We start from the raw sequence: 50,183 nt of genomic DNA, 5'->3' as shown, positions 1-50,183 counted from the left end.
CAATCTGGAGCTTGGCCGGATGGTTGATGAGGTCGCCGACAAAGCGCGGGCGCAGGCCCATAGATTAGGAGCTTGATCATGATCAGCAATCACCTCAGCCTGGTCGAGCACCATCGACCACAGGCGGACTCACTTTCCGAGAAGGTTGCGCAATTCCTCGCGGCCGGCGGGCAGATAGCCGAGCTGAAAAGCCCGCCGCGCAATCCCATTCCTCCGCCGCGCTCCACTCGGATAGACCCTGAAACAGTCCTCAAGCGACGGCCAAAGAAGCTGGCCTTGGCCGAGCGCAGGGCGCTTCGCAAAATGGCGGACGCACTATGAGCAAGCGCAAACCATGTAATCGGCGGGTCCAAATCGAGCGCAGCATGCGCGCCCTGGTCAACACCAACCATGCAGCAGTGATCAATATCGACCCGAGCGGTTTGCAGGTGATGATCAACTGGAAGAACGGCAAGCAGATCCTTTCAAAGCCGGTGTCTGACGCGCTCTGCGATGTCGCGCATCGCTGGACGATCTACATCGCCGGCATCTGCGTTCGCCAGGATGGCGCCCAGTACATCAAGTCAATCGACATCAGGCCGGACGGCGTCCACATGGTGGAGAGGCTTTCAGATGTCCTTGAGCATTTCTACGAAGAGGTGAAGGCCGACTGCAACCCGAATCACCGGATCGGCATGGGCTGGCTGGCCGTGCCCGGCGACACGCCAGTACCAGAGGCGCGATTGTCTGCGCTACTGGATGCCGTCGGCGCCTGGGGCCAAATCAAGGAAGCAGCGTGAGACGTTTCCGCACCCAACAACGCAAACGACAGACCTGGCTGGCACTGCCGGCCAGTGGAATAGAGGAATCAGGCCATGGCCGAAACACAGCAGCCAACGGCGGAAGCGCTCAAGCAGCGCCGAAAGCGCGAGAAGGCAGCGGCGAAGGCTGCCGCCCTGGGCATCGAGAAGTTCACAGTTGAAGTAGCCGGCGTGTTTAAGCCTGACCTGAAGAAGGTGATGAAGGATCACGGCTTCATCAACCAGCAGGAGATCCACCAGAACCTGCTGCGAAACCTGATCGCCGCCGACGTCGAAACGCAGGCTTGGATGCTTCGGTGTGTCACGACACCTTTTGTTGTTACGGAAAAGGTGTCACTACTCATTCAGGCTGCCGGGCTCAAGTCGCTCGTCGATGATCCGCCAGAGCCTGACGACGAAATTGATCAGCCGACCTTATGATTCAACCAGTTCAAAATGGGAAGCTATATCTCTGATAGCTGCTACTCCTACAGGCTGAAGCCGGTATTGATCATCAACGATACCTCTCGTAACGAGAGCCGACCTTCTCTCAATCACGCCAGCCTCTACTAACTTGTTAAATACTTCGCAAAGCTCGACATCGTTTGAAGACTCGACTACGCCGCAGGTAATGTCAGATGTGATGGCAACCAACCTCAAAATCCGTTCTTCCGATAGACCATGTCGCTCCGCGATAGAAACAACAATTTTATGCTCATCTTCCCCCCATTTTGGAACAAACTCGCGATAAACCCTGCCGAATTCATGGGTGTTACATTTCGCGCCTTCAACTACCTCAATCAAAACACCCAACAATCCAGCGCTGAGGACGATAGTTTCGCCGCCGCTTATCGACAAATAGTTTCCGAGCCCTGAAGTGGTATCGAAAACAACGTTCCCTGGTAAAGCGCCTTCATGTACAAGTTTGCACCGAAAGAACTTATAGAGAATTCCTTCCAGTGAGTACGCCCTACCGTTATGTTCTACCGTGAGCGAATTAAAGCCTAGTAATTTACCGATGCGTTTTTTCAAAAACAATGAAAACCTTTCATTGTCGCCCATCGCTTTTGAAGGCCCTCTCCCACAAGTACCGCATCGATTATCTTGACCTTGATCCGCTCTTTGTGAAGGCTCGCCTTGCGGAAATGTTTTTTCTGCCGACGCAGCAACTGCAACAAGAATGATGGTAAGCGCCGACAGGTATCTTGAGTATGAAATCAAGAACTTTGCATCATCTATGTGCGCTTTTATGCTCATAATTTGCTCCGGTTCGCTCCGCGTCATTCTTCCTTAATACCCCAACCCAAACCAAATTGCCACCACCGGTCACTCCGGGGGACCTCACGCTCCTATCGTTCAAGGTAAGGGGTGATAGCTCGAAATCTTGGCGTTCATGAGTTTCGCAATTACTTCTGCCTCCTCCATGGTCGAACCGTCGACAAACTCGAAAACAGGCGGTTCTGCCGGTAGCCCCGGCACATCATCGTGAAACTCCATCGTCATATATGGCTGGCCTGCGTCAGTCTCGTGGACGGTGAATACAACTCTCGTCTTATGACTCATAGCAACCTCCTCGGCCCGGCCTNGTTCTGCCGGTAGCCCCGGCACATCATCGTGAAACTCCATCGTCATATATGGCTGGCCTGCGTCAGTCTCGTGGACGGTGAATACAACTCTCGTCTTATGACTCATAGCAACCTCCTCGGCCCGGCCTCATGCCGGGCCATCAACCAATAGCCCACAAACTCGAATCACGCCAACCGGCGAGGATCTTCTATGTCCGCACAACAGAAGAAACACCCCTTCGATTTCAAAACCCAATACGGACTCGGCTTCAACCCTCAGGATGACGAGATCGTGGTCGACTTCTTCTGTGGTGGTGGCGGCGCCGGCACTGGGCTGGAAATGGGCCTGGGCCGCACGGTGAACGTGGCGAAGAACCACAGCCCTCAGGCCATCAGCATGCACACCGTGAATCACCCTGGCGCGGTGCACTACACCACGGATGTGTTCGACGGTGACCCAGACACCGAGTGCGGCGGCAAGGCAGTTGGATGGTTCCACATGTCCCCCGATTGCACGCACCACAGCCAGGCCGCCGGCGGCCAGCCGCGCAAGCGCGAGATCCGCAATCTGTCGTGGATTGGCCTGAAGTGGGCAGGTATGAAGCGGCCCCGGGTGATCAGCCTAGAGAACGTGAAGCAGATCCTTCAGTGGGGCCCGCTGATCGCCAAGCGAGACAAGGCCACCGGCCGCGTGGTGAAACTCGGCGGCGACGTTGCGGCATCTGGTGAGGTCGTGCCGGTGGGTCAGCAGTTCCTGGTGCCTGACCCGAAACGCCGCGGGCAAACATGGGCTGTGTTCGTCGCCGAGCTGAAGCGCCTGGGCTATGCCGTCGAGTGGCGCGTAATCAAGGCGTGCGACTTCGGCGCCCCAACCAGCCGGGAACGCCTGTTCATGATCGCCCGTTGCGATGGACAGCCGATCATATGGCCGGAGCCGACCCACGCGAAGAACCCGGTCAAAGGCCAGCAGAAGTGGAAGACCGCCGCCGACTGCATCGACTTCAGCGATCTGGGGAAGAGCATCTTCGGCCGCAAGAAGGACTTGGCCCCGGCCACCCTGCGCCGCGTTGCCAAGGGCATGAAGAAATTTGTCATCGACAACCCGGCGCCGTTCATTGTGCCCATCGCGAACTGGTCTGGTGAACTGGCGCAATCGTCCGCAGTACCCCTGCGCACCATCACCAGTTGGCCCCGCGGAGGTTCCTTCGCGATGGCGAGCCCAGTCATTGCACCGGCCACGCATCAAGGCAGCGTTAGGGTTAACGACCCGATGGCCCCATTGCCTACCGTGACGTGTGCCAACCGCGACGAGCTGACGCTGATCAGTCCGGTGATGGTCACAGCAGCCCATGGCGAGGGAACACCTGGTGGCGTGCAACGATGGGGAGACGGCAGCAAATCGTCAACCGATCCGCTTGGCACCGTAACGGCCAGCGGCGGACACTCGGTAGCCATGGCCACGCTGATCCAAAGCGGCTACGGCGAACGCCCCGGGCAAGAGCCGCGCGTCCCAGGCCTTGGTCAGCCGCTGGGAACCGTCGTAGCCGGTGGCATCAAGCACGCGCTGACGACTTCGGTTCTGGTCGGAGCCGGAGGGCCTGAATACAGCGGAAAGCCAGCGGCGGCGGATCAGCCTGTCGGCACACTGATGACGCAGAACCACCGCGCCGTTGCCACCGCCTTCATGGCTCAGATGAACGGCGGCTTCAACACCACGTTTGCAAAGAGCATGGACGAGCCTCTGACCACGGTGACCAACACCGGCAGCCAGCAGCAGTTGGTGAGCGCCAGCCTAGCCACCCTGCGCCGGAACTGCATTGGTCGCGGAGTAGATGAGCCAGTACCGACCATGACCGCCGGCGCTGAGCATCATGCATTGCTGCATTACAAGTTGTCGCCAGAGCATGAAGACGGTGCCCTTCGCGTCGCGGCCTTTCTGATCAGCTACTACGGCACCGAGAACATCAGCGCCTGCGATGCACCGACACCAACCATCACCACCAAGGACCGCTTGGCAATGGTCACTGTGATGGTCAAGGGCACGCCTTATGTCATCGTCGACATCTGCCTGCGCATGCTGAAGCCGGCCGAGCTGTACAAGGCCCAGGGCTTTCCCACCGACTACATCATCAGTCACGGCGCCGATGGCAAGCCATTCACCAAAACTCAGCAGGTACACATGTGCGGCAACAGCGTCAGCCCCCCGCCGATGGCTGCACTCGCCAGAGCCAATGACCCTTGGCGTAACTCTCTGGCTCAATACGCAGCAGCTTAATCCCGATCCAACTAAGTGCCGCGGGGGCTTGAAGGGCACGATCCCACTAAAGCAGCCAAGGCGTTAACTCAAAAAGGATAATTTGGTGATGCTGTAGCTATCGCCATAACCTTCGTCGTATCGATGAGTGACCAAGAATGACTGGCTACTGGAGGTGCCGTTTCTCATCTTATATTCAATGACAACATTTAGATCCGCCCACTCTGGAAGTCCCATAAAAGCCACAACGCAATTTGAGCCTGTCATTAGCGGGTCTATGTCACGACGCCCTGGCCTCATGTCCTCACCGTTAAGTTTTACGACTACAGACTCACAGTAGTCTCCAGAGTTGCTAATTTTGAATTCGACACCAAATTCATCCTCCTGCCATCCGGCTGCCGTGACTTCTAGCCTGAGCAAAGGATGGAGCGTTTTTTCGTAGTTGAGGAGACTGGCTTTTTGGGCGGCAACCATCTCGCACTGCTGTACTACCGAGTTTCGAAGCTCGGTAGCCTGGAGATTTAGAGCCGTTGTTCCTTGGCGAAGCTCAATTCCTTGTTGAAAAAAACCTAGTACTAGCCAGAGGATCGTGACCGGCCCAAACGCACCCGCTAAAAAATCTCCTACCTCGTTCAAATCCATGGACTGAAGCGCCTGGATTCGATCTCCTACAAGCCACCAAGCAAACCATGCGTACATCGCCGTAAGAGCAATCCCGATAACTGCTAGCACCCTGCCCATAACCACCCCTTTCACTGAATAACGCCTGAGCTTACCGCGAACAGGAAAAGGTGTCCCCATGCCAAGAAATAACAAACAAGACGAGCTGACGATCTACTTCAACACGCCCGACGCCGGCCGCCGATATATCGCGAAGCTGTTCGAGACAGTGCTAAGGCGCCACGATTACCGCCAGTACATCAACGAGCGCCTGGCCGGCGACTTCGCTTGCACACTGGCGCAGCACTTCGAAGAAATGAAAGCTCGTGAGGCCGCCCTGCAACTGCTGCTGAACGAGCGCGACGAGCAGCTTACCAGCCTGGAACAGCGGCGCTACGCAGAGCAGCAGGCGCGAGAGGCGGCAGAGTGTAATGCAGCCCGGTATCGCTGGTTGCGTGGCCGAAACCTGGAAACAATCCATCAGGGCGGCGTGTTTGCTGGGAAAACCCCGGAGAACATGGTGATCAATGGTGTGGATCTCGATAACGCTATAGACGCTGCAATCGAAGCCGCCCTCAACCTCGCCTCAGAGGCAGAAAGCCAGTCGCCTGCTCCTGGCTACGCTCCAAGTCCGCAGCAATAGTCTTTTCAGCGAGTTGACTGTCGACCCAACGCTCCCCGACTGCGATCGCTTCGGCAACAGCATCAAGGTAGTTGGCCCACGGCCCATGTAACTCCCCCACAGTGCTAGCTAAGCCGGGCACATCGCAATTCACCAGCACACGTGCTGCTATGGGAGCCAGGTCGTTGGGTTTCACCCAATCGAATTTCAGGAACAGTTCATGCCCGTGGTATTCGCGGACAATCGGCAGATCCAGATTGTGCGACATAGCCCTCTCCTTGAGCGACATCAAGCGGAGCGGTGATCTTCACCTATCTCGGCCAATACCTCTATCGAGGCTAATGGCCAGCCTCCCCCTTCAAAGTCAGCCGCTATAGCGGCAAGGACGACTCATGTCTCAAATAAAGGAACGGCCTATCCTGTTCTCGGCGCCGATGGTGCGCGCCATCCTGGAGGACCGGAAGACGGTCACGCGGCGGGCAGTGAAGGTTCAGCCGTGCTCGAAAGCCGATATCGGCAGCTACGGTATCGGCCAGCCATTCATTCGCAACCCAAATGTGTCAAAGGCAAACCCTGCATGCCCCTACGGCCAGCCCGGCGACCGGCTGTGGGTGCGCGAGGCTTTCGGCCTACAGATTCGTCACTATGGCGGCGGAACGGGCGAGCACATCGTTTACCGCGCCACCAACCCGGACGCCATCTACTGCAAGTCGGCAGAGGGTCACGAGTATCCAGTGAAGTGGAAGCCAAGCATCCACATGCCCAGGTATTCCAGCCGCATCCTGCTGGAGATCACCGCTGTGCACGTCGAGCGCTTGCAGGACATCAGCGAAGAACAGGCCAAGGCCGAAGGGATCGTCGGTGTCGCCTTTCGCCCTGATGACGGCTGGCCGATCTGCACCGGCTACATGGTCGGCCCAGACGATGGGAAGTCGCAGCTGCAAACGACCGCTGCCGGGGCATTCGCCGGACTTTGGTCGTCCATCAACGGCCAGGAAAACTGGGACGCCAACCCCTGGGTCTGGGTCGTCGAGTTCAAGCGGGTGACGCCATGATCCTCCCCCTGCTCTACATGGCCATGCTTGTGTATCGAGGGCCCAGGCCATGAATATTTACCGACACACCTTCGCCGCCGTCTGCCCATCCGACGGCGAAACGATCATCTACCGCCTGGAGTTGCGGTCTACCGCCATGATCCACGTCGAGCACATAAAGGCCGCTACCGCCCTGATCAAAAATGGCTGGCATGAGCAGATTGCCGACCATCTGGCCGAATACTTGGGCGGTGATCAAACCATCATAGCGACGCACCAGGGCGTTGAGATCGAGACAGTGAGGCTTAGCGGATGATTGCATACCACGGCACGCCAGTCGGGGGTACACGCCAGGATGGCGCCCGGTTCCTCGCGGGCCGGCATGCCCTGGTGCCCTTCCCGCGTCAGGACGACATGGGAATCGTTGCCGATGTCTGCCAGTCGTTCGTATTCGACAACGGCGCGTTTTCGGTCTGGAAGAAAGGCGGCAAACTGGATGTTGATGGATATACCGCCTGGGTCGAGCAGTGGCACCGGCATCCAGGTTTCGACTGGGCGCTGATCCCAGATGTCATCGACGGAGACGAAGCAGCGAACGACGCACTTCTGGAAGCATGGCCCAGGGAGTTGCGAGGCGTGCCGGTTTGGCACCTGCATGAATCGCTGGAGAGGCTGCAGCGCCTGGCTTCGGATTGGTCGACAGTCGCCATCGGCAGTTCCGGCCAATGGTCCAGCCCAGGCACTCCAGCTTGGTGGAAGAGAATCGGCTCAGCAATGGATGCCATCTGCGACGGCCATGGCCGACCAGCGTGCAGACTCCATGGATTACGGATGCTCGACCCCGCCATATTCCAGCACCTCCCCTTCGCTTCGGCTGACTCCACGAACGCAGCGGTAAACGGCGGAAGCATAAGTCGGTTCGGTATGTATGCCCCACCAACTGCCGGCCAGCGCGCCAACGTCATCGCCGACCGCATCGAGAGCCACAACAGCTCTCCGATCTGGCAGCGCGAAACACAAGTCGAACTCGCTTTGTAACCCCAATCCACCTACAGCCTGCCGGTGAACGGCGGGCGGAGATTTCCTATGTTCGCAAGAAAGCTCTTCGAGATACTGCTGGCCGGACTGTTGTACCTGCTGATCACCCTCCTCTGGTTCGCATATGCGGCGCCAGAAATGATTGAGCGCGGTACCGACGCTGCACTGATTACCGCCGCCTTCGGCACGATGGTCTGGCTCGCTGCGACCGGCTGCATCCTCATTTACATCATCCAGAAGGCGCGGCCATAACCGCGCGCCGCCAATGCCGCCACGCGCGGCTCGGAGCAGCTCATGAGCATCCAGTTTCTATCCCACGAGGAGGTTTGCGAGCTGACCGGCGCGCGAACCAAGGCAGGGCAGATCCAAAATCTGAAAAAGAACGGCGTTCGGCACACGATCAAAGTGAACGGGTGGCCGAGTGTTACGGCCATGGCCGTGACCGCAGTCGGCATTTTTGAAGTAGAAAAACCCGTGTGGACACCACGTAAGGCTGGCTGAAATGGGACGACGACCGAGCAAACCCGGCTCTATAGCCCGGCTGCGTGAGCGCAAGAAGCGCAGCGGCCGGGTGTATTACTACTACGACACTGGCGGAAAAGACCGTAAAGAAATTCCATTGGGAAGTGATTACGGGCTGGCAATCATGGAGTACGCCAAGCTTGAGCGCGATCGCGCCGCGACTGACCTGGTGTCCAAGGTGATCACCTTCCGCTACGTCGCTGAGAAATACATGGTCGACGTCGTTCCGACGAAAGGCAAGCTGACACAACTCGACAATAAACGGGAACTGAAAAACCTGATTGCGTTTTTCGATGATCCGCCAGCGCCTCTGGAAACTATCGAACCCCTTCACGTCAGACAGTACCTAACCTGGCGCAAGGCCGCACCGGTAAGGGCAAACCGTGAGAAGGCTTTGCTCAGCGCGATATGGAACTTCGCCAGGGATAAAGGCTACACAGCCCTGGCCAACCCGTGCGCAGGCATCAAGGGGAACAAGGAAACCGGCCGGAACACTTACGTCGAGGATGAGCTGTTCAAGCGCGTCTACGATAAAGCCGACGTCGGCTTGCAGGATGCGATGGACCTTGCCTACCTAACGAGCCAACGGGTTACCGACACCAGGTTGATGGACGAGCGAGACCTTCGCGGCGGACAGCTGTGGGTGCTGCAGGGCAAGACGAAAGCGAAGCTCCGGATTGAGGTAACGGGCGAACTAAAGGTTTTGATTGATCGCATCATGTCCCGAAAGTCAGAACACAAGGTCCGCTCGACGCGGCTGATCGTTTCAGAGGATGGCACACCGATGACGGTGGCAATGTTGCGCAGGAGGTTTGACTTGGCCAGGGAAGCGGCCGGAGTGCCGAAGGCTGAGTTTCAGATGCGCGACTTGCGCGCCAAGGCAGGTACAGATAAAGCAGAGTCCAGCGGTGATATCTTGCAAGCCAGAGATCAACTTGGGCATACGACCGTGGTGATGACCGAGCAATACATCAGGAATCGCAAGGGCAAAAAAGTAATGCCTACCAAGTGAATTGCGGACCAGCATCAAAATTGCGGACCGGAAACAAACAAGGGTTTGCTTCAGCTTTCGCTCGCAAACCCTTGATTTTAGATGGTGCCCGAAGCCGGAATCGAACCGGCACGCCCTTACGAGCGGGGGATTTTAAGTCCCATGCGTCTACCAGTTTCGCCATTCGGGCGGTAGCGCGGTCAACCTTATGGACATCAGCGTGGAGCAGATATGCCAGTCGAGGCTGGTGCAGCAAGAGGGGGGAATATATACATCCCTTCCCGGCGAAGCAAGGTAGCTTCTGTCCTTTTCAAGACAAAACCTGTCGCTGCTCCGAAAATAAAAAAGCTCCGTAAATCATGGATCTACGGAGCTGTTTTAAAGTGGAGGCCGAAGTCGGAATCGAACCGGCGTAGGTGGATTTGCAATCCACTGCATAACCATTTTGCTATTCGGCCTCAAGACGTTTGATGCAAGAAAGCTACATCAACCGCGTACAAACCTGATCAGGAAACAAGACGCTTACGAAGCTCTATCTCCTTGAAAACATTGAGATTTTTTACGTCCCAGTGCGTTCGATGGGCGCAATTATGTACTCATTTGCCTAGGCTGACAACCCCTTGATTTCAAAAAAAATTCGTCCAAAGGCCAGCTTCCGCCCGACAACCACATAGGTGTGCGAAGGCTTCTGGGCCTGCGTCGCAACCCAGCGGAGCCAGCTCCCTCGCCACGGAGACTTCAGGGACCCATGGAGGCAGTCGCAGCCCTGCCCCATTTATGGGTAACATACCGGCCTTCCCCGCAGTCACCTGCGCCCTGCCAAATAAGCCCATTTCATGCCTTTCGAACTCAGCGTTGACCTTACCACCCTCGCTATCCTGATCGTCGTCGCATTCATTGCCGGTTTCATCGATGCCATTGCCGGCGGAGGTGGCCTGTTGACCACCCCGGCCCTGCTGACCGCCGGCTTGCCTCCCCATCTGGTCCTGGGCACCAACAAACTCAGCTCGACCTTTGGTTCGGCCACGGCCAGTTTCACGTTCTACAAGCGCAAGCTGTTCCATCCAAGGCAGTGGACCCATGCCCTCGTCGGCACGCTGGTCGGTGCCTTGGCCGGCGCCATCGTCGCCCATTACCTGCCCGCCGAGTGGCTGAACAAGATGCTGCCGGTGATCGTCTTCGCCTGTGGCCTGTACCTGTTGTTCGGTGGCACGCCCAAGGCGCCGCTGGACAGCGATGCGCCGATCAAGAAGACCTGGCAAGCGCCCCAGGGGTTCAGCCTGGGCTTCTACGACGGCGTGGCCGGTCCTGGGACGGGTGCATTCTGGACTGTCAGCAGCCTGCTGCTCTATCCCATCGATCTGGTCAAGGCCAGTGGTGTGGCCCGCAGCATGAATTTCGTCAGCAACATCGCGGCGCTGTCGGTGTTCATTTTTTCGGGGCAAGTGGAGTGGATCATCGGCCTGAGCATGGGGCTGTCGGTGATGGTAGGGGCATTCTTCGGCGCGCGCACCGCCATCACCGGCGGCGCGAAATTCATCCGACCTGTATTTATCACCGTGGTACTGGGCTTGACCGTGCGTCTAGCCTGGCAGCACTGGTTCAGCGTGGCCTAAGCGCCGCGCCACATAGAGGTCGATCAGGTAGCGGGCGATGGAACGCGAGGCCGGCAGCGGCGGCAGGTTGTGCACGTTGAACCACTGGGCATCTTCGATTTCATCTTCCTGCCTGACGATGTCGCCACCGGCATATTCGGCGTGGAAGCCGAGCATCATCGAATGGGGAAACGGCCAGCATTGACTGCCGACATACTGAATGTTCTTCACCTCGATGCTGACTTCTTCGCGCACCTCACGAACCAGGCAATCCTCGGCGGACTCACCTGGCTCGGCGAACCCGGCCAGCGTGCTGTAGACACCCGTGACGAAGCGAGGCGAACGGGCCAGCAGGACTTCATCGCCACGGGTGATCAGCACGATCATGCTTGGTGAGATTCGCGGGTAATGCCGCAAGTCGCAGGCATCGCAATACATCGCCCGTTCCCGGGCAATCTGGCCCATGCGCTTGCCGCAGCTGCCACAGAAACGGCACTCCCGAGCCCAGGTGCCGATCTGCGCGGCATAGCCCAGGACCTTGTACAGGGTGTGGTCATCCTCGAGCATGAACGCCCGCAGCCCCTTCCAGTTACAGCCGGGGATGTCCTGTGAGCTGTGCAGTTCCAGCAGATAGACCGGCTCGCCATCCAGGTGGCCAATGCCATGCTCGGCGAGGATCGACAGGTCCTGGCGCTTGAGCCAGTCGCGGGGAAACAGCGCGCCGTTGTCATCGAACAGAAAGCCTTCCGGGCTGCGGGCCACGGCCCCGCCCCCCGGGAGATCGGTATCGAGTACTGCGGTGGTCCAGCGTGAAATCATGATCAATCAATCCTGAAATTCAGGTTTCTGTTTGCTCATATGGGCGGCCATGGCCACGCGCAGGTCGGTCGATTGCAGCATGGCGGCGTTCCAGGTGGCGACGTATTCCAGCCCGTCGTCGATGCGGTGGTCGCGCATGTAGCTGATCATTTCCTTGGTACCGGTCACGGCGATCGGCGACTTGGCGGCGATTTCTCGAGCGATGCCCATGACACCGTCAAGCAGGCTGGCGGTATCACTGTAGACACGATTGACCAGGCCGATGCTGCGCGCTTCGTCGGCACCAAAGGTACGCCCCGTATAAGCGAGTTCACGCAGCATGCCGTCCCCGATGATCCGGGGCAAGCGTTGCAATGTGCCAACATCGGCCGCCATGCCGATATCGATTTCCTTGATGGAGAACTGCGCATCCTCGGCGGCATATCGCATGTCGCAGGCTGAAATCAGGTCGATGGCGCCGCCCAGGCAATAACCCTGGATCGCTGCAAGCACCGGTTTGCGACAGTTGTCCACGGCGTTGAACGAGGCTTGCAGTTGCAGGATCTTGCGGCGCAACAGGCGTGCGTTGCGGCCCACGTCCTTGCCCAGCTCATTGGCCACGGCGGCCAGCATCATCAGGTCGATGCCCGAGGAGAAGTGTTTGCCGGCCCCGCTCAATACCACCACGCGCGCTTCGTCGGTGTCGTCGATCCATTGGAAGATTTCGACGATCTCGCTCCAGAACGCGGCGTTCATTGCATTGATCTTGTCCGGTCGATTGATCTGCACATGGGCGATATTGTCTGCAAGTTCGACGGTGAACGCTTGGTATTGCGACATGGCAGTGATCCTTTACCGGCTGAAAAAGAGGCCTGAACTATAACAAGTCAACGCACCGGGTCGTAGACAGTGCATCGGCCAAAAGCGGGACCTGGCTGCCTGCAATGAAAATCCACCCTGTGGCGAGGGAGCTTGCTCCCGCTGGGCTGCGTAGCGGCCCCATTTTTATGAGTGCTTCGCACTCAAGCGGGAGCAAGCTCCCTCGCCACACATTCATCTTTGTCCCTTAAAAAGACAGCGTTGCCGACTCAATCGGGGTTCTCACTCACCTGCATCTGCCCATCCCACCCACCACCCAATGCGGCGATCAGTTGCACACTCGCGATCAACCGGCTCTGCTGCAAGGTCAGCACACTGCGTTCATTACTCAGCGCGGTGGCCTGGACCGTGACGACATCCAGGTAGGCGATCAGCCCTGCCCTGTACTGGTTCTGGGTCAGGCGCAAGGATTCGCGGGCGGCATCCAGGGCCTCCTGGCGCACGCGGGCTTCGTCTTCCAGGACTTTGAGCTGGATCATGTAGTTTTCCACTTCGCGAAAACCGTCGAGCACCGTCTGGCGATAGGTGGCGACCGTCTGGTCGTAGGCCGCAACGGTGCGGTCGACTTCCGCCGAACGCTGGCCGCCATCGAACAGCGTCATCGCCAGCTGCGGTCCCACCGACCAGAAGCGATTCGGCACACTCACCCAGTTATCGTAGGTACTGCTGCTGTAACCGCCGCTCAAGCTCAGGGTCAGGTCCGGGTAATAGGCGGCCTTGGCCACGCCGATGTTGGCGTTGGCGGCCATCACCGAACGCTCCGCCGAGGCAATGTCCGGCCGGCGCTCAAGCAACTGCGAGGGTAGCGCCACGGGGATTTGCGGAAGGGTCGGGATGTCCTGGGTTTCTGCCAGGCTGAATTCGGCCGGCGGCAGGCCGATCAGCACAGCGATGGCGTTTTCGAATTGAGCACGTTGCCAGATCAGGTCGATCAACTCGGCCTGGGTAGTCTTGAGCTGAGTCTGCGCCTGGGCCACCGCATCCCTGCCGGATACGCCCGCGCGGTATTGGTTTTCGGTCATCTTCAGCGAACGCTGATAGTTGTCCACGGTGGTCTGCAACAAGCGCTTCTGCTCGTCGATCACCCGCAATTGCAGGTAGTTTTGCACCAGTTCCGATTGCTGGCTCAGGCGCATGGCGGCCAGATCGGCGAAGCTGGCTTCGGCGCTGGCTTCATTGGCTTGCAGAGTGCGACGCAACTTGCCCCAGACGTCCGCCTCCCAACTGACACCGGCCTGGGCGCTGTAGGTGTCGCGGATGCCACTGGCCGAACTGCTCAGGCTCGAATTACTGCTGCCGGTGCCCTGGCTGGAGCGGTTCTTGCCGACGGTCAGGTCAACGGAGGGGAAGAACGCGCCCCGGGCACTGCGAACCAAGGCCTGGGCCTGACGGTACTGGGCTTCGGCCTGGGCCACGGTCTGGTTGGAGGTGTTGAGTTTCTCCACCAGGCCATTGAGCCGGGCATCGCCGTACAACTCCCACCAGGCACCCCGAGCCAGGGCGTCGCTAGGATTGGCCTGGCGCCAACCCTCAGCCTCCTTGTACTGCACGGGCGCCGCGGCCACCGGGCGCTGGTAATCCGGGCCGATGGCGCAGGCGCTGAGCATCGCCACGCACAGCGTCAGGCTCAGCAGCCGCGAGCCACGGGCGGTCGCCAGCGGTGCGACAAGATTGAAAAGCGAACGGTCGGTCATAGCGGAGTTTCCAGGGCAGCATCAGTGCGCACGCCGCGCCAGCGGTTGAAGCGATGGCGCAGTTTGTCGAGATAAAGGTAAACCACAGGCGTGGTATAGAGGGTCAGGATCTGGCTGAACACCAGTCCGCCGATGATGGTCAGGCCCAGCGGCTGGCGCATCTCCGAGCCTTCGGCACCGCCAAGCAATAGCGGCAAGGCACCGAGGATCGCCGCCAGCGTAGTCATCAGAATCGGCCGCAAGCGCAGCAGGCAGGCGTTGCGGATCGAGTCCTGCGGCGACTGCCCGCCGCGCTCCAGTTGCAACGCCAGGTCGATCATCAGGATCGCGTTTTTCTTCACCACGCCAATCAGCAGGAACAGGCCCAACAACGAAATCAGGCTGAACTCGCCGCCCAACAAGTAGATCGACAGCAGTGCGCCGACACCGGCCGACGGCAAGGTGGACAGGATGGTCAGCGGATGAATGTAGCTCTCGTACAACACACCCAGCACCAGGTACACCGCCAGCAATGCACCCAGGATCATGAACGGCTGGCTCTTCTGGGTTGCCGCGAACGCATCGGCGGTGCCGGCCATTTTTGCGATGATGTCTTCGGGCATCCCGAGCCTGGCAATTGCCCGCTCGATGGCGGCCGTGCCCTGCTCCACCGTCACACCCTCGGCCAAATCGAACGATATGTCCTCGGAGGCGAACTGACCCTCATGGCTGACCCGATCATCCTCCAGGCTGCTCTCATAATGCGCGATGGTCGACAGGGGCACCCGCGCGCCGTCAGCGGTAATGACCTGGACCTGCTCGAGGGTGCTCGGGTCCTGGGCGTACTTGGGGTTGACCTCCATCACCACCTGATACTGGTTGAGGCTGTCATAGATGGTGGATATCTGCCGCTGGCTGTAGGCGTTGTTCAACACCGAGGTGACCATGTCCATGTCGATGCCCAGGCGCTTGGCCTGGTCACGGTCCACCACGAGCGTGATCTGCTGGGCGCCGCCGCCGTCGCGAGCGTCGATAGCGGTCAGCTCCGGCAAGGCCCTGAAGGCCGCCGCGACTTTGGGGTACCACTGGCGTAGCAACGCCAGGTCACCGCTCTGCAGGATGTAGGAATACTGCGAGGTGGTCTGCTCACGTCCACCACCAAACTGCAGATCCTGGTCGGCCATCAGCATCAAGCGGCCACCCGGCACCAGGGGCATCTCCTTGCGCAAGCGCTCGATGACTTTCTGCGCGGAGATCCCACGCTCGTTGATCGGTTTGAGGCGCACCAGCATGAAGGCATTGTTGGTGCCGTTGTTGCCGCCGATGAACCCCGCCACGCTTTCTACGGCTTCATCCTTCAGCACGGCGCGACGAAAGATTTCCATCTTCGGCTGCATGACGTTGAACGAGAGTCCGTCGTCGCCGCGCACGAAACCGATCAACTGGCCGGTGTCCTGCTGAGGCATGAAGGTTTTCGGCACCACCACGTAGAGCGCGATGTTCACCCCTATGGTCACCAGCAGGCTCAGCAAGGTCAGGCGCCGATGGCGCAGCACCCAGTCCAGGCTGCGCGCGTAACCACGGACCATCCGCTCGTTGAGGCGCCGGCTCCAGCGCTGCAAGCGATTCTCCTGCCCCGGCACGTGGGGCTTGAGCCAGCGAGCGCAGAGCATCGGCGTGAGGGTCAGCGACACCACCAGCGAGACCACGATGGCCGCCGCCAGGGTGATGGAGAACTCGCGAAACAGGCTCTCGATAATCCCGCCCATGAACAGGATCGAGAGAAACACCGCCACCAGTGAGACGTTCATCGACAGCAGCGTAAAGCCCACCTCTTCGGCGCCCAGGTAGGCCGCCTTCATGGGCGGTACGCCTTCGTCGATGTGCCGGGAAATGTTCTCCAGCACCACGATGGCGTCGTCCACCACCAGGCCGGTGGCGAGGATCAACGCCATCAACGACAGGTTGTTCAGGGAGAAGCCATAGAGGTACATCACCGCAAACGTGCCCACCAGGGACACCGGCACCGCCAGGGTCGGGATCAGTGAGGCGCGAAAGTTGCCCAGGAACAGGAACACCACCAGCACCACCAGGGCCACGGCAATCAGCAGGGTCATTTCCGCCTCGTGCAGCGTGGCCTTGATCACCGGTGAGCGGTCCATGGCCAGGTTCAGCTTGACGCTGGCCGGCAGCACGGCCTGCAACGCCGGCAGCTGGTTCTTGATCTCATTGACCGTCTCGATGATGTTGGCGCCAGCCTGACGGTTGATCACCAGCAGCACGGCTGCGTCATCGTTGAAGAAACCGCTGTTGTAGCGGTCTTCGACGCCGTCGGTGACTTTTGCTACGTCCTTGAGGCGCAGCACCGAGCCGTCCTGGTAACGGATGATCAGCGTTTCGTAGTCCTTGGCCTTCTCCAACTGATCGTTGGCCTGGATTTGCCACATGCGCTGTGCGTCCTCGACCGAACCCTTGGGCCGGCGCACGTTGCTGTCGGCAATGGCGCTGCGCACATCATCCAGGGCTACGCCGTACTGGTTGAGCAGTTGCGGCTCCAGTTCGATGCGCACCGCCGGCAAGGAACTGCCACCAATCTGTACCTCGCCCACGCCCGACACTTGGGACAGGCTCTGGGACAGGATGGTTGAAGCCAGGTCGTAGAGCTGGCCCTTCTCCAGCACATCCGAGGTCAGCGACAGCACCATGATCGGCGCCTGGGACGGGTTGACCTTCTTGTACGTGGGCATGCTGCGCATGCCGCTGGGCAACAGGTTGCGCGAGGCATTGATGGCCGCCTGCACTTCCCGCGCCGCGCCGTTGATGTCGCGGTCCAGGTCGAATTGCAGGATCACCCGGGTAGAGCCCTGGCTGGAGCGGCTGCTCATGGTGTTGACCCCGGCGATGGCGCCAAAGGAACGCTCAAGCGGCGTTGCCACCGTCGACGCCATCACCTCGGGGCTGGCCCCCGGCAAGTTGGCCTGGACCACGATCACCGGAAAATCCATCTGCGGCAACGGTGCAACCGGCAGCAAGCCAAAGCTCACGCCACCGAGCAGCATGATTGCAAAGCTCAGCAGCATGGTCGCTACGGGGCGACGGATGAAAGGGCCGGAGAGGTTCATGGGTGACAGCTCCAAGCTTCAAGCTGCAAGCTGCAAGAGAAAAGCAAGTCGTGCACAGGCTTTAGCTTGCCGCTAGATACCGTCATACCCGCACCTCTTCCCCATCAGGCTTGGCAAAGCGGCGCCCCAGGCGGTCGAAATACAGGTAAATCACCGGTGTGGTGAACAACGTCAGCACCTGGCTCACCAACAACCCACCCACCATCACCAGCCCCAAAGGCTGGCGCAGTTCGGCGCCGGAGCCCGTGGCGAGCATCAGTGGCACCGCACCGAACAGGGCCGCCAGTGTGGTCATCAGGATCGGCCTGAAACGCAGCAGCGCGGCCTGGTAGATGGCCGTCTGCGGGTCCATGCCCTGGTTGCGTTCAGCGTCGAGGGCGAAGTCGATCATCATGATCGCGTTTTTCTTGACGATGCCGATCAGCAGGATGATGCCGATGATCGCGATCATGCCCAGGTCATTGCCGCTGATGATCAGCGCCAGCAAGGCGCCGATGGCCGCCGAGGGCAATGTGGAGAGAATCGTGATCGGGTGGATGTAGCTCTCGTACAGAACGCCGAGCACGATGTACATGGTCACCACCGCCGCCAGGATCAGCAGCAAGGTACTCGACAGCGAGGCCTGGAACGCCTGGGCCGCGCCCTGGAATTGGGTCTGCACCCCGACCGGCATGCCAATGTCCTGCTGGACCTTCTCGATCACGTCCACCGCGTGCCCGAGGGCTACATCGGGCGCCAGGTTGAACGACATCATCACCGCCGGGAACTGGCCGATGTGAGCAATGGCCAACTGGGCCTGACGCTCCTCGACGCGGGCCAGACTCGACAGCCGCACCTGGCCACCATCGGTGGTCTTGACGTGAATCTGATCCAGCGCCTGCGGCCCGATGCGCTCCCCGGCCTGGGCCTGCAACACCACCCGATACTGGCTGGCCTGGGTGTAGATGGTGGAAATCTGCCGCTGGCCGAAAGCGTCATACAGTGCATCAGTGATGTCCGCCACCGACACGCCCAGGCGAGACGCGGCGTCGCGGTCGATCACCAGGTAGACCTGCAGACCTTTGTCCTGCAAGTCGCTGGCGACGTCGGTCAACTCCGGCTGCCGGGCCAAGGCTTCGACAAGGCGATCGCTCCAGAGGCTGAGCAACTCGGCATCCGGCGAAGACAGGCTGAACTGGTACTGGGTGCGGCTGACCCGGTCTTCGATGGTCAGGTCCTGCACCGGTTGCATGAACAGGCGGATGCCCACCAGCCGGTCCAGTTGCGGCTGCAAGCGGGCGATGATTTCGGTGGCGCTGTCATCCCGTTCGCTGTGGGGCTTGAGATTGATCAGCAAGCGACCACTGTTGAGCGTGGCGTTGTCACCGTCCACGCCGATGTAGGAAGACAGGCTCTGCACCGCAGGGTCGGCCAGGATCACCTTGGCCAGCTGCTGTTGGCGCTCGCTCATGGCGGCGAAGGAAATCGACTGTGGCGCCTGGGAAATACCCTGGATCACCCCGGTGTCCTGCACCGGGAAAAACCCCTTGGGCACGGCCAGGTACAACACCACCGTCAGTACCAGGCTGCCCACGGCAACCAGCAGGGTCAGCGGCTGATGCTTGAGCACCCACTGCAACTTGCGACCGTAGGCGGCGATCATCCAGTCGATCCAGGCGCCGCTGGCGCGGTAGAAACGCCCCTGCTCCTGCTCTTTGGGTTCGCGCTTGAGCAACCGGGCACACATCATCGGCGTCAGGGTCAGCGACACCACAAGAGAGATCAGGATCGCCACCGCCAGGGTGATGGCGAACTCGCGGAACAAGCGCCCAACCACGTCGGCCATGAACAGCAACGGGATCAGCACCGCGATCAGCGACAGCGTCAGCGAAATCAAAGTGAAGCCAATCTGCTTCGCGCCCTTGAGCGCGGCCTGCATGGGGCTTTCGCCCTCCTCGATGTAGCGGGCAATGTTTTCCAGCATGACGATGGCATCGTCCACCACAAAACCGGTGGCAATGGTCAGGGCCATCAGCGTCAGGTTGTTGATGGAAAAACCGGCCAGGTACATCACGCCGAACGTGCCGATCAGCGACAACGGTACAGCCACCGACGGAATGATCGTGGCACTGACCCGACGCAGGAACAGGAACGTCACCATGACCACCAGGGCGATGGCGATCAGCAGTTCATGCTGTACGTCGGTGACCGAAGCGCGAATGGTCTGGGTGCGGTCAGTCAGCACCGTAACGTCCAGGCCGGCCGGCAGGTTGTCGGTAATGCTCGGCAGCAAGGCCTTGATCCGGTCTACCACCTCGATGACGTTGGCCCCCGGCTGGCGCTGGATGTTCAATAACACGGCCTGATTTTCGTTGGCCCAGGCGGCAAGGCGTTCATTCTCGGCGCCATCGACGATCTGCGCGACATCCTTGAGGCGCAACGGAGCGCCGTTGGCATAGGCGAGGATCAGCTCGGCGTAGTCCTTGGGTGAGGTCAACTGATCGTTGGCATCGAGCATCGAGACCCGGGTCGGTCCGTCGAAGTTGCCCTTGGGCTGGTTGACGTTGGAGGCGCCGACCAGGGTGCGCACGTCCGCCAGGTTCAGACCTGCGGCTGCCAGGGCCTCGGGATTGACCTTGATCCGCACAGCCTGGCGCTGACCGCCGGCGATCGAAACCATGCCGACCCCGCTGATCTGGGCGATTTTCTGCGCCATGCGGGTGTCCACTAGGTCATTGAGCTTGGGCAGCAACATGGTCTTGGAGGTGATCGCCAAGGTCAGCACCGGGGTGTCGGCCGGGTTGACCTTGTTGTACACCGGAGGGGCCGGCAGATCGTTGGGCAGCAGGTTGGTGGCCGCATTGATCGCCGCCTGCACCTGTTGCTCGGCGACATCCATGTTGATGTCGAGGCTGAAACGCAGGGTAATCACCGACGCGCCGCCGGAGCTGGTGGACGCCATTTGCGTCAGGCCCGGCATCTGCCCGAACTGCCGTTCCAGAGGGGCGGTCACGGCGCTGGTCATCACGTCGGGACTGGCGCCCGGGTACAGGGTCATCACGCGGATGGTCGGATAATCGACCTGGGGCAATGCCGACACCGGCAGCAACCGATAGGCGATCAGACCGGCCAGCACGATGGCCAGCATGCTCAGGGTGGTGGCGACCGGGCGAAGGATGAACAGACGCGAGAGGTTCATGCGCCGCCCTTTTTCGCCTTGTCGGCCACGGCCGGTTCAGCCGGGGCCGCCGCCGTTTTGCCCTGCAGGTGTTCGGTCGGCGTGGTGGGCACGTCCTGGCTGTCGTTGACCACATCCACCTCACTGCCTTCCTTCAGGCGATCGGTGCCTTCTAGCACTACTCGATCACCTGCGGCCAGGCCTTCGGTGACTACGGTGTGTTCGCCGTCGCTGGCGCCGATCTTCAGCTTTCTGATGGTGACTTTTTTATCGCCATCCAGGGCGTAGACGAAGGTGCCGTTGGTGCCGAACTGAATCGCAGCGGTCGGCGCCAGGACTACATTTTTGAGGGTGTCGGCCAACAGATGCACATTGACGAACTGGTTGGGGAACAGCGACTGGTCGCGGTTATCGTAACGAGCCTTGAACTTCAGGGTGCCGGTGGTGATGTCGATCTGGTTGTCCAGGCTTTGCAGTACACCGCTGGCCTGCAGCTTCAGGTCACTACGGTCCCAGGCTTCCACTGGCAGCTTCGCCCCGCTGCGATAGCGGGCAAGCACGGTATCAAGGTTGGTTTCCGGCAGCGTAAACACGACGCTGATGGGTTGCGTCTGGGTGATGACCGCCAGCGCGGTAGTGTCGTTGGCGGCCACCAGATTGCCAACATCCAGTTGCCGCAAACCGACCCGACCGGAGATCGGCGCCCGGATCCTGGTGAACTCCAGATTGAGCTTGGCGTCGTTGACTGCCGCCTGGTTGGTCTTGACCGTGCCCTGGTACTGGCCCACCAAAGCGGCGGCGGTATCGAGGGTCTGTTTGGCGATGCTGTCCTCGGCATACAGGCCACGATAACGCTCGAGGTCTACCTGGGCATTTTTCAGTTGGGCCTGATTCTGCAGCAGCGTGCCTTCGGCCTGGAGCAAGGCGTTCTGGTATGGCCGCGGATCGATTTCAGCCAGCAGGTCTCCGGCCTTGACCATTTGCCCTTCTTCAAAGGCGATCTTGACCAGCTCGCCACCCACCCGGCTGCGCACGTTGATGGTATTGAGGGCCGTGACGGTGCCCAACGCCTTGTAGTAAAGCGGAAAATCACCGGTGACTGCCGGCGCTACCCGAACCGGTACCGGCCCTGTCGCCCCCCCAAACCCTGGCCGCATCCCGCCCGACCGCCCCGCCTGTTCAGCAGGCGCTTTTTGCCCTGCTCCGGGCTTTTGGTCCGTGCCGGCGGGCCAGAACTTCCAGGCCAGCGCCGCGACGATCAATACGACGACCAGGCCAAACAGCCAGCGACGGGATTTGTGGGAAACAGAGGATTGCATGGAATGATCAACCATTGGGCGCGTGGGCTTCTTTTACGGGAGGCTGAACGATAAGCACTGGCGGGTATTTAGCAAAGCGCCTTTACCGGCAATTTACCTTGGGCTTACCTATCGCGTAGTTGGCTAAGGTCTTGAAGCACAAATGAAAACGGCCTGGACAAGGCCAGGCCGTTAACCATTGTAATAAATACTTTATTTCAGTACAGCTAGAGCAGCGTCGTAGTTGGGCTCTTCAGCGATTTCCTTGACCAGCTCGCTGTGCAGCACGTTGTCGTTTTCGTCGAGCACCACCACCGCACGGGCGGTCAAGCCTTTGAGCGGGCCATCAGCAATCGCCACGCCATAATTCTCGATGAACTCACTGCCGCGCAGGGTGGACAGGTTCTGGACATTTTCCAGGCCTTCGGCACCGCAGAAACGCGCCTGGGCGAACGGCAGGTCAGCCGAGATGCACAGCACCACGGTGTTGCTCAGTTCGTTGGCCTGGGCGTTGAACTTGCGCACGGAGGTGGCGCAGGTCGGGGTATCGACGCTTGGGAAAATGTTCAGCACTTTGCGCTTGCCGGCGAAATCCTTCAGGGAAACGTCGGACAGATTGCCGGCTACCAGGGAAAAGGCTGGCGCCTTGGAACCGGCTTGTGGCAACTGGCCGTTGACTTGAACCGGGTTGCCTTTGAGGGTGACTTGAGCCATGAACGGATTCCTTCTGACAGGTTTGAAAATGGTGAGGCCGGAGTTAACCATGAAATGGTTCTGCGACCTATGGTTGGACATAAAAAGTCATGGCTTGGCGGTGTAGGAGCTATCGAGTGCAACGAGTCTGCGATCTTTGCCCTGCTAATTGAGTCTAGAGCGAAAGATCGCAGGCTTCGCCAGCGCCTACAGCGACGCCTGTGGGCTATTTAGCCTTGAGCTTCAGAAACGACTGATGCAAGTCCGCTGCCCAACCATCGATCACACCTTTGACATCATCGGGCTTCATCACCTGGGCTTCGTTGGACAACGGCTTACCCGTGCCCTTGCGCACCACCTGGGCGACCACTGCATTGTTGCCACCGTCGAGGAATACCGCTTCAGTACCCAAGGTGGTTTCCTGGTCGCGAATACCGCTGGCGGTACTGACCGCGGCCGCCACCAGCGCGATCGGAATCACTTCATAAGGCTTCAGGCCCTCGGTCTTGCTGCTTACGGCGGTGATGGCCGCGCGCATCACCAGTACTCCGGGCCCAGGGCCGGTCGCCAGGGGCAGGGATTTGCCCGCTTCCCGCTTGAGCGCCTGATCGTAGTAACCGGTAATGCCGGACAAGGTGGCCTGGGGGATCTTCACGGTCGGCTGCGGCTTGGGGTAAAGCTGTGTCGGCTCGACGTAAAGGCTGGTGTATTTGCTCAGGTCTGCCGTGGGATCAACCCAGCGCATCACTTCGGCCCCCGACGGCGATTTCTCCTCCTTGAGCCGGCTGTAATCACCCAGAAAGCCGGAGTACTCATCCGGTTGGGTGATATTGCTGGAGCAACCCGCCAGGGCAAGCGAGGCCATGCACACGGTGCCAATCATTGACGCAAACTTCATGCTGTCACTCCTGTAAGCCACACGAAACGGGGCCGGGAATTACAGGTATAGCCAATGGGCGCGGTTTTGCCTGCTCCGACAGGAAGAAGTCACTGGGCAAGCCCTTTGCTCGCCACCGCCTTCAGCCGCGCTCGCGGGGTATCAGGCTCTGCAATTGCTGCGCGAGAAAGTCCGCGTCGAAGGTAAAAGTATCCGGATCCTTCAACCCGTTGGTTCGACGCCATTGCCACTGCAACGAAGGCGGCAGGCAAACCAGCGAGATGCTGCCGTAACGCGTTGCTGTCAGCCCCATGATCGCCAGGGAAATCTGCCCGCCGGCCCCCATTACATCGGGTATGAATTCCACCGGCTTGCCAGTGATGGACAGTGTCAGCTTTTCTGTCTTGAAGCCGGAGGTTTCTGCCGGAACACTCGGCCCGTGGGCCACATACGCCTCACGGGTCAGCGTCAGAAGGCCGGGGGCCAGGACCGGCGCCAGCCATTGCTCGATCTGCCCGTACAACGCCTCGATCTGCGCGGCCCACACCGCCGATTGCGCCTCGTGCTGTTGCTTCTTGTGCGCTTCGCTGTCTGCGTAATGACGAAGCATCTCGCCTAGCTGCTGTACATCGTCCATGCGCTGTTCCTCTGTATAAGGGATGCTGCAAAGCACGATGATGACAGGTTAAAGACCCGGGCGTACGCAAATGCCAACATGCCTGAGCAGACGGATCCTTCAGCGCAGCCGCGCCATGGCCTGGGTATCCACCCATCGCCCGTCACGCACGGCGTAGTCGCGCAGCAGGCCTTCGGTTTCGAAACCGAACTTGCGGTACAGGCCGATGGCCGCTTCATTGTCGGCGTACACCGTCAGCTCGACCCGGCGCAGGTTCATCCAGTTGTCGGCCACCTCCAGCGCGGCAGACAGCAGCATTGAACCTACCCCCTTGCCCTGCCAGGCAACTGCCACGCCCATGCCGAGGCTGCCGCAATGGGCTCGACGGATGCGCGAGTACTGCTCCAGCCCCAGATGCCCGATGACTTGGTCTTGATGCAGCGCCACCAGTTTTACCTGACGCTCGTCATCCCCACCCAGACGCTTGCGCCAGACTTCAGGGGACTGGAAAGGCATCTGCAACATCTGACGGGCGACCGCCGGGTCGTTGTAGAGCGCGGTGACACCGGCGATGTGGGCTTCAGTGAAGCGTGCGAGGGTGATCGAAGACTCGGCCATGGGGGCTCCTTCCTGGAGGCACGACAAGGCCGACTACTATAAGCCGCGTCAGGTTATAGGGGAACCTGTGGGAGCGAGCTTGCTCGCGATGGCGGTGGGCCGGTTGGTGGTGACGTCGGCTGGGCAACCGTCTTCGCGAGCAAGCCCGCTCCCACAGGGGCTCTCGGGTGGATACAAGGTTTGTGTCCACCACCCATTCCAGTGTGGGATCGGGTGTTGGCGATGAGGCCTGTGCCTTTATTGGTGTTGTACCTGAACCATTGAGTTCACCTGCACCCGCGCATACATTTGCTCTGCCCCGCCACCGCGGCGCATGCCGCGTACCGGACAGGCGTCGAGGTAGTCCAGGCCGACCGCCAGTTTCAAATGCCGATCCGGACAGGTCAGGCGATTGGTCACGTCGAAGCTGTACCAGCCGTCCTCCAGCCAGGCTTCAGCCCAGGCGTGGCTCGCCAGATGACTTTCATCTTCGGTGCACAGGTAACCGGAGACATAGCGCGCCGGAACCCCCAGGCTACGCGCGCAGGCCAGAAATGCGTGGGTATGATCCTGACAAACCCCCACGCCCCCGGCGAAGGCTTCGGCGGCGGTACTGCTGACCTCGGTCGTGCCCGGGCTGTAGGGCATGCGGGCAGCCAGGCCGTTCATCAAATCGGTCAGCGCCGAGCGATCACGTCGGGCTGCGCATTGCTCCACAGCAAAGGCCGCGAGAGCATCATCGGCCTGGGTGAGGCGGCTGGGGCGCAGAAATGGCAGCGGTGACTGGCTGTCCGGCTCCATCTGCACCGCCTGATGGATTTCCACCTCGCCATAAGCCGTCAGCACCAGAGCGCCATGGGGCTCATCCATGGTCATCACATGCAGGATATTGCCGTAGGGATCGAGCTGGCTGCGCACCAGACGTGGCAATTCCAGATGCCATTGCAGGATGCGTTGACGCTGAGTGTCCTTGGGAGTCAAGCGCAGGAACTGGATGCTGGTGCACACTTCATCGGCATAGCTATAGGTCGTGTCGTGGCGTATGGAAAGTTTCATACCACCTCCAGATAAGACTCGTGAACGGTCTGGCCCAGGTGGCGAATCTGGCCAATGAGGTCGGTCAGCCATTGATGCAGGCCCGATGCCAGGATCTCGTCGATGCCGGAGTAACGCAGCCGCGCGTTCAGTTCAGCGGCCAGGCGTTGGGCCGGGCGGCCATTGTTGCCCGGCAGGCTGGAGAGGATCTGGTCCAGCTCCTCGATACAGGCATGCAACGAGCGCGGAACGTCGGCGCGCAGCAGCAACATTTCCGAGACCTGCTCGGCGTTGGGCGCATTGCGGTAGATCTCGTTGAACGCTTCAAACGAAGACAACGCCCGCAGCAAGGCGCTCCACTGGTAATAACCGCGTGCCGAGTTGTCGCTGACCTCTTCCGACTCCTCACCAAACATTTCGTAGCGGGCGTCCAGCAGACGCAGGGTGTTGTCCGCCCGCTCGATAAAGGTTCCCAGACGAATGAATCTATAGGCATCGTTGCGCATGATGGTGCCCGACGTCGCGCCACGGAATAGGTGCGAGCGCTCCTTGACCCATTCACAGAAGTGGCTGATGCCGTAGCGGCCCAGACCATTGCTGGCAATGTTGCGCATCTCCAGCCAGGTGGCGTTGATGTTCTCCCACATATCGGCGGTGATGCGTCCACGCACCGCATGGGCATTGGTCCGCGCCGCCCGCAGACAGCTGTAGATGCTTCCGGGGTTGGTTTCGTCCAGTGCGAAAAAATGCAACATGCGTTCGGTGTTCAGCGCGTCATAACGGGCGTTGTAATCGTCCAGCGTGCCGGCCGCCAGCAACGACATCGCCAGCTCGGCATGCCCGTCGCTGCGCCCGGCCTGGGGCATGAGCGACAGCGAGTAACTGACTTCGAGCATGCGCGCCAGGTTCTCGGCGCGCTCCAGGTAGCGGGACATCCAGTAGAGGTCCGAAGCGGTTCTTGAAAGCATGTCTTAGTCCTCCACTACCCAAGTGTCTTTGGTGCCGCCACCCTGGGACGAATTGACCACCAGCGAGCCGTCGCGAAGTGCCACGCGGGTCAGCCCGCCGGGCACCAGACGGGTTTCCTTGCCCGACAACACGAACGGACGCAGATCGATGTGGCGCGGGGCGATACCGCTCTCGACGAAGGTCGGGCAGGTGGAAAGGCTCAACGTCGGTTGGGCGATGTAGGCTTCGGGGCGGGCCTTGAGGCGTGCGCGGAAGTTTTCGATCTGCGCCGCTGTAGCTGCCGGCCCTACCAGCATGCCGTAACCGCCGGAGCCCTGGGTTTCCTTGACCACCAGGTCAGGCAGGTTGGCCAGCACGTGGGACAGATCCTGGGGCTTGCGGCACTGCCAGGTCGGCACGTTCTTCAGAATCGGCTCTTCGGTGAGGTAAAAGCGGATCATCTCGTCGACGTAAGGGTAGATCGATTTGTCATCGGCCACGCCCGTGCCCACCGCATTCGCCAGCACCACGTTGCCTGACCGGTAAACGGCGATCAGTCCGGGGACGCCCAACATGGAGTCGGGGTTGAACGACAGCGGATCGAGGTAATCATCGTCAAGGCGGCGATAGATCACATCCACCTGCTGGGGGCCTGCGGTGGTGCGCATGTAGACATGGTCGTCGCGCACGAACAGATCGGCGCCCTCCACCAGTTCCACCCCCATTTCACGAGCCAGGAACGCATGTTCGAAATAGGCACTGTTGAAACGACCGGGGGTCAGCACCACGGCGGTCGGGTTGTCCAGGGGGCTTGAACTCTTGAGGGTGTCGAGCAACAGATTCGGGTAGTGATCAATGGGCGCCACGCGCTGGGCGGCGAAGAGCTCGGGGAACAGGCGCATCATCATCTTGCGGTCTTCGAGCATGTAGCTCACGCCGCTGGGCGTACGCAGGTTGTCCTCCAGCACGTAATAACTGCCATCACCGTCGCGAACCAGGTCAACACCCGCGATGTGGGCATAAATGCCTCGGTGCAAGTCCAGGCCTTGCATCGCGATTTGATAACCCTCATTGGCGAGCACCTGCTCGGCCGGAATGATTTTTTCCTTGAGGATCCGCTGCCCATGGTAGATGTCGGCCAGAAACATGTTCAGGGCCTGGACCCGCTGAATGCAGCCACGCTCGACCATCTTCCATTCGCTGGCCTTGATGCTGCGAGGAATGATGTCGAACGGAATCAATCGTTCGGTACCCTGCTCGTCACCGTAAAGGGTGAAGGTGATACCGGCTCGATGAAACAGCAGATCGGCTTCGCGACGACGCTGTTCCAGCAGCTCCAGCGGCGTATCCGCCAGCCAGCGTGAGAAGGCTTGATAGTGCGGGCGGCAGTCACCCTTTGCATCATACATTTCATTAAAAAAAGCTTGGGGCATAGCCAACTCCCAGCCGCGTTCTACACGGCATTTTTTATCACTTCGTCATTCCAATGGTCCGGCCTTGCTTTGTTTTAATGAGCCCTGTTTTTCTGAGTACCTCGATTGCACCGGTCTCTGATCTGGCCTTTGCGTCTGGATGACGTGCGCCCCCTGATTAAATCTGCGCCGTGAATGCTCCTCTGATAACCCCGCGCTGTAGTGGCCTACTTTCTTGAGCTCTAGCAAAGGCTGTGCCTAAGCCCGGTGCACCAGGACATTGCTGGAGAAACCGTCGTAGATGTACGCCCCCGCGATATTTAGTTTCATTTTTGCGACATACGCTCCTTTATACGCTGAAACGTTTATTTCAGCTTTTTCCTACATGCGCCCGAACGAGTCGAATCGGTGCAATAAGTCAGGTAACAGGTCGGTAATGCCCCGAAAGAGGGAAATTTATACTCACCGCCCTTCAGAGCGCTCAAAAGCGACTCTCCTTTTTAAGCAAGAGACTTATCCCGCACTCAGGATTAAAGCACTCATCAGGCAGAGCGCTCAGCGATCACAGCCCCCCCACGCCCCTCACTATCCGGCTCGGCCATTTGTCGCCTCCCTGCGAACAAACTCAAAGCAGACACTTGCGCCAGTAGTATTATGGTATACCATCATACGCACAGACCAATTCCACCCTCCTACGGAGCAGCTCATGAGTTTCGAAATTCGCAAGATCGTCAGCTATGTCGAAGAAACCTTTATCGAAGGCGGCAAGGCCACCGACAAGCCGGTGACCATGGTCGGGTTGGCGGTGGTGATGAAAAACCCTTGGCTGGGCCGTGGCTTCGTTGAAGACCTGAAACCGGAAATCCGCGCCAACTGCTCCGACCTCGGTGCGCTGATGGTCGAGCGTCTGGTGGGCATCATCGGTGGCGCGGAAAAAATCGAAGCCTATGGCAAGGCCGCGGTGGTGGGTGCCGACGGTGAAATCGAGCACGCCTCCGCCGTGATCCACACCCTGCGCTTTGGCAACCATTACCGTGAAGCGGTGAAAGCCAAGAGCTACCTGAGCTTCACCAATAAACGTGGCGGCCCCGGCACCTCGATCCAGATCCCGATGATGCACAAGGACGACGAAGGTCTGCGCTCGCACTACATCACCCTGGAAATGCAGATCGAGGATGCACCACGCGCCGACGAAATTGTTGTGGTGCTGGGTTGCGCCGATGGCGGTCGCCTGCACCCGCGCATCGGCAATCGCTACATCGATCTGGAAGAACTGGCCGCCGAGAAGGCGCAGTGATCCAGCCTGGGCAACCACTATAAAAAAGGCATGCAGGAGCGCTCCATGATTCGGCTCACCGCTGAACTCACCCCGGCCGGCACCAGTTATCTGGCGACCGGCCAAGGCCAGCCCGTGGTCTTGATCCACGGCGTGGGCCTGAACAAAGAAATGTGGGGCGGCCAGATCGTTGGCCTGGCCACAAAATACCGCGTGATTGCCTATGACATGCTTGGTCACGGGGCCAGTCCGCGTCCCGAAAGCGGCACCGGCCTGCTGGGTTACGCCGACCAGTTAGTGGAGCTGCTCGACCACCTGCAAGTGCCCCAGTCGACAGTGATCGGTTTCTCCATGGGCGGCCTGGTGGCCCGTGCGTTTGCCTTGCATTATCCGCAACGCCTGCAAGGCCTGGTGGTCCTTAACAGCGTATTCAACCGCAGCGCCGAGCAGCGTGCCGGGGTCATCGCCCGCACCGCCCAGGCCGCCGAACATGGCCCGGACGCTAACGCCGAGGCCGCGCTGTCACGCTGGTTCAGCCGCGAGTATCAGGCCGCCAACCCGGCGCAGATTGCCGCCCTGCGCCAGACCCTGGCAGGAAATGATCCTCAGGGTTACCTGACCACCTATGAACTGTTTGCCACCCAGGATATGTACCGCGCCGACGACCTGGGCAGCATCACGGTGCCAACGTTGATTGCCACCGGCGAACTGGACCCGGGCTCGACGCCGGAAATGGCCCGTGAACTGGCCGAGCGAATTCCCGGTGCAACGGTTGCCGTGCTTGACGAGCAGCGGCATATGATGCCGGTAGAATCGCCGCGCCTGGTCAACCAGTTGCTGCTGGAATTTCTCGACAGCGCAAATACCCGACAAAATCCAATAAAGGGGATCGTTGCATGACACTCGCACGCTTTTCGATGTGCATCGGCGGTGAATGGGTCGATGCCCTGTCCGGCAAGACTTTCGAAAGCCTGAACCCGGCCCTGGCCAAGCCCTGGGCCGAGTTGCCCGATGCCGACGAAGCCGATGTCGAGCGCGCCGTGCAGGCTGCACAGACGGCGTTCGAAAGTCCTGCCTGGCGTGGCTTGACCGCCACCGCTCGCGGCAAACTGCTGCGGCGTCTGGGCGACCTGATCGCTGAAAACAAAGAACAACTGGCCCAACTGGAAAGCCGCGACAACGGCAAGCTGATCCGTGAAACCCGCGGGCAGGTCGGTTACCTGCCGGAGTTTTTCCATTACACCGCGGGTCTGGCCGACAAACTTGAGGGCGGCACCCTGCCCCTCGACAAACCGGACCTGTTTGCCTACACCGTGCACGAAGCGATGGGCGTCGTTGCAGCGATCATTCCCTGGAACAGTCCGCTGTACCTGACCGCGATCAAGCTAGCCCCGGCGCTGGCGGCCGGCAACACCATTGTGATCAAACCCTCCGAACACGCTTCGGCCACCGTTCTGGAACTGGCTCGCCTGGCCCTGGAAGCCGGGATTCCACCGGGGGTGGTCAATGTCGTCACCGGCTACGGCCCGAGCACCGGCGCCGCCCTCACCCGTCATCCGCTGGTGCGCAAGATCGCCTTCACCGGCGGCGCCGCCACGGCCCGGCATGTGGTGCGCAGCAGTGCTGAAAACTTCGCCAAGCTGTCGCTGGAGCTGGGCGGAAAATCACCCAATATCATCTTCGCCGACGCCGACCTGGACAGCGCCATCAATGGCGCGATAGCCGGGATCTACGCCGCATCGGGACAGAGTTGCGTCTCTGGTTCGCGACTGCTGGTGCAGGATGAAATCTACGATGAGTTCGTCTCGCGCCTGGTAGAGCGGGCCCAGCGCATCCGCATCGGCAACCCTCAGGAAGATGCCAGTGAGATGGGCCCGATGGCCACCGCGCAGCAACTGGCAGTGGTCGAAGGTCTGGTGGCCGACGCTATCGCTGAGGGCGCTCGTCTTCGCTTGGGCGGCAAGCGCCCAGCGAACCTGGGCGAAGGCTGGTTCTACGAGCCGACCCTGTTCGAATGCGACCGCAACTCCATGAAGATCATGCAGGAAGAAGTGTTCGGCCCGGTGGCGTCGGTCATTCGTTTCAAGGATGAAGCCGAGGCATTGGCGATTGCCAACGACTCGCAGTTCGGCCTCGCCGCCGGTATCTGGACCCGCGACCTGGGCCGCGCCCATCGCCTGGCCCGGGACGTGCGTTCGGGGATCATTTGGGTCAACACTTACCGCGCGGTCTCGGCCATGGCGCCCATTGGCGGCTTCAAGAACAGCGGCTACGGACGCGAGAGCGGCATCGATTCGGTGCTCGCTTATACCGAACTCAAAACGGTGTGGATCAATCTCTCTCAGGCGCCCATGCCTGACCCGTTCGTGATGCGCTAGGAGTCCTGAGAAATGATCGAGCCCGGCATTTACAAAGAAGTCATGAGTTCGTTCCCATCCGGCGTCACGGTGGTGACCACCCTGGACCCAGACGGCAACATCGTCGGCATCACCGCCAGCGCCTTCAGCGCGCTGTCGATCGACCCGGCGCTGGTGCTGTTTTGCCCCAACTACGCCTCCGACACCTACCCGATCCTGCGTGACAGCAAACAGTTCGCGATCCACCTGCTGTCCGCCGACCAGACCGCCGAAGCCTATGCCTTCGCCGGAAAAGGCAAGGACAAGGCCAAGGGTATCGACTGGCACCTGAGCGAGCGCGGTAACCCGCTGCTGAGCAACGCCACCGCCATCATCGAATGTGAACTGTGGCGCGAATACGATGGTGGTGACCACGCGATCATCGTCGGCGCGGTGAAAAACCTGATCCTGCCCGAGCAGCCGGTGACGCCGATGATCTACCACAAAGGCAAGCTCGGCCCACTGCCGGTGCTGGCCTGAGTCTTCCGGGCGCAGATCCAATGTGGGAGCGCCCCATTTTCTCAGGAGCCGGCATGAGCCAAGCAGACGTGCAACTGCACAACCAACCTCTATCGACGATGTTGAGAGCACACCACGATGAGCAACGACAAATATGAACAAGGCCTGAAGATCCGCACCCAAGTGCTGGGCGAGGACTACGTCAACCGCTCCATCGAGAACGCCGACGATTTCACTCGCCCCTTGCAGGAAATGGTCACCGAATACTGCTGGGGCCATGTCTGGGGCCGTGAGGGTTTATCGCTCAAGGAACGCAGCATGATTAATCTGGCCATGATCTCGGCGCTCAATCGTCCGCACGAACTCAAGCTGCATGTGCGTGGCGCCTTGCGTAACGGCCTGAGTCGTGAGCAAATACGCGAAATTCTGCTTCAGGTCGGCATCTATTGCGGCGTCCCTGCTGCCGTAGACAGTTTCCGGCTCGCCCGTGAAGCCTTCGCCGAAGCCGATGCCGAGGCCTCCAGTTAACCCTCGGCTGTTTGATCTGAGCGGGCAAGCCTCTTGCCCCTTCTGCATGGACAGCCACATTACAGAGCGGACCCGATGAAACGCCTGCCACTCGACGACAGCTTCAAGGTCAATCGCAACCCCGTTACCCTGCGCGAAATCGTGCTGGATAAACTGCGAAGCGCCATCATGAATTTCCAGCTTCTGCCGGGAGATCGTCTGGTCGAACGCGATCTGTGCGATCGCCTGGGCGTGAGCCGCACGTCGGTGCGCGAAGCCTTGCGTCACCTCGAATCCGAAGGGCTGGTGGAATTCGCCGATGCCAAGGGCCCACGAGTCGCGATCATCACGTTGGCCGATGCCGGCGACATCTATGAACTGCGCTGTGTACTCGAGGGTTTGATCGTTCAGCTGTTCACCCTGCGGGCCAAGGCCAAGGACATCAAAGCGCTGGAAAAAGCCCTGGAGGAGAACCGCAAGGCCCTCAAGGACGGCGAACTGCAACAGGTCATCGATTCAGTACAGGGCTTCTACGATGTGCTGCTGGAAGGCTCCGGCAACCATGTTGCCGCCACTCAGTTGCGCCAGTTGCAGGCCCGGATCAGCTATCTGCGGGCGACCTCGGTGTCCCAGCAGAACCGTCGCGGTAGCAGCAACCAGGAAATGGAACGCATGGTCGAGGCAATCAAGAGTGGCGATCCGCTGGCCGCCCACCAGGCTTGTGTCGACCATGTGCGCGCCGCCGCCAAGGTCGCCCTGGAGTACCTCAAGCGCCAGCAGGAAGAAACCGGCGACATCCCTGAAATCACGGCGCCCATCGCCCTCAAAGAACCTCGCATAGGTCGCTGATCATGTTCAGCCCCAGCTTTTGTCCAAGGTGCGGCGGCAGCGACTTGAGTCACCGCCTGCCAGCGGGCGATACCCACGAACGCCTGATGTGCGGTGGCTGTGGCTATATCCATTATGTGAATCCGAAGATCATTGCCGGCTGCATCATCGAGCAGGACGGCAAGTACCTGCTGTGCCAGCGCGCAATTCCTCCGCGCCCCGGCACCTGGACGCTGCCGGCGGGCTTCATGGAGGGCGGTGAGACCACCGAGCAGGCGGCACTGCGCGAAGTCTGGGAAGAGACCGGCGTTCGCGCGGACATTCTCTCGCCCTACTCGATCTTCAGCGTGCCGAAAATCAGCGAGGTGTACATCATCTTTCGCGCCATCGCGCTGGAGATCACTGGCCAGTTCGGCCCGGAAACCCTCGCTTGCCAGTTCTTCGCCCCTGAAGATATTCCGTGGGACAGTATTTACTACCCGGCCATCCGCCAGATCCTCGAACGCTACATCGAGGAACGCCAGGCCGGGGTCTACGGCATCTACATTGGCAACGACGACAGCGGCAAGATTCATTTCATCCGCTGACAGGCCTCAGGGCGCAATACCCTCGACGATGATCACCTCAGCCTTGGCTACGTCCAGGCGATAGCGCTTGGCCGCCTGATACTGCTGCGAGTGATAACAGGCCAGCGCCTGCTCGTAAGAATCGAACTCGATCACCACGCTGCGTTGCGGCGTGGCCCTGCCTTCCATCGCCTTGCTACGCCCGCCCCGGGCCAGCATCCGTCCGCCATACAGAGCAAACGCCGCTGGCGCCCGCTGGGTGTATTGGCTGTATTGATCGGGGTCGGTGACATCTACATGAGCAATCCAGTACGCCTTCATAGTGACCTCTCGGTTTATTTTGTATTATGGTATACCAGGTATTTTAACCTGACACCGAGAATTCCAGCATGGCCTTCAACAGCATCGAAGAAATCATCGAAGACTACCGACAAGGCAAGATGGTGCTCCTGGTTGACGACGAGGATCGGGAGAACGAAGGCGACCTGTTGCTGGCCGCCGACCGCTGCAGCGCCGAAGCCATCAGCTTCATGGCTCGCGAAGCGCGCGGATTGATCTGCCTGACCTTGACCGACGAACACTGTCAGCGCTTGGGCCTGGAGCAAATGGTGCCCAGCAATGGCAGTGTCTTCAGCACCGCCTTCACCATATCCATCGAGGCGGCCGTTGGCGTGACTACCGGCATATCTGCTGCCGACCGCGCGCGCACCGTTGCCGCGGCGGTCGCTGTCGGCGCCGGTCCCACAGACCTGGTGCAGCCGGGCCATATCTTTCCGTTGCGCGCCAAGGAAGGTGGCGTGCTGACCCGCGCCGGTCACACCGAAGCCGGTTGCGACCTGGCGCGCCTGGCAGGCTTCACACCGGCGTCGGTGATCGTCGAAGTGATGAACGACGACGGCACCATGGCCCGCCGTCCTGACCTTGAGATTTTTGCCCACAGGCACGGGATCAAGATCGGCACCATCGCCGACCTGATCCACTACCGCTTGAGCACCGAGCACACCGTGGTGCGCATCGGTGAACGCGAATTGCCCACGGTGCACGGTACCTTTCGCTTATTCACCTTCGAAGACCGCATCGAAGGCGGCGTGCACATGGCGATGGTGATGGGCGATATTCGCCGGGAAGAACCGACCTTGGTGCGAGTGCACGTGATCGACCCGCTGCGGGACCTGGTGGGTGCCGAATACAACGGGCCTTCCAATTGGACGCTGTGGGCGGCCCTGCAACGGGTCGCCGAAGAAGGCTGCGGCGTGGTGGTCGTACTGGCCAATCACGAATCGTCCCAGGCGTTGCTCGAGCGCGTACCGCAGCTGACCCAGCCGCCACGCCAGTTCAGCCGGTCGCAATCACGCATCTATTCTGAAGTAGGCACCGGTGCGCAGATTCTCCAGGACCTGGGCGTCGGCAAGTTGCGGCACCTGGGGCCGCCGCTCAAATACGCGGGGTTGACGGGGTATGACCTGGAGGTGGTGGAGAGTATTCCCTTTACCGGATAAGCATGAGGCATCACCGTCCTCTGTGGGAGCGAGCCTGCTCGCGATAGCGGTAGACCTATCGGTCTCAAATGTTGACTGACACACCGCTATCGCGAGCAGGCTCGCTCCCACAGAGAGTGCAAAAAATCCCGGCCAGACAGATAGCCGGTACGGCAAAATGCTTGCAGAAAGTTTGGAATACCATAATATGATATTCCATAGACCGACCACTCCAGCCAAGTGCGCCCAGCGGGCAAGCACACAAAACCAGCCCTTGGCCCGGTCGCCTGCAAGGCCAGATGGACCTGAAGCTCCCGATAAGCGGGTAAACACAAGCCCGCTCAATAAACACAACAATGAGGGCGTGAAAATGGTGTTGAAGAAAAGTGCAGCCGCAATTTTTTTTGCAGGTCTGCTGAGCGTTACCAGCCAGGCATCGATGGCGGCCGAAAGCATCAACTTCGTCAGTTGGGGCGGCAGCACCCAGGACGCCCAGAAGCAGGCTTGGGCCGCCCCGTTCAGCAAGGCCAGCGGCATCACCGTGGTCCAGGATGGTCCGACCGACTACGGCAAACTCAAGGCCATGGTCGAAAGCGGTAACGTGCAGTGGGACGTGGTAGATGTCGAAGCTGACTTCGCCTTGCGCGCCGCCGCTGAGGGTTTGCTCGAACCCCTGGACTTCTCGGTCATCGAACGCGACAAGATCGATCCACGCTTCGTGTCCGATCACGGCGTCGGCTCGTTCTACTTCTCGTTCGTCCTCGGCTACAACGAAGACAAGCTCGGTTCCGGTAAACCTGAGGACTGGTCCGCGCTGTTCGACACCAAGACCTACCCTGGCAAACGCGCCCTGTACAAGTGGCCAAGCCCTGGCGTGCTTGAACTGGCTCTGCTGGCCGACGGCGTTGCAGCGGACAAGCTTTACCCGCTGGACCTGGACCGCGCCTTCAAAAAACTCGACACCATCAAAAAAGACATCGTCTGGTGGGGCGGCGGTGCCCAGTCCCAGCAACTGCTTGCCTCCGGCGAAGCCAGCATCGGGCAGTTCTGGAACGGCCGGATCTATGCGCTGCAGCAGGACGACGCCCCCGTCGGCGTAAGCTGGAAACAAAACCTGGTCATGGCCGACATCCTGGTCATTCCAAAAGGCTCGAAAAACAAGGCCGCAGCCATGAAGTTCCTGGCCAACGCCAGCAGCGCCAAGGGCCAGGCGGACTTTTCCAACCTGACCGCTTACGCGCCGGTCAACGTCGACAGCATCGCACGCCTGGATTCGGTGCTCGCTCCCAACTTGCCGACCGCCCACGCCAAGGATCAGATCACACTTGATTACGCGTACTGGGCCAAGAACGGTCAGGACATCGCGACACGGTGGAACGAATGGCTGGTGAAATGAAAATTTCGGCAACGGCAACTCCTCGCACCGGGAGCGCCCCTGGCGCTGCCGGCGCGGCAACCGCCAAGGCAGCGATGGTCGCGCAAACGCCGTCGCTGGCACAGCGCTGGCGCGGGGCCGGCAATCTGCTCCCCGCCCTGCTGTTCCTGGGCCTGTTCTTCCTGGCGCCGTTGATTGGGTTGCTGCTGCGTGGCGTGCTGGAACCGGTGCCCGGGCTGGGCAACTACGAGCAATTGTTCGCCAATTCGGCCTATGCAAGGGTGTTGTTCAACACCTTTTCGGTAGCCGGGCTGGTGACGCTGTTCAGCCTGTTGCTGGGCTTCCCCCTGGCCTGGGCCATCACCCTGGTGCCTCGAGGCTGGGGCCGCTGGATGCTGAACATTGTCTTGCTGTCGATGTGGACCAGCCTGCTGGCCCGTACTTATTCCTGGCTGGTGCTGCTGCAAGCCTCCGGGGTGATCAACAAGACGCTGATGGCGCTGGGCATCATCGACCAACCGCTGGAGATGGTGCACAACCTCACCGGCGTGGTCATCGGCATGAGCTACATCATGATCCCATTCATTGTCCTGCCGTTACAGGCGACCATGCAGGCCATCGACCCGATGATCCTGCAAGCCGGCTCCATCTGCGGCGCTAGCCCGTGGACCAACTTCTTCCGGGTGTTCCTGCCGCTGTGCCGGCCGGGTCTGTTCTCCGGCGGGTTGATGGTGTTCGTGATGTCGCTCGGTTACTACGTGACCCCGGCGTTGCTGGGCGGTGCGCAGAACATGATGCTGCCCGAATTCATCATCCAGCAGGTGCAGTCGTTCCTCAACTGGGGCCTGGCCAGTGCCGGCGCTGCCTTGTTGGTGGTGATCACCCTGGTGTTGTTCTACTTCTACCTGAAGCTCCAGCCGGAATCCCCGGTGGGTGCCAGCAACGCGAGGTAAGCCGTCATGCTCCTGACCCCCAATGCCATGAGCCGGCGCATGCGGTTCGGTCTGTACTTCACCACTGGCCTGATTGCGCTGTTCCTGCTGTTGCCGATCGTGTTCATCGTGCTGCTGTCGTTCGGTTCGTCCCAGTGGCTGGTCTTCCCGCCACCGGGCTGGACATTGAAATGGTACGGCCAGTTTTTCTCCAATCCCGACTGGATGAGCTCGGCATTGACCAGCCTCAAGGTCGCGGTACTGACCACCGTCTGCGCTGTCGCCCTGGGCCTGCCGACCGCATTTGCCCTTGTACGTGGACGCTTCCCCGGCCGGGAAATGCTCTACGGCCTGTTCACCCTGCCGATGATCGTGCCACTGGTGATCATCGCAGTGGCGGTGTACGCGCTGTTTCTCAAACTCGGCTACACCGGCACGATGTTCGCGTTCGTGGTCAGCCACGTCATCGTCGCGCTGCCGTTCACCATCATTTCGATCATCAATTCGTTGAAGCTGTTCGACCAGTCCATTGAGGACGCTGCGGTGATCTGCGGCGCCTCACGCCTGCAAGCGGTGTTCAAGGTGACCTTCCCGGCGATCCGCCCAGGCATGGTCGCCGGTGCCCTGTTCGCGTTCCTGGTGTCGTGGGACGAGGTGGTGCTGAGCGTCATGATGGCCAGCCCGACCTTGCAAACCCTGCCAGTAAAGATGTGGACCACCCTGCGCCAGGACCTGACGCCTGTGATCGCCGTCGCTTCGACGCTGCTGATCGGCCTCTCGGTTTTGGTGATGGTGATCGCCGCCGCCCTGCGCCGGCGCAATGAAATCAGCGCCTGAGCGCCTAGGAGAACACGATGAGTGCCGTCAAAGACCCCGCACAACAGAACAACAAGACTCTGGTCAGCCTGCGCAACCTGAACAAGCACTACGGCGACTTTGCTGCCGTGGACGACATCTCCCTGGACATCCAGGACGGTGAATTCCTGACTTTTCTGGGCTCCAGCGGCTCGGGCAAAAGTACCACGCTGTCGATGCTGGCCGGGTTCGAGACCCCCAGCAGTGGCGAGATCCTGGTGGACGGCAAATCCCTGGTAAACGTTCCACCCCACAAACGCGACATCGGCATGGTGTTCCAACGGTATTCGCTGTTCCCGCATTTGTCGGTGCGTGACAACATTGCCTTCCCGCTGGCGATCCGCAAACTGGCCGCTGCTGAACGTGATCGTCGCGTCGACGCCATGCTCAAGCTGGTGCAGCTTGAGCAATTTGCCCACCGCCGCCCTTCGCAACTGTCCGGCGGCCAGCAGCAGCGCGTGGCGATTGCCCGGGCGCTGGTCTACGAACCACGCATTTTGTTGATGGACGAGCCTCTCGGCGCCTTGGACAAAAAGCTTCGCGAAGACCTGCAGGATGAACTGCGTCAGTTGCATCGTCGCCTGGGCATCACCATCGTCTACGTCACGCACGACCAGGAAGAAGCCATGCGCCTGTCCCAACGCATTGCCATCTTCAGCCACGGCAAGATCGTCGGCCTGGGCAGCGGCTACGACCTCTATCAGAACCCGCCGAATGCCTTTGTCGCCTCGTTTCTAGGCAATTCCAACTTTCTCAAGCTCAAGGCCCAGGGCAACGCGGTGGCGACGTTTGAAGACCAGTCCTTGTCTATTCGCCTGACCGCCGGTCTGCAAAGCGATCAGGCTGTATTGCTGATGGTGCGCCCGGAAAAAGCCTTGGCCCTGAGCGTCGAACAAGCCGCCCAGGAGCCCTTGGCGGCCGGCTGGAATGAGGTCTCGGCCAAGGTCGTCGAGGTGCTGTTTCTCGGTGAGAGCCAGACCTGCAGCGTGGTGACTTCGGGCGGCACTGCCATGACGGTCAAAGCGCTTTCCGCCGCCGGCATGCCCCTCAAGACCGGCGACCCGGTGCGCGTGCGCTGGGCCACGACCGATGCGTGCGTCTACACCCAATGGGCCGAAAGCGACCTCAACAAGGCCGCCGGGGCTCATTGAGGAACCGCGTCATAACCGAATTGCGTACGAGGACTGCTAAATGATCGATGCCAGCGTTTACAAACAAGTCATGGGCTCGTTTCCGTCCGGTGTGACAGTGATCACCACACTTGATGACGACGGGCACATCGTGGGCCTCACCGCCAGTGCCTTCAGCTCATTGTCGATGGAGCCGGCCCTGGTGCTGTTTTGCCCCAACTACAGCTCCGATTCCTATCCGGTGCTGATCAAGAACAAGCGCTTCGCCATTCACCTGCTCTCCGGTGGGCAACAGAACGAAGCCTACGCATTCGCCCGCAAAGGCAAGGACAAGGCCCAGGGCATCGAATGGACCCTGAGCGAGTTGGGTAACCCGCTGCTGAGCAACGCCACCGCCATCATCGAATGTGAACTGTGGCGCGAATACGAAGGCGGCGACCACGCCATTATGGTCGGGGCCGTGAAGAACCTGATCGTGCCGCAACACACACCAGGGCCGCTGGTTTACTGCCACGGCAAGATGGGCGCCCTGCCCGTCCTCGCCTGAACCGATCGCCAACCATAAGAGAAAGCGCCATGAAATTTTCCCTGTTCGTACACATGGAGCGCTGGGACGAAAGCGTCAGCCATCGCCAGTTGTTCGAAAACCTGAGCGAGCTGACCCTGATGGCCGAGGCCGGCGGTTTCAGCACCGTGTGGATCGGCGAGCACCACGCCATGGAGTACACCATCTCGCCAAGCCCGATGCCATTGCTGGCGTACCTGGCCGGCAAGACCACCACGATTCACCTGGGCGCAGGCACCATCATCGCGCCGTTCTGGCACCCGCTGCGGGTGGCCGGCGAATGTGCGCTGCTGGATGTGATCAGCAATGGCCGCATGGAAGTCGGTCTGGCCCGGGGCGCCTATCAAGTGGAATTCGACCGCATGGCGGGCGGCATGCCCGCCTCCTCCGGCGGTCAGGCTCTGCGGGAAATGGTCCCGGTGGTGCGTGCCCTGTGGCAAGGCGACTACGCCCATGACGGCGAAATCTGGAAATTCCCCACCTCCACCAGCGTGCCCAAGCCGATTCGCAAACCCCACCCACCGATGTGGATCGCCGCCCGCGACCCGGATTCCCACAACTTTGCCGTCGCCAATGGCTGCAACGTCATGGTTACGCCGCTGATGAAGGGTGATGAAGAAGTCCTGGACCTGAAGAACAAGTTCCAGGCTGCCCTGGACAACAACCCTGACGTGCCGCGTCCACAACTGATGGTGCTGCGTCACACCCACGTGCATGCCGCCGACGATCCCGAAGGCTGGAAAATCGGCGCCCAGGCAATCTCCAAGTTCTACCGCACCTTCGATGCCTGGTTCGGCAACAAGCAAGTTCCGGTCAACGGCTTTCTGGCACCAAGCCCGGAAGAAAAATTCGCCGAGCGTCCGGAGTTCCAGTTGGAGAACATTCGCAAGAACACCATGATCGGCACCCCGCAGCAGATCATCGAACGGATCAAGTATTACCAGGATCTGGGCGTGGATGAGTTCAGCTTCTGGTGCGACAACAGCCTGTCCCATGCCGAGAAGAAGAAGTCCCTGGAGCTGTTTATCCAGCAGGTGGTGCCGGCCTTCAATTGATATCCAACCCTGGAACCCACGGGGTCAGTTCCACCGCCATCGCGAGCAGGCTCGCTCCCACAGGGGCGCTATGGCGTTCACATAATGAGTGAACACCCGCGGCCAATGTGGGAGCGAGCCTGCTCGCGATGGCGGCCTGACTGAGACAACGATGTCATATCTGCCAAATTCCCCCACTTCCCCGTCGCCGCCCCGCAAACCTCTGTTCAGCGCCGATAAACCCCAATAACTTAACCGTTCAACGGATCAACTCTGATTAAGGATGATGGGCGTGGGGAGTTATCGGTTGCTGCTGGCCATGCTCGTGGCGATTTCCCACATGGGCGTGATGTTCGTAGGCTTCAACCCCGGCGTTGTTGCCGTGGTGTCGTTTCTGATTATCAGCGGTTTTGTGATGACGCCCTTGATCGACAGGAGCTACAACGTCCCAGGGAAAATCGGCCTGTTCTACCTTGACCGATTGTTGAGACTTTACCCGCAGTTCCTTCTGTATTTCGTCCTCTCCTGCGCGGTGATCCATTTCCTGCTGCCGGGCACGCCACAGGCGGCGGCGCTGACAATCGAAAACATCGCCACCAGCCTGCCCATCGTGCCGCTGGGTTTCTATATGTTCGGCATCACTGTGCCGGAGATCCTGCCACCTGGCTGGTCTCTGGGGCTGGAGATGTGCTTTTACCTGCTGATCCCGTTTCTGATCCTTTATAAGGCCCGAGGCATTGCGTTCGCGGTGTCCGTAACGGTTTTCCTGGTCGCCTCGCTGGGCTACGTCAACACCGACATCTACGGCTACCGTCTACTGCCGGGCGTGTTGTTCATCTTCCTGTGCGGCAGCTACCTGTACCACGCCCAGCCCAAAGGACTATGGGTCGCCTCCATCACCACGGTCGTGGCAGCGATAATGTTCCTGGCCATTGTTGTCGGGTTCATTCCCCGCCGCCCCTTCAACGCAGAAGTAACCTTGGGCATAGTCTTGGGTGTGCCGGCGGTGCATGTGCTCAGCAGGCTCAAGCATCACTGGATGGATGAGTTTCTGGGGAATATCAGCTATGGCGTGTTCCTCAACCATTTTGTGGTGATGTACGTGTTGCGGGCGTTCTGGCCGGTTGAGTACAGCGCCCTGATGATTACACTGGTGCTGGTGTTGTCGCTGGCATTGAGTGGCTTGTCGTATTACTGCGTTGAGCGACCGGCGCTGAAGCTGCGCCACGCGTTGAGGGCGGGCGCTAAACGTGAGATCGCACAGATACCCGTGGGCCGCACACCGGCGTAGCCGCTGACCCCGAATAAAAAAATGCCCGGATTAGTTTCCGGGCATTTTTTGTTTTCAGAACAGCGCACTCAGAACGTCACGCTGGCACTCAGGCGGGCGGTACGCGGTTCGCCGACATTGACCTGCACTTCGCTGCCGGTGGAAGACGGGTAGTAGTGTTTATCGAACAGGTTGTCCACGTTCACCTGCAACGAGGTCTTGTGCCCCAATACCGGTGACTCCCAGCGCAGGAAGGCGTCGGCCACGGTGTAGCTGCTGAGCCAGAAACCGTTGGCGGCATTCGCGGCGCGCTCTCCAACATAACGCGCACCGGCGCCGGCGTGCCACGCGCCGAATTCAGCGGGCACGTTCAGATGGTGGGTCAGGTACAGGCTGGCGGTGTGCTTGGGTGCGTCGGGCAGGCGATGACCTTCGTTTTTCGGGTCATCCAATATCTCGGTATGGGTGTAGGCGTAAGTGCCTATCAAGTCCCAACGGTCGGCCAGGCGACCGGTGATGTCCAACTCCAGGCCTTGGGAGCCAACTTTGCCGGCGGCTTCGGAGACGTCGTCAACAGTGGTCACCACGTTCTTTTTAACGATGTCGAACAGGGCGAGGTTGATGTTCAAGCCTGGCAATGGATCGTACTTGGCGCCGATTTCATAGCTGCGGCCCTCTTCCGGTTTGAAGGTGGCAAGGTTTTTATCGACGGTATCGTTAGGCTTGAACGACCGGCTGTAGTTGCCATAAAGCGACAGTTCCTCGGTGGCTTTATAGACGAGGCCCAGGAATGGGACAAAGGCATCGCCGTTATCGTCACGAACGTGGACGCGCGTGAGCATGCCTTGGTCGGCGTATTGATCGTAATGCTGGTAACGGCCCCCAAAGACCAGGATCCAGCGGTCATCCAGATGCCAGTTGTCCTTGAGATACACCGAACTGGAAGTCAGCTTGTTGCTCAAGTTGCTTTGCGGCGCATTTACCGTGCTTGGCTCCCCCAGACCACCGTACACCGGTGCCGCAGGGTCAAAGCCTGATTGATAAGCTCCGCGATAGGTTTTGCCACGGAATTGATCGGACACCTGATTGTCGACACCGATCAACAGGTCATGACGCTGGCCGAACAGTTCCTGCTTGCCCATGAAATCCCAACTGGCGTAGCGGGTTTCATCGTCATAGTGCGCGCCGTTGGCGGCACGCTGGAAAACTCCGTTCGACAGCCGCGGCTGCGCAATCGAAAGACTATACCGATCATTGTTCCAGCCATAGGTCACGCGGGTCTTCCACGCTTCACTCAGCTCATACTCAAACCGCGCTGTCGCCGTTTCGCGAATCCCCACGCTTTTGGCCCAAGGCTCATCAAGGCGCTTGTTGTAGTCAATGTCGGCCGGATGCCCGTCGGTGAATACGGTGCCGCGGTCGAAGGGATTGGAATATTCGTTGTACTCATAACTGAGGTTCAACGAGGCCCGCTCACCCGTCCAGGCCAGGGACGGCGCCACCAGCGTGCTCTCGTTGACGCCATAGTTGCGCCAATAATCCTCATGCCCACGCTCGGCAATCAACCGATACGCCAGGCCGGTATCGCCCAGCGGTCCGGTGGTATCCAGGGCCATGGTGCCGCCACCTTCGCTGTAGGCCGAGCCGCTCAGCGTCGTGCTCTGGGTGTATTCGGGTTTCTTGCTGATGATGTTGACCAGGCCGCCGGGCTCCAGCGCGCCGTATAACATCGAGGCCGGGCCCTTGAGCACTTCGACCCGCTCGGTGGTGGCGCTGAAGTTGCGTCCCAGGTTCGAACGCACACCATCGCGCAGGATCGAGCCGTCATCGTTGGTGCCGAAACCGCGCTTGACCAACGAATCCCGCGAACCGCCCAGGGTATTGCCCTGGCTGACGCCGCTGACAAATTTCATCGCATCGCCCAGCGAGCGCACCTGATAGTCCGCCAGGGTCTGCCGGGTCACCACGTTGATCGACTGCGCCTCTTCCTTGATCGGTACATCGCTTTTGCTCGCGGTGCTGGCTTGCGACGCCGTGTACCCTTCGTCCTGAGTGATGCGACTGCCCTGGATATCCGTGGTTGGCAGTTCGAGAATGTCCTGCGCCCACAAAGGGCTTGCGATGAAACAGCAGGACAGCGTTGGCAACACGCGTTTGAAAAAGGCGTTGCGGGTAGCGAGAGGGGTGGAACGATTCAAGACGCAGCACTCACAGAGGGATGTTAATGAGAGAGAATATACTTTGAGAATGATTCCCAGTAAATATTTCTAACGCTTTCCCGCTTGACCCGCGCAAAAAAAAAGACGCCGGATCACTCCGGCGCCTTTGTTCGTTTCCCACCCCTGTTATCAGGGCTTACCGCACATCAATGATCGATGGCCGCACCCGCCCCCCTTGGAACCCGGATATCTTCCACCAGGTGCTGAATGTGCTCCGGCGGCGGCGCGGTAAAGCGTGACACCACCACCGCGGCTACGAAGTTGAAGAGCATCCCCAGGGTGCCGATGCCTTCGGGCGATACGCCCAGCCACCAGTGCTCGGCAGTGTTCATCGCCGGATTGATGAATTTGAAGTAGACGATGTAGGTGAATGTAAACGTCAGCCCCACAATCATCCCGGCGATCGCGCCTTCGCGGTTCATGCGTTTGGAGAAGATCCCCATGACAATCACCGGGAAGAACGAGGACGCCGCCAGTCCAAAGGCGAACGCCACCACCTGGGCCACGAATGCCGGCGGGTAGATGCCGAACAACCCGGCGATCAGTACCGCCACGCCAGCGGCGATCCGGGCGGCCAGCAACTCTTGCTTTTCAGTGATCCTGGGCATGATGTTGCTTTTGAGCAGGTCATGGGAGACCGATGTGGAAATCACCAGCAGCAACCCCGCTGCCGTCGACAGCGCCGCCGCCAGGCCACCGGCGGCAATCAGGGCGATGACCCAGCCTGGCAACCCGGCAATCTCCGGGTTGGCCAGAACCATGATGTCGTTGTCGACATACAGTTCGTTGGCCACTGGTGAAACCTGGTTGCTCAGCAGTCGCTGCTCGTTCGCTCCGCGTTCACCCGTGAAGCTCGGCGTGCCGACCAGGGCTGCCCCCGGGCCATACTGGATGATGCCGTCATTGTTTTTGTCCGCCCAGGCGATCAGCCCCGAATTTTCCCAGGTCTTGAACCAGGCTGGCGCTGTGGCGTAGCTGACGTTGGGGATCGAGGTCAGCAGGTTGGTGCGCGCGAAAGCCGCCACGGCCGGTGCGGTGGTGTAGAGGATGGCGATGAACAGCAGTGCGTAACCTGCTGACTTGCGCGCATCACGCACTGTCGGGGTGGTGAAGAAACGCACGATCACATGAGGCAGGCCCGCAGTCCCGACCATCAGCGCCATGGTGATGAAAAACACGTCGGTGGTCGATTTGGTGCCGTCGGTATAGGCCGTGAAACCCAGTTCCGCACCCAGCCCGTTGAGCCGCTCGATCACACTCTGGCCGGAGCCGGTGACCTCGCTGATGAAGCCCAGTTGCGGGATCGGATTACCGGTGATCATGATCGAGATGTAGATCGCCGGCACCATGTAGGCAAAAATCATCACGCAGTACTGCGCCACCTGCGTGTAGGTGATGCCCTTCATGCCGCCCAGCACGGAATAGAAGAACACGATGGCCATACCGATCATCACGCCGGTATTGATATCCACTTCCAGGTAACGGGAGAACACGATGCCCACACCGCGCATCTGCCCTGCCACATACGTGAAGGAAATGAAGATCACGCAGATCACCGCCACCACCCGCGCCGTCTGCGAGTAGTAACGCGCGCCGACGAACTCCGGGACGGTGAACTTGCCGAACTTGCGCAGATACGGCGCCAGACACATCGCCAGCAGCACATAGCCGCCGGTCCAGCCCATCAGGTAGACCGAGCCGTCATAGCCGGCGAAGGCGATGATCCCGGCCATGGAGATGAACGAGGCGGCCGACATCCAGTCGGCCCCGGTGGCCATGCCGTTGAGTACCGGGTGCACGCCTTTGCTGGCGACGTAGTACTCGCTGGTGGAGCCGGCGCGCGTCCAGATGGCAATGGCGATATAAAGCGCAAAGGACGCACCGACGAACAGGTAGATCAGGGTTTGGGTATCCATGCTCGTCGGCCTCAGTCTTCGTGGACGTCATATTTGCGATCGAGCTGATTCATCTTCCAGACATAGAAGAAGATCTCGAGCACAAAGACATAGATGGACCCCTGCTGGGCAAACCAGAATCCCAGGGGCGTACCGAAGAAGCTGATGGTGTTGAGCTGGTCAACCAGCAAAATGCCAAAGCCGAACGACACCAAGAACCAGATTGCCAGCAATACCAGCATCCAGCGCAGGTTCTCCGTCCAGTAGGCACGCGCAGCCTGTTGCTTTTGAGTGGACATGGAAATCAACTCCCGTTGTTTTTATTGTTTTCCACTCAAACCGTAGCAGTCGCTGGGCAGAGCGCTAGTACGACTTTCGTCTACCTTCGCCACTCTGGATATTGACATCCGCGTTCCCTCACCTACTGGGACGGGTTAAAGATCGCGGAAACCGCCGCAGTGATATCAAATCGCCCATTTCCCTAAAGCTTTGCCGTGCGCGGTCGAATGTATGCAATCAAAGTGATTTTTTACCCGGGAGCAACGGATGCAGACGCTAAAGGCCTTGTACGAGTCTATCGAGATGCAGTTTTTCGATACGCTCACCAAAAAGCTGTCGAGCCTTTTCCTGCTGGTCGTGGTCAGTGGCTTGCTTTACTGGGTGGCAGTCAGTGCCCGCGCCGACATTGTGCTGCAGTTGCACACTGCGCAACTGGACCCCGCGCTGCTGGGGCAAGTCGAAGGCCGGCTCGACAGCCTCACCCATGCCCTGCTCTTCGGCGCGCTGCTGACGCTGTGCATGATCAGCTTCATGGTCTGGTACTTTCGCCACCTCATCGTGCGCCCCGTCACGGCCATGACCAAGGCGCTCGAGGAGATCGCCAGCGGCGAAGGCGACCTGTCCAAAGACCTGCCTCTGGTGACCCACGACGAAATCCGCGTGCTGGCCGACACTTGCAACCGCTTCCTGGCCAAGCAGCGGGAGATCATCAGTAATGTCCAGGCGCTGACCGTGCACATTGCGGTCGAATCGGCGCGTTCGTTGAAAAACATCAGCGACTCCAGCGACAGCGCTACTCACCAGGCCCGCTTCGCCAAGGAAGTGATGGACCAGAGCAACACCGCCGTGGGTCGCATCGAAGAAGTCTCGCGCCAGACTCAGGGCATTTCCAGCACCACTGCGCAGAACCTGAGCATGGCTCGCGACTCCTATGCAGAATTGCTGGAAGTGACGGGCAACATCAGTGAAATCTCCAGCAGCCTCAATGAATTCGCCACGCTGGTAGGCGCCCTGAACCAACGTTCTTCGAGCATCAAGTCCATCGTTGGGCTGATCCAGCAGATCTCTGCCCAAACCAACTTGCTGGCCCTCAACGCGGCCATCGAAGCCGCCCGGGCCGGTGAAAGCGGTCGGGGGTTTGCCGTGGTGGCCGATGAGGTGCGCACCTTGGCGCAGAATGTCAGCCGGGCTACCGACGACATCTCACGAAACATCGACGCCATGCTCGAAGAAGTCAGTTCCACACATGAACAGACCAACCAGATCAGCCACAGCGCCCGGGAAACCCAGAAAGTCGTGGAGCGTGCCTCGGGCCATTTCGAAAGCATGATCGGCGACTTCGAATCCACCAATGGCAAGTTGGCCGATATCGCGTCCCATATCCAGCTTTTCGCCGAATCCAACACGGGTATCAACGAACGGGTTACGCAGATCCATGCCGACAGCCAGTCGATTGACCAGCGCATGCAGCATTCGGCAACGGCTACCCGTGACTTGTCCGGTGTCGCTGAAAAGGTCCAGGCATTGTTGGGCCGGTTCGTGCTCGGCCATGGCAAGCTGGATGCCGCCATCACCCGGGCCAGCCAGTGCCGCGACGGCCTCCAGGTCCAATTGGAGGCGCTGCAGCAGGATGGCCTCAACCTGTTCGATCAGAACTACCAACTGATCCCCGGCACCGATCCCAAGCAATACATGACCAGCTACACCGAGCGTTTTGCCCAAGTCTGCCAGGAAGAATGCGACAAACTCACCCGCAGCACCCCGGGCGGCAAAGTCTCATTCATCGTCGACACCAAGGGTTATTGCCCAGTGAACAACAGCTGGGTTTCGAAACAACCGACCGGTGACCGCGCCGTCGACCTGCCGGTGTGCCGCAACAAGCGCATCTTCAACGACCCGATCGGCCTGCGCGCGGCGGGCAACACCCAACGCTTCCTGCTCCAGACCTACCTGCGCGATACCGGGGAAATCATGACCGAGATCGACGTACCGTTCTTCTTCGGCGGCCGCCATTGGGGCAATTTGCGGGTCGGGTTCGATGCAGCGGTGCTGTTGGCAGAGTGATGCATTGCACCTGGCTCGGTGCTGATGCACATCCCGAGACCACCCCAAAACAACGGTGGGAGCAAGCCTGCTCGCGAAAGCGGTGGGTCAGCAAACATACATGCTGCTGACCTGACGCCATCGCGAGCAGGCTCGCTCCCACAAGGGTTCTGTGGTGATGCAAATCCCGAGGCCGCCCCAAAACAACTGTGGGAGCGGTGGTGTATGCAAATCCCGAGGCTGCCCCAAAATAACTGTGGGAGCGGGCTTGCTCGCGAAAGCGGTGGATCAGCAAACATCAATGCTGCTGACCTGATGCCATCGCGAGCAGGCTCGCTCCCACACGGGTTCTGTGGTGATGCAAATCCCGAGGCCGCCCCAAAACAACTGGGGGAGCGAGCCTGCTCGCGAAAGCGGTGGATCAGCAAACCTCAATGCTGCTGACCTGAGGCCATCGCGAGCAGGCTCGCTCCCACAAGGGGATCGGTGGTGTATGCAAATCCCGAGGCCGCCCCAAAACAACTGTGGGAGCGAGCCTGCTCGCGAAAGCGGTGGATCAGCAAACATCAATGCTGCTGACCTGATGCCATCGCGAGCAGGCTCGCTCCCACAAGGGGATCGGTGGTGTATGCAAATCCCGAGGCCGCCCCAAAACAACTGGGGGAGCGAGCCTGCTCGCGAAAGCGGTGGATCAGCAAACATCACTGCTGCTGACCTGATGCCATCGCGAGCAGGCTCGCTCCCACAAGGGGTCTGTGGTGTATGCGAACCCAAGGCCACCCCAAAACAACTGTGCGAGCGAGCTTGCTCGCGATGGCGGTGGGTCAGTCAACATCATCGTAACTGACCCTACGCCTTCGCGAACAAGCCCGCTCCCACAGGGTTACCTCATCAACCTGAAATCAGTTGAT

Annotated in this window: 47 protein-coding genes and 2 tRNA genes; 28 read left to right on the top strand and 21 right to left on the bottom strand. The window is 60.0% G+C overall.

Annotated features, from left to right (window positions below):
- The first annotated feature begins 78 nt into the window (after positions 1-78).
- From MKS85_RS26845 to MKS85_RS26835, 3 genes are all read left to right on the top strand, one after another.
- On the top strand, positions 79-321 hold the full coding sequence (locus MKS85_RS26845; RefSeq protein ID WP_310663186.1) for a hypothetical protein: 243 nt from the start codon (positions 79-81) through the stop codon (positions 319-321).
- A gap of 44 nt (positions 322-365) precedes the next feature.
- Positions 366-779 (top strand): hypothetical protein, encoded by a 414-nt coding sequence (locus MKS85_RS26840; protein ID WP_240539549.1) that lies wholly within the window; start codon positions 366-368, stop codon positions 777-779.
- Positions 780-854: 75 nt separating this feature from the next.
- Positions 855-1,220, top strand: a complete 366-nt coding sequence (locus tag MKS85_RS26835) for a hypothetical protein (RefSeq protein ID WP_310663185.1) — start codon at positions 855-857, stop codon at positions 1,218-1,220.
- On the opposite strand, the gene MKS85_RS26830 is transcribed toward MKS85_RS26835, so the two are convergent.
- Complete coding sequence (locus MKS85_RS26830; RefSeq protein ID WP_310663184.1) at positions 1,215-2,036, bottom strand: hypothetical protein; 822 nt, start codon at positions 2,034-2,036, stop codon at positions 1,215-1,217. The two genes, MKS85_RS26835 and MKS85_RS26830, sit on opposite strands and share 6 nt — an antisense overlap.
- 519 nt (positions 2,037-2,555) lie before the next feature.
- Between MKS85_RS26830 and MKS85_RS26825 the strand changes: the two genes are divergently transcribed.
- The gene (locus MKS85_RS26825) at positions 2,556-4,619 is read left to right on the top strand and encodes a DNA cytosine methyltransferase (protein ID WP_310663183.1); all 2,064 of its coding nucleotides are present in this window, start codon (positions 2,556-2,558) and stop codon (positions 4,617-4,619) included.
- Between the two features lie 63 nt (positions 4,620-4,682).
- Here MKS85_RS26825 and MKS85_RS26820 read toward each other — a convergent pair whose 3' ends face one another.
- The gene (locus MKS85_RS26820; RefSeq protein ID WP_310663182.1) at positions 4,683-5,354 is read right to left on the bottom strand and encodes a hypothetical protein; all 672 of its coding nucleotides are present in this window, start codon (positions 5,352-5,354) and stop codon (positions 4,683-4,685) included.
- Between the two features lie 43 nt (positions 5,355-5,397).
- Between MKS85_RS26820 and MKS85_RS26815 the strand changes: the two genes are divergently transcribed.
- From MKS85_RS26815 to MKS85_RS26785, 7 genes are all read left to right on the top strand, one after another.
- Complete coding sequence (locus tag MKS85_RS26815; RefSeq protein ID WP_310663181.1) at positions 5,398-5,901, top strand: hypothetical protein; 504 nt, start codon at positions 5,398-5,400, stop codon at positions 5,899-5,901.
- 371 nt (positions 5,902-6,272) lie between these two features.
- Entirely contained in the window at positions 6,273-6,935 is a 663-nt protein-coding gene (locus MKS85_RS26810; protein WP_310663180.1) for a hypothetical protein, read from the top strand.
- A gap of 49 nt (positions 6,936-6,984) precedes the next feature.
- On the top strand, positions 6,985-7,230 hold the full coding sequence (locus MKS85_RS26805) for a hypothetical protein (protein ID WP_310663179.1): 246 nt from the start codon (positions 6,985-6,987) through the stop codon (positions 7,228-7,230).
- Positions 7,227-7,952: a hypothetical protein gene (locus MKS85_RS26800; protein WP_310663178.1), complete on the top strand. Its 726-nt coding sequence runs from the start codon at positions 7,227-7,229 to the stop codon at positions 7,950-7,952. Before MKS85_RS26805 ends, MKS85_RS26800 begins: the two co-directional genes overlap by 4 nt.
- A gap of 48 nt (positions 7,953-8,000) precedes the next feature.
- Positions 8,001-8,204 (top strand): hypothetical protein, encoded by a 204-nt coding sequence (locus MKS85_RS26795; RefSeq protein WP_310663177.1) that lies wholly within the window; start codon positions 8,001-8,003, stop codon positions 8,202-8,204.
- A 42-nt stretch (positions 8,205-8,246) separates the two neighbouring features.
- Complete coding sequence (locus MKS85_RS26790) at positions 8,247-8,453, top strand: DUF4224 domain-containing protein (protein WP_310663176.1); 207 nt, start codon at positions 8,247-8,249, stop codon at positions 8,451-8,453.
- A 1-nt stretch (position 8,454) separates the two neighbouring features.
- Positions 8,455-9,486 carry a tyrosine-type recombinase/integrase gene (locus tag MKS85_RS26785; protein WP_310663175.1) on the top strand — a complete coding sequence of 344 codons (1,032 nt, stop codon included), beginning with the start codon at positions 8,455-8,457 and terminating at the stop codon, positions 9,484-9,486.
- An 82-nt stretch (positions 9,487-9,568) separates the two neighbouring features.
- Here MKS85_RS26785 and MKS85_RS26780 read toward each other — a convergent pair.
- Positions 9,569-9,655: transfer RNA gene (locus tag MKS85_RS26780), tRNA-Leu, on the bottom strand.
- A 194-nt stretch (positions 9,656-9,849) separates the two neighbouring features.
- Positions 9,850-9,923, bottom strand: a tRNA-Cys gene (locus tag MKS85_RS26775).
- Between the two features lie 378 nt (positions 9,924-10,301).
- Between MKS85_RS26775 and MKS85_RS26770 the strand changes: the two genes are divergently transcribed.
- A complete protein-coding gene (locus MKS85_RS26770) occupies positions 10,302-11,081 on the top strand; it encodes a TSUP family transporter (RefSeq protein ID WP_139050385.1) in 780 nt (259 codons plus the stop codon).
- Here MKS85_RS26770 and nudC read toward each other — a convergent pair.
- From nudC to MKS85_RS26705, 13 genes are all read right to left on the bottom strand, one after another.
- Positions 11,049-11,879 (bottom strand): NAD(+) diphosphatase, encoded by an 831-nt coding sequence (nudC, locus tag MKS85_RS26765; RefSeq protein ID WP_310663174.1) that lies wholly within the window; start codon positions 11,877-11,879, stop codon positions 11,049-11,051. The genes MKS85_RS26770 and nudC overlap by 33 nt on opposite strands.
- A 6-nt stretch (positions 11,880-11,885) precedes the next feature.
- Positions 11,886-12,698 carry a crotonase/enoyl-CoA hydratase family protein gene (locus MKS85_RS26760; protein WP_047226600.1) on the bottom strand — a complete coding sequence of 271 codons (813 nt, stop codon included), beginning with the start codon at positions 12,696-12,698 and terminating at the stop codon, positions 11,886-11,888.
- A gap of 248 nt (positions 12,699-12,946) precedes the next feature.
- A complete protein-coding gene (locus MKS85_RS26755; RefSeq protein WP_047226601.1) occupies positions 12,947-14,431 on the bottom strand; it encodes an efflux transporter outer membrane subunit in 1,485 nt (494 codons plus the stop codon).
- Positions 14,428-17,532, bottom strand: a complete 3,105-nt coding sequence (locus MKS85_RS26750; protein WP_310663173.1) for an efflux RND transporter permease subunit — start codon at positions 17,530-17,532, stop codon at positions 14,428-14,430. The genes MKS85_RS26755 and MKS85_RS26750 overlap by 4 nt, the downstream gene beginning before the upstream one ends.
- Positions 17,533-17,614: 82 nt before the next feature.
- Entirely contained in the window at positions 17,615-20,710 is a 3,096-nt protein-coding gene (locus MKS85_RS26745) for an MdtB/MuxB family multidrug efflux RND transporter permease subunit (protein WP_139050387.1), read from the bottom strand.
- Positions 20,707-22,023, bottom strand: coding sequence for an MdtA/MuxA family multidrug efflux RND transporter periplasmic adaptor subunit (locus MKS85_RS26740; RefSeq protein ID WP_047226604.1), 1,317 nt, complete (start codon positions 22,021-22,023; stop codon positions 20,707-20,709). The genes MKS85_RS26745 and MKS85_RS26740 overlap by 4 nt, the downstream gene beginning before the upstream one ends.
- Before the next feature lie 177 nt (positions 22,024-22,200).
- On the bottom strand, positions 22,201-22,701 hold the full coding sequence (gene tpx / locus MKS85_RS26735) for a thiol peroxidase (protein WP_047226605.1): 501 nt from the start codon (positions 22,699-22,701) through the stop codon (positions 22,201-22,203).
- Positions 22,702-22,906: 205 nt separating this feature from the next.
- A complete protein-coding gene (locus tag MKS85_RS26730; protein ID WP_139050389.1) occupies positions 22,907-23,578 on the bottom strand; it encodes a DUF3313 domain-containing protein in 672 nt (223 codons plus the stop codon).
- A gap of 121 nt (positions 23,579-23,699) precedes the next feature.
- A complete protein-coding gene (locus MKS85_RS26725) occupies positions 23,700-24,194 on the bottom strand; it encodes a hypothetical protein (RefSeq protein WP_139050390.1) in 495 nt (164 codons plus the stop codon).
- A 99-nt stretch (positions 24,195-24,293) separates the two neighbouring features.
- A complete protein-coding gene (locus MKS85_RS26720; protein ID WP_310663172.1) occupies positions 24,294-24,791 on the bottom strand; it encodes a GNAT family N-acetyltransferase in 498 nt (165 codons plus the stop codon).
- A 237-nt stretch (positions 24,792-25,028) separates the two neighbouring features.
- On the bottom strand, positions 25,029-25,826 hold the full coding sequence (locus MKS85_RS26715; protein WP_310663171.1) for a transglutaminase family protein: 798 nt from the start codon (positions 25,824-25,826) through the stop codon (positions 25,029-25,031).
- Positions 25,823-26,773, bottom strand: coding sequence for an alpha-E domain-containing protein (locus MKS85_RS26710; RefSeq protein WP_047226611.1), 951 nt, complete (start codon positions 26,771-26,773; stop codon positions 25,823-25,825). The genes MKS85_RS26715 and MKS85_RS26710 overlap by 4 nt, the downstream gene beginning before the upstream one ends.
- Positions 26,774-26,776: 3 nt before the next feature.
- Positions 26,777-28,186 carry a circularly permuted type 2 ATP-grasp protein gene (locus tag MKS85_RS26705; RefSeq protein ID WP_310663170.1) on the bottom strand — a complete coding sequence of 470 codons (1,410 nt, stop codon included), beginning with the start codon at positions 28,184-28,186 and terminating at the stop codon, positions 26,777-26,779.
- Between the two features lie 685 nt (positions 28,187-28,871).
- Between MKS85_RS26705 and MKS85_RS26700 the strand changes: the two genes are divergently transcribed.
- The 7 genes from MKS85_RS26700 (at position 28,872) to MKS85_RS26670 (ending at position 34,218) form a co-directional block, all read left to right on the top strand.
- On the top strand, positions 28,872-29,462 hold the full coding sequence (locus MKS85_RS26700) for an amino acid synthesis family protein (protein ID WP_047226613.1): 591 nt from the start codon (positions 28,872-28,874) through the stop codon (positions 29,460-29,462).
- Positions 29,463-29,507: 45 nt separating this feature from the next.
- A complete protein-coding gene (locus MKS85_RS26695) occupies positions 29,508-30,341 on the top strand; it encodes an alpha/beta fold hydrolase (RefSeq protein WP_107322612.1) in 834 nt (277 codons plus the stop codon).
- The gene (locus MKS85_RS26690) at positions 30,338-31,819 is read left to right on the top strand and encodes an aldehyde dehydrogenase (RefSeq protein WP_139050397.1); all 1,482 of its coding nucleotides are present in this window, start codon (positions 30,338-30,340) and stop codon (positions 31,817-31,819) included. The genes MKS85_RS26695 and MKS85_RS26690 overlap by 4 nt, the downstream gene beginning before the upstream one ends.
- Before the next feature lie 12 nt (positions 31,820-31,831).
- Entirely contained in the window at positions 31,832-32,317 is a 486-nt protein-coding gene (locus MKS85_RS26685) for a flavin reductase family protein (RefSeq protein ID WP_139050398.1), read from the top strand.
- Positions 32,318-32,434: 117 nt separating this feature from the next.
- A complete protein-coding gene (locus MKS85_RS26680) occupies positions 32,435-32,824 on the top strand; it encodes a carboxymuconolactone decarboxylase family protein (protein ID WP_047226643.1) in 390 nt (129 codons plus the stop codon).
- Positions 32,825-32,899: 75 nt separating this feature from the next.
- Positions 32,900-33,652, top strand: a complete 753-nt coding sequence (locus tag MKS85_RS26675) for a GntR family transcriptional regulator (protein WP_047226617.1) — start codon at positions 32,900-32,902, stop codon at positions 33,650-33,652.
- 2 nt (positions 33,653-33,654) lie between these two features.
- Positions 33,655-34,218 (top strand): NUDIX hydrolase, encoded by a 564-nt coding sequence (locus tag MKS85_RS26670; RefSeq protein ID WP_047226618.1) that lies wholly within the window; start codon positions 33,655-33,657, stop codon positions 34,216-34,218.
- Positions 34,219-34,224: 6 nt separating this feature from the next.
- On the opposite strand, the gene MKS85_RS26665 is transcribed toward MKS85_RS26670, so the two are convergent.
- On the bottom strand, positions 34,225-34,518 hold the full coding sequence (locus tag MKS85_RS26665; RefSeq protein WP_047226619.1) for a DUF1330 domain-containing protein: 294 nt from the start codon (positions 34,516-34,518) through the stop codon (positions 34,225-34,227).
- A gap of 68 nt (positions 34,519-34,586) precedes the next feature.
- Between MKS85_RS26665 and ribBA the strand changes: the two genes are divergently transcribed.
- The 8 genes from ribBA to MKS85_RS26625 all read left to right on the top strand — a co-directional run bounded on the left by ribBA (position 34,587) and on the right by MKS85_RS26625 (position 42,857).
- Entirely contained in the window at positions 34,587-35,696 is a 1,110-nt protein-coding gene (gene ribBA, locus MKS85_RS26660; protein ID WP_076385081.1) for a bifunctional 3,4-dihydroxy-2-butanone-4-phosphate synthase/GTP cyclohydrolase II, read from the top strand.
- Between the two features lie 349 nt (positions 35,697-36,045).
- Positions 36,046-37,071, top strand: coding sequence for an ABC transporter substrate-binding protein (locus tag MKS85_RS26655; RefSeq protein WP_047226621.1), 1,026 nt, complete (start codon positions 36,046-36,048; stop codon positions 37,069-37,071).
- Positions 37,068-38,003, top strand: coding sequence for an ABC transporter permease (locus MKS85_RS26650; RefSeq protein WP_047226622.1), 936 nt, complete (start codon positions 37,068-37,070; stop codon positions 38,001-38,003). The genes MKS85_RS26655 and MKS85_RS26650 overlap by 4 nt, the downstream gene beginning before the upstream one ends.
- Positions 38,004-38,009: 6 nt before the next feature.
- Positions 38,010-38,819: an ABC transporter permease gene (locus tag MKS85_RS26645; RefSeq protein WP_047226623.1), complete on the top strand. Its 810-nt coding sequence runs from the start codon at positions 38,010-38,012 to the stop codon at positions 38,817-38,819.
- Between the two features lie 17 nt (positions 38,820-38,836).
- Positions 38,837-39,988 carry an ABC transporter ATP-binding protein gene (locus MKS85_RS26640; protein WP_047226624.1) on the top strand — a complete coding sequence of 384 codons (1,152 nt, stop codon included), beginning with the start codon at positions 38,837-38,839 and terminating at the stop codon, positions 39,986-39,988.
- Positions 39,989-40,028: 40 nt separating this feature from the next.
- Positions 40,029-40,514, top strand: coding sequence for a flavin reductase family protein (locus tag MKS85_RS26635; protein WP_047226625.1), 486 nt, complete (start codon positions 40,029-40,031; stop codon positions 40,512-40,514).
- A gap of 29 nt (positions 40,515-40,543) precedes the next feature.
- Positions 40,544-41,587 (top strand): LLM class flavin-dependent oxidoreductase, encoded by a 1,044-nt coding sequence (locus MKS85_RS26630; protein ID WP_047226626.1) that lies wholly within the window; start codon positions 40,544-40,546, stop codon positions 41,585-41,587.
- 262 nt (positions 41,588-41,849) lie between these two features.
- A complete protein-coding gene (locus MKS85_RS26625) occupies positions 41,850-42,857 on the top strand; it encodes an acyltransferase (protein ID WP_171061381.1) in 1,008 nt (335 codons plus the stop codon).
- Between the two features lie 68 nt (positions 42,858-42,925).
- On the opposite strand, the gene MKS85_RS26620 is transcribed toward MKS85_RS26625, so the two are convergent.
- The 3 genes from MKS85_RS26620 to MKS85_RS26610 form a co-directional block, all read right to left on the bottom strand.
- Positions 42,926-45,034, bottom strand: coding sequence for a TonB-dependent siderophore receptor (locus MKS85_RS26620; RefSeq protein WP_288910620.1), 2,109 nt, complete (start codon positions 45,032-45,034; stop codon positions 42,926-42,928).
- A gap of 167 nt (positions 45,035-45,201) precedes the next feature.
- Entirely contained in the window at positions 45,202-46,971 is a 1,770-nt protein-coding gene (locus MKS85_RS26615; protein WP_310663169.1) for a sodium:solute symporter family protein, read from the bottom strand.
- Positions 46,972-46,982: 11 nt separating this feature from the next.
- Positions 46,983-47,249, bottom strand: a complete 267-nt coding sequence (locus tag MKS85_RS26610; RefSeq protein WP_047230535.1) for a DUF4212 domain-containing protein — start codon at positions 47,247-47,249, stop codon at positions 46,983-46,985.
- Positions 47,250-47,496: 247 nt separating this feature from the next.
- On the opposite strand from MKS85_RS26610, the gene MKS85_RS26605 reads away from it, so the two are divergent.
- On the top strand, positions 47,497-49,293 hold the full coding sequence (locus tag MKS85_RS26605) for a methyl-accepting chemotaxis protein (RefSeq protein WP_047230536.1): 1,797 nt from the start codon (positions 47,497-47,499) through the stop codon (positions 49,291-49,293).
- Positions 49,294-50,183 lie beyond the last annotated feature (890 nt).

Origin of the sequence: Pseudomonas sp. JL2 (assembly GCF_031570495.1) — a bacterium.
In the GTDB taxonomy this organism is placed as follows: Bacteria; Pseudomonadota; Gammaproteobacteria; order Pseudomonadales; family Pseudomonadaceae; genus Aquipseudomonas; species Aquipseudomonas rhizophila.
Note: the sequence above shows the minus strand (reverse complement) of the source record. Positions and strands in the feature narration are given on the sequence as shown.

Excerpts from the sequence above, each read along its gene's own strand:
- MKS85_RS26725 (WP_139050390.1), bottom strand. The coding sequence starts at position 24,194 with ATGGACGATGTACAGCAGCTAGGCGAGATGCTTCGTCATTACGCAGAC.
- MKS85_RS26700 (WP_047226613.1), top strand. The coding sequence starts at position 28,872 with ATGAGTTTCGAAATTCGCAAGATCGTCAGCTATGTCGAAGAAACCTTT.
- MKS85_RS26685 (WP_139050398.1), top strand. The coding sequence starts at position 31,832 with ATGATCGAGCCCGGCATTTACAAAGAAGTCATGAGTTCGTTCCCATCC.
- MKS85_RS26655 (WP_047226621.1), top strand. The coding sequence starts at position 36,046 with ATGGTGTTGAAGAAAAGTGCAGCCGCAATTTTTTTTGCAGGTCTGCTG.
- MKS85_RS26680 (WP_047226643.1), top strand. The coding sequence starts at position 32,435 with ATGAGCAACGACAAATATGAACAAGGCCTGAAGATCCGCACCCAAGTG.
- MKS85_RS26690 (WP_139050397.1), top strand. The coding sequence starts at position 30,338 with ATGACACTCGCACGCTTTTCGATGTGCATCGGCGGTGAATGGGTCGAT.
- MKS85_RS26720 (WP_310663172.1), bottom strand. The coding sequence starts at position 24,791 with ATGGCCGAGTCTTCGATCACCCTCGCACGCTTCACTGAAGCCCACATC.
- MKS85_RS26840 (WP_240539549.1), top strand. The coding sequence starts at position 366 with ATGCGCGCCCTGGTCAACACCAACCATGCAGCAGTGATCAATATCGAC.
- MKS85_RS26630 (WP_047226626.1), top strand. The coding sequence starts at position 40,544 with ATGAAATTTTCCCTGTTCGTACACATGGAGCGCTGGGACGAAAGCGTC.
- MKS85_RS26650 (WP_047226622.1), top strand. The coding sequence starts at position 37,068 with ATGAAAATTTCGGCAACGGCAACTCCTCGCACCGGGAGCGCCCCTGGC.
- MKS85_RS26760 (WP_047226600.1), bottom strand. The coding sequence starts at position 12,698 with ATGTCGCAATACCAAGCGTTCACCGTCGAACTTGCAGACAATATCGCC.
- MKS85_RS26635 (WP_047226625.1), top strand. The coding sequence starts at position 40,029 with ATGATCGATGCCAGCGTTTACAAACAAGTCATGGGCTCGTTTCCGTCC.
- MKS85_RS26610 (WP_047230535.1), bottom strand. The coding sequence starts at position 47,249 with ATGTCCACTCAAAAGCAACAGGCTGCGCGTGCCTACTGGACGGAGAAC.
- MKS85_RS26730 (WP_139050389.1), bottom strand. The coding sequence starts at position 23,578 with ATGAAGTTTGCGTCAATGATTGGCACCGTGTGCATGGCCTCGCTTGCC.
- MKS85_RS26670 (WP_047226618.1), top strand. The coding sequence starts at position 33,655 with ATGTTCAGCCCCAGCTTTTGTCCAAGGTGCGGCGGCAGCGACTTGAGT.
- MKS85_RS26845 (WP_310663186.1), top strand. The coding sequence starts at position 79 with ATGATCAGCAATCACCTCAGCCTGGTCGAGCACCATCGACCACAGGCG.
- MKS85_RS26815 (WP_310663181.1), top strand. The coding sequence starts at position 5,398 with ATGCCAAGAAATAACAAACAAGACGAGCTGACGATCTACTTCAACACG.
- MKS85_RS26705 (WP_310663170.1), bottom strand. The coding sequence starts at position 28,186 with ATGCCCCAAGCTTTTTTTAATGAAATGTATGATGCAAAGGGTGACTGC.
- nudC (WP_310663174.1), bottom strand. The coding sequence starts at position 11,879 with ATGATTTCACGCTGGACCACCGCAGTACTCGATACCGATCTCCCGGGG.
- MKS85_RS26645 (WP_047226623.1), top strand. The coding sequence starts at position 38,010 with ATGCTCCTGACCCCCAATGCCATGAGCCGGCGCATGCGGTTCGGTCTG.
- MKS85_RS26695 (WP_107322612.1), top strand. The coding sequence starts at position 29,508 with ATGATTCGGCTCACCGCTGAACTCACCCCGGCCGGCACCAGTTATCTG.
- MKS85_RS26790 (WP_310663176.1), top strand. The coding sequence starts at position 8,247 with ATGAGCATCCAGTTTCTATCCCACGAGGAGGTTTGCGAGCTGACCGGC.
- MKS85_RS26755 (WP_047226601.1), bottom strand. The coding sequence starts at position 14,431 with ATGACCGACCGTTCGCTTTTCAATCTTGTCGCACCGCTGGCGACCGCC.
- MKS85_RS26625 (WP_171061381.1), top strand. The coding sequence starts at position 41,850 with ATGATGGGCGTGGGGAGTTATCGGTTGCTGCTGGCCATGCTCGTGGCG.
- MKS85_RS26805 (WP_310663179.1), top strand. The coding sequence starts at position 6,985 with ATGAATATTTACCGACACACCTTCGCCGCCGTCTGCCCATCCGACGGC.
- MKS85_RS26830 (WP_310663184.1), bottom strand. The coding sequence starts at position 2,036 with ATGAGCATAAAAGCGCACATAGATGATGCAAAGTTCTTGATTTCATAC.
- MKS85_RS26640 (WP_047226624.1), top strand. The coding sequence starts at position 38,837 with ATGAGTGCCGTCAAAGACCCCGCACAACAGAACAACAAGACTCTGGTC.
- MKS85_RS26745 (WP_139050387.1), bottom strand. The coding sequence starts at position 20,710 with ATGAACCTCTCGCGTCTGTTCATCCTTCGCCCGGTCGCCACCACCCTG.
- MKS85_RS26740 (WP_047226604.1), bottom strand. The coding sequence starts at position 22,023 with ATGGTTGATCATTCCATGCAATCCTCTGTTTCCCACAAATCCCGTCGC.
- MKS85_RS26715 (WP_310663171.1), bottom strand. The coding sequence starts at position 25,826 with ATGAAACTTTCCATACGCCACGACACGACCTATAGCTATGCCGATGAA.
- MKS85_RS26770 (WP_139050385.1), top strand. The coding sequence starts at position 10,302 with ATGCCTTTCGAACTCAGCGTTGACCTTACCACCCTCGCTATCCTGATC.
- MKS85_RS26665 (WP_047226619.1), bottom strand. The coding sequence starts at position 34,518 with ATGAAGGCGTACTGGATTGCTCATGTAGATGTCACCGACCCCGATCAA.
- MKS85_RS26605 (WP_047230536.1), top strand. The coding sequence starts at position 47,497 with ATGCAGACGCTAAAGGCCTTGTACGAGTCTATCGAGATGCAGTTTTTC.
- MKS85_RS26825 (WP_310663183.1), top strand. The coding sequence starts at position 2,556 with ATGTCCGCACAACAGAAGAAACACCCCTTCGATTTCAAAACCCAATAC.
- MKS85_RS26835 (WP_310663185.1), top strand. The coding sequence starts at position 855 with ATGGCCGAAACACAGCAGCCAACGGCGGAAGCGCTCAAGCAGCGCCGA.
- tpx (WP_047226605.1), bottom strand. The coding sequence starts at position 22,701 with ATGGCTCAAGTCACCCTCAAAGGCAACCCGGTTCAAGTCAACGGCCAG.
- MKS85_RS26615 (WP_310663169.1), bottom strand. The coding sequence starts at position 46,971 with ATGGATACCCAAACCCTGATCTACCTGTTCGTCGGTGCGTCCTTTGCG.
- MKS85_RS26675 (WP_047226617.1), top strand. The coding sequence starts at position 32,900 with ATGAAACGCCTGCCACTCGACGACAGCTTCAAGGTCAATCGCAACCCC.
- MKS85_RS26795 (WP_310663177.1), top strand. The coding sequence starts at position 8,001 with ATGTTCGCAAGAAAGCTCTTCGAGATACTGCTGGCCGGACTGTTGTAC.
- MKS85_RS26810 (WP_310663180.1), top strand. The coding sequence starts at position 6,273 with ATGTCTCAAATAAAGGAACGGCCTATCCTGTTCTCGGCGCCGATGGTG.
- ribBA (WP_076385081.1), top strand. The coding sequence starts at position 34,587 with ATGGCCTTCAACAGCATCGAAGAAATCATCGAAGACTACCGACAAGGC.
- MKS85_RS26710 (WP_047226611.1), bottom strand. The coding sequence starts at position 26,773 with ATGCTTTCAAGAACCGCTTCGGACCTCTACTGGATGTCCCGCTACCTG.
- MKS85_RS26800 (WP_310663178.1), top strand. The coding sequence starts at position 7,227 with ATGATTGCATACCACGGCACGCCAGTCGGGGGTACACGCCAGGATGGC.
- MKS85_RS26785 (WP_310663175.1), top strand. The coding sequence starts at position 8,455 with ATGGGACGACGACCGAGCAAACCCGGCTCTATAGCCCGGCTGCGTGAG.
- MKS85_RS26750 (WP_310663173.1), bottom strand. The coding sequence starts at position 17,532 with ATGAACCTCTCCGGCCCTTTCATCCGTCGCCCCGTAGCGACCATGCTG.